Here is a 44,093-nt window from a genome sequence, read left to right as displayed (position 1 = left end):
CGCCGCCCGGCAATCGGGTGGCGGGCGGCGGCTCCACCGGGACATCCCGGCCGGCGTGCCCGGCCCGCCCGGCGGGGCGACGTAGCGTGGAGGACCATGACGCCGCAGACCGAGGCACTCGAACGGGCCGCGGGCCCGGCCGCGCTCTGGGCGGTGGGATCGGCCGACGCCGTCCACGCCGCCCGCCCCGGCACCCCCGACGGAGACGACGGGAACGACCGGGACTGGCACGCCCCGCTCGACGCCGGGGCGATGACCCCGCTGCTCGCGCTCTGGCCCGTCATCGGCGGCCTCGTCGACCGGGGCGAGCTGACCCTGCACACCCCCCTCACCGCCTACGGGGAGAGCCCCGCGGCGGGGCTGCCCGGCGGCACCACCACCCACCACCTGCTCACCCGGTGCGACGGCCCGGCCCCCCTCGACGCCCTCACCCGCCTCGCCGAACACCTCGCCGGCACCCCGCTGGCCGACTGCGCCCGCACCCGGGTCTGGGGGCCCCTCGGCATGACCCGCACCCGCTTCGCCGGCACCACCCTGCGCACCTGCCCGGCCGACCTGGCCCGGTTCCTGCGCCACCTGCTCTCCACCGACGACACGGACGGCACCGACGGCACCGACGACACCGACGGCACCGACGGCACCGACGACACCGACGGCACCGCGGAGGTCGGCGCCGCCGCGGCCGAACGGCCCGTCAGCCGCGCCTGGACCGCCGAGTCCCTGCGGATCCGCACCGGCGAACTCACCCCCTCGCGCGGCCTGCTCTGGCACCCCGCACCCGCCGGGGTCTGGACCCACCACCCCCCGTCCGGCTCCGGCCCGGCCGTGTGGATCTCGCCCCGCCAGAACCGCTGGGCCCTGCTCGTCCCCGGCCCGGAGGGCGACGGCTCCGGCCCGCCGCGCGCGGCGTTCCGCGAGGCCGCGTTCGGTCCCGCTCCCGCGCGCGCCGCCCGCGGGGCGGACGTACGGTGATGCCGAAGTCACCGTACGCAGCCCCCGCGAGGAACCCATGTCCGACGCCGCGACCGCCCTGGCCACCGACCCGGACGCCGACACGCTCGACGCCCTGTGCCGGGACCTGGCCGAGGCGGCCGACGCCGTCGGCGAGGCCGCCCGGTACGCCTCCGGACTCGCCCTCGGACCCCGCCTGACGGCGGGGGCCCTCGTGGGCCGGGGCGGGAGCCGCCGCCGGGCCTGGCGCACCCTGCTGCGGACCCTCACCGACCCGGCCGGACTGGGCTGGGCCCCGCGCGGACGGGGGCTGGCCCGGGCGGGCTGGCTCGCCGGGATCCTGGGCGGCCGCGAGAGCCTCGCCGTCAGCACCGCCGTCTGCGGGCTCAAGGGCCGGATCCGCGGGGTGACCGCGGGCCGCCCCGAACTGCTGGCCGACCCGGACTGCGCCGCCCTGCTGCGGGCGGTCGCCGAGGACCGGCAGGCCGACGCGGCCCGCGCCTTCCGCACCCTGCTGCGCGAACGGGGCGCCCCGCGGGCGTTCGCCCTGCTGACCCCGGCGTTCGCGGACGTCCTGGCCTGGCACGCCCTGACCGACGAGAACCCCTTCAACGACCACGCGGGCTGGCAGGTGGCCACCGGCCGGGCCGTCACCCCCGAACCCCTGCTGGGCCTCGGCGCCGCCCTGCGGGCCTTCTGCGCCCGCAGCCCCGGCCCGGCGGCGCCCGCGCCCGCGGCCGCGAACCCCTGGAGGAGCCCGTGAGCGACTGCCCCCTGACGAGCCGCCCCGCCCCGGCGGACGGCCTGCGCACCCACTCCGCCGCCCTGCGCTCCCACGCCCGGCGGCTGCGGGCGGGCGCGGCCGCCCTGGAGTGGCGCGGCCAGGAGGCCGACGCGTACCGCGCCGAGGTCGCCGCCCTCGCCGACCGGTGCGCCCGCGCCGCCGCGGGCCTCGCCCTGGCGGCGGCGCAGCTGGAGGGCCCGCACGTCCGGCGGCGGTGACCCCCGCGGTGAACCCCGCGGCGACGCTCGGCCGCGGGTCAGAGGACCAGCGACAGCAGCAGGACGAAGCCCAGGCCGGAGACGGAGATGACGGTCTCCATCACCGACCACGTCTTGAGCGTCTGTCCGACGCTCATCCCGAAGTACTCCTTCACCAGCCAGAAACCGGCGTCGTTGACGTGGCTGAAGAACAGCGAGCCCGCTCCGATCGCCAGGACCAGCAGCGCGGTCTCGGTGGTGGACATGCCCGCCGCGAGCGGTGCCACCAGCCCGGCCGCCGAGATGGTCGCGACCGTCGCCGAGCCCGTCGCCAGCCGGATGGCGACCGCTATCAGCCAGGCCAGCAGCAGGGCCGGAACGGACCAGTCCTTGGAGACGTCGAGGATCATCTGGCCCACGCCGGCGTCGATCAGCGTCTGCTTGAAGCCGCCGCCCGCGCCCACGATCAGCAGGATCCCGGCGATCGGCGCGAGGGACTTCTCCACCGTGGACGACAGCCGCTCCCGGGTGAACCCGGCGGCCCGGCCGAGGGTGAACATGCCGACCAGGACGGCGGCGAGCAGGGCGATCAGCGGGGAGCCGACGACGTCGGCGACCTTCTGCACGGGGTCGGCCGGATCATCGACAACGATGTCGACGAGCGCCTTGACCAGCATCAGCGCCACCGGCAGCAGCACCGTGAAGACCGTGGCCCCGAACCGGGGGCGGTGCGCGGCCTCCACCGGCGGGCGCTCGGGGGCCAGGGGCTCCGGCGCCGGGATGTCCACCCAGCGCGCCGCGTACCGGGAGAAGAGGGGGCCGGCGATGACCACCGTGGGGATGGCGACGAGCACCCCGAGGGCGAGGGTGACGCCCAGGTTCGCGTGCAGGGCGTCGACGGCGACCAGCGGGCCCGGGTGCGGCGGGATCAGCCCGTGCATCACCGACAGGCCGGCCAGCGCGGGCACGCCGATCCGCATCAGGGAGTAGCCGCCGCGCCGGGCGACCAGCAGCACCACCGGGATCAGCAGCACGATGCCGACCTCGAAGAAGAGCGGCAGCCCGATCACCGAGGCGATCAGCACCATCGCCCAGGGCATCGCCCGGCCCCGTGCGCGGGCCAGGATGGTGTCCACGATCTCGTCCGCGCCGCCCGAGTCGGCCAGCAGCCTGCCGAGGACCGCGCCGAGCGCGATGAGCACGCCGACCCCCGCGACCGTGGCGCCGAGGCCCGCGGTGAAGCTGGCGATCGTCTTGTTCAGCGGGGCGCCCGCGAAGGACCCGAGGGCCAGCGAACCGACCGTCAGGGCCAGGAAGGCGTGCATCTTGAGGCGGGTGATGAGCAGGACGATGACGGCGATGCCCGCGAGGACGGCGACGCCCAGCTGCGCGTCACCGGCCGAGGTGATGGGGCCGGGGGCGGCGGCCGCCAGAGTCTCGACGCTGAGACCGGTCACGGTGGTGTTCCTCAACTCTCGGACGTTCGGAGGGCGGCCAGCGCCCGTTCGGTGATCTCCTCGGGCGTGCCGGCCACGTCGACGGCGAACCCGCGCTCGTCCGCCCGGAGCGGTTCGAGCACGGCGAACTGGGAGTCCAGCAGGGAGGCGGGCATGAAGTGCCCCTTGCGGTCCGCCATGCGCCGCTCGATGAGCGTCCGGTCCCCGGTGAGGTGGACGAAGACGGCGTCCGGAGCGGCCGCGCGCAGCCGGTCGCGGTAGGCGTGCTTGAGGCAGGAGGCGGCGACCACGCCGCCGCCCTGCCCGGCCCGGTCGCGGATCCACCCGCCGATCGCGTCCAGCCAGGGCCGGCGGTCGTCGTCGTCCAGCGGGGTGCCGGCCGACATCTTGGCCACGTTGGCGGGCGGATGGAAGGCGTCGCCCTCCGCGTACGGGAGGCCGAGCGCCTCCGCGAGCAGCCGCCCGACGGTCGTCTTGCCGGTGCCGGCGACGCCCATCACCACAATGACGCGCTGGGAGCTCACGTCGTACCTCGCTGTCCTCGTTGTTGGGAGGACCACTGAAGCCTATTAAGTAGTACTTATTCAAGGGCCGAGGGGTAAAACGTCACATCTTTTGTCGCTCGGGGCGTCACCGTACGCTTACGCCATGACCACCGAAGGCAGTCCGGGCCAAGGACTCCACTCCCAGGTGCTGGACACCCTCGGCCTCGCGATCACGGCGGGGGAGTACCCGCCCGGCAGCGTCCTGCGCACCGACGAGATCGCCGGACGCTTCGACGCCTCCCGCACCGTCGTCCGGGAAGTGGTCCGGGTCCTGGAGTCGATGCAGCTCGTCGAATCCCGCCGCCGGGTCGGGGTCACCGTCCGCCCCGCCGAGCAGTGGAACGTCTACGACCCCCGCGTCATCCGCTGGCGGCTCGCCGGCACCGACCGCCCCCGCCAGCTGCGCTCCCTGACCGTGCTGCGCTCGGCCGTCGAACCCGTCGCCGCCGGACTCGCCGCCACCCGCGCCACCCCCGAGCAGTGCGCGCGGCTCACCGAGGCGGCCCTCGGCATGGTCCGCACCTCCCGCGGCCACCAGCTGGAGGGCTACCTCCACCACGACGTCGCCTTCCACCGGACCGTCCTCGACGCCTCCGGCAACGAGATGTTCGCCCGGCTCGGCGACGTCGTCGCCGAGGTCCTCACCGGCCGCACCCAGCACGACGTGATGTTCCACGACCCCGACCCGGCCGCCGTCACCCTCCACGTACGGGTCGCCGAAGCCGTACGCGAGGGCGACGCGGCCGCCGCCGAAGCCCTCACCCGCCGGATCGCCCTCGGCGCCCTGGAGGAACTCGACGTGCTCGCCCCCTGAAACGGGCCCGGGAAACGGCCCAGTGAAACGGGCCCCGCCCAGGATCCGACCCGGAACCGCCCCGCCGCGCCCGGCCGGCGACCCGGTTCCGACCGGGCCGCTCCCGCACCATGGCGGAAGAGGGCCGGTTCCGGCTTGTCCCGGGTGCGCGGGCGGTGCGATCCTGCCGCCATGTCGTCGCCCGCACAACTGCCGGACTACGGGGAGGTCCTCGCGGAGGTGGGGGAAGTGCGGCGGGCCGGGATCGTCCGACTGCGTGGGCTACGGCTCCCGTTGCTCACCGGCATGTCGGCCGGTCCGGGGGCGGGGGGCCCCGGAGAGCCGCACTTCCCCGCCGTCGAACGGCCGTTGCGCGCCGCCGTCGCCGCCATGGGCGGGTGCACCCTCCGGGAAGCCGCCGAACGCGCCGACCTCGTCGAAGGGCCGCGCACCGCACCGGACGGACCCCGCGCATGACCGACGCCTACGCCCGGCTGGCCGCCGCGGCCGCCGACTGGGACGAGCTGCGCCCCCGCCTGGACCCCGGCTCCCTGCGCCGGCTCGCGCTCCTGCTCACCGCCTCCCGCACCGCCACCGGCGAGGGCGCCCGGCGCGCCGCACTGCTCGCCGCCCGGCTGCTGCAGGACCGGCTGCCCGACCGGTTCCCCGGGGAGGGCCGCCTCACCGCCGCCCCCGGGGCGCCCACCGCCGTGCACCTCGGCTACACCGCCGACGACCTGGCCGTCCTCGTCCTCGACGGGCACCGCATGGTCGGACCGGTCCTCGGCGAGGTCCGCGACCGCCTCCTCGCCGCCCCCGCCCTCGGCGACGCCGAAGTCCTCGAACGCGGCCCCGACCCCTACGCCCCGGGCCTGATCCGGCTGCGCGCGCCCGGCGGCCTGATCAGGCTGCCCGCCTTCCAGTTCACCCCGGAAGGCCGGGTCCGCCCCACCGTCACCCGGGTCAACGCGCTGCTGGGCGCCGACGACGACCCCTGGGGCGCCGCCGACTGGTGGCTCGCCCCGAACGCCTGGCTCGGCCCGGCACCCGTCACCCTGCTCGACACCCCCGACGAGCAACGGCTCGTCACCGCCGCCGAGTTCCTCGCCGAAGGGGAGTAGCCCGTGCCCAACTACCGGCCGCCCGCCGAGCCGGGCGGCACCCCCGCCAAGGTCACCCTCGCCGCCGGCACCCCGCTCTACCGGGTGCACTCGGCCCGCCGCCCCGGCGACGCCTTCAACCCCGTCCCCGCCCACTGCCTCTACGGCGGCGGCCGCTTCGACTCCACCTCCTGCGACCGGTACGGCTACCTGTACGCCGGACTCACCCCGCAGGCCGCCGTCAGCGAGAGCGTCCTGCACTCGCTGCCCTTCGACCCCTCCGGCGCGGCCCGGCTGGTACCCCGGGTGGCCGTCACCGGCCGCCGGCTGTCGGCGCTGCGCCTCACCGAGTCCCTCGACGTGGTCGCGCTGGTCACCGGGCAGGACCTGGCCGCCGTCCACCAGGACAGCTGGCTCGTCCAGGCCGAGGCCCGCGACTACCCGTACACCCGCGACTGGGCGCACTGGATACGCCGCCACACCGACCCGTGGGCGCAGGGGTTCCTCTGGTCCTCCAAACGGGAGCCGGGCGAGCGGGCCCTCGTCCTGTTCGCCGACCGCTGCCCGCCCGCCGTCCTCGCCCCCACCGGCGAGGACCCCGTGGACTTCGCCACCGCGCCGGGCCGCCGCTGGCTCGACCAGGTCCTGCTGCCCTATCACGCCCGCCTCGCGCCCTGAGCCCCTGGAGACACCCCGTGGACACCGCCGAGCTGAGAACCGCCCGCGACGAGGCCATGACGGCACTCGCCGCCGTCCGCGCGGGCAGCGCCGAAGCCCGCGAACTGTGCGGCCGGGCCGCGGAGATGAGCTACCGGCTGTGGGAGGCGCACGACGACCCCGAGGACCGCGACCTCGCCGCCGAGGCCTTCGCCCACGCCTTCCGCGCCCCGGCCGAAGGCCCCGCCTGGCCGGTCCGGCGCATCATGTACGGACACCTCCTCGGCCTGCGGTACGACGAACAGCCCGCCCCGGAGCCGGCGGCCGAGATCCGGGCCATGCTCGAACGGGCACTGGCCGAACTCCCCGACGCCCAGCGGTCGTCACCGCGCGCCGTGCAGGCCCGCTGGATCCTCGCCTACCTCACCAAACACCGCGTCCTGGCCGGCGACGAAGACCCCGGCCTCCTCGACGAGGCCCTGCGCCGGGGCCAGGAGGCCCTCGACGACACCGACGGCCAGGACGCCGACCTCCTGGAGGCCCTCGGCTACCTCTGGCAGCACCACGGCCTGCGCACCGGCGACACCGCCTCGCACGCCCGCTCCGCCGACCGCTACGGCCAGGTCCTGGCCGCCGCAGACCCGGACCGCGACCTGCCCCTCGTGCGCCTGTCACGCGCCGTGTCACTGGTCTTCCAGGGCTACCACGCCGCCGACCGCGCCCTGCTGGAGGAGGGCCGGGACGAGATCCTGCGCGCCATGGACGAGGCGGGCCCGCACCCCTCGTGGGAACGCGACGCCCGGATGAAGCTGGCCCTGGCCCGCGCGATGATCGGCAACTACTGGTCCGACGAGGCGGAGACCGACCGCGCCGAGGCGGACCTGAACGGGCTGCTCGTCACCGGCGCCGACATGGACGCCCTGCCCTGGTACTACCTCGACGTGTTCGGCCGCTTCATCGGCACCCGGGCCCAGCTGCGGCTCGACGTACCGGCGATCGACCGGGCCATCGGCCTGCTCACCCGGGCCGTGGACCGGTGGGAGCCGGCCCGGGGGGAGGTCACCCTCGCCGCGCTGGCCCTGGCCACGGGGCAGCACCTGCGCTACGAGACCGACCAGGACCCGGAACGCCTGAAGAGCATCGAGCGGGCGGCGCTGCTGGCGCTGGAGGGCGACGGGCTGCCCGTCGACGCACGCGACCTGCTGCTCATGCTCGTCTCCGAGGCCCAGAGCCGGCTCGGGCCGGACCAGCAGCAGACCGTGCCGATCGAGGAGGTCTTCCGGATCTACCGGGACTTCCAGCAGCGCCTGCGCGAGGCCGAGACCTCCCTCGACTTCAGCTTCGACGAGGTCTTCAACGCCGAGGACTCGCCGGCCAAGGGCAGCTGGGAACGCCGTGTGTCGGAACTGTTCGAGCAGCTGCGGTCCATGGAGCCGGGACTCGAACGGGCCGAGCGGACGGCCCACCTCTTCGCCCTCCTGCCCCTGCTGGACCCCGACGGCGAACGCTTCGGCCGTGAACGCGAGGAGGAACTGACCCGGACCGTCCTCGCCCACGCGGACCAGGACCCCGAGTGGCGCGGCCACGGCCACGCGGTCCTCGCCCACTTCTCCCTCGCCATGGGCACGGCGCGGATGGAGCCCGACCGGCTGGCCCGGGCGCTGGAGCACTTCGAGGAGGCGGTCCGGGCCGGCAACGACAGCCCCTGGGTCAGCTACGGCTCCACCATGGCCTCGGCGATGCTCGCCCAGCTGCGCGGCATCACCAGCGGCTCCGCGGTCGACGGGGAGGAATGGCAGCGGCTGTGCGACGCCCTCGGCGCGTCCGCCAAGATGGACCTCCAGGCGCGCGTCCAGCAGGCGGCTCCCCGGGCGATCCAGGCAGCCAGACGCGGCGACCTGCCGGAGGCCGACCGGCAGGTCGCCGAGGCCACCCGGGCCGTCGCGGAATGGGACACCGAGGCCTCCTCCTGGATCGAGGCCGTCGGCCTGCTGGAAACGGCCCGGATGGCGCGGGAGGACCTGGCACAGCGCCTGGGAGCGCCCCCGACTCCGCCACCCGCCGTGCGTCCCACCGCCGCGGAACTGCGCCGCAGGGCGGCCCGGCTCCCGCGCCTGCACCGGGCCGACGTGATCGGGGCCTTCGCCCTCGCCTGGCGCCGCGACGCCCTGTACGCGTCCGACGTGCCCCGAGTCCGGGAGACCCTGGCACTGACCGAGGAGGCCATCGGCCTCGCCGAGCCGGGCGGTGAGAGCTGGATCCGCCTCACCTCGGACGCGGGGAACACGTACGGCATCCTGGTGAGGGACGACGAGAACCCGCGCTCCCCGCAGCGCGCCCGGGACCTGGAGCGGGCCATCACCCTCCTCGAAGGCGCCGCCGACGCCATGGGCGGGCCCGAGCACCGGCTGTGGGCGCTCACCGTCAACCCCCTCGGCCGCGCCTACCGCGTCCGCGGCAGCACCGCCCGCCGGGACCGCGAACGAGGCCGCCGGCTGGGCCTGGAGGCCATGCGCGGCTTCGTCTGCTCGGCACTGTTCCAGTCCGGCACCCAGGACGCCGCCGAGGCCGCCCGGCTGGCCACGGGGCTCTCCGAGGAGGTCCTCGGCTGGTGCGTCGCCGACCGGGCCCCGCAGGACGCCCTCCAGGCCCTCGACGCCTGCCGCGGCCTCGTCCTGCACGCCGCCACCACCAGCCGTTCCGTCCCCGACCTCCTCACCGCCGCCGGACAGGACGCCCTCGCCGCCGAGTGGCGCGCCTCCGGCGCCGAGGCAGACCCCGACTCCGCGCCCGGCGACCTGCGCCGCCGGGTCGTGCTCGCCCTCACCGAAGCCCGCGTCCGGCTGCTCGACCCGCCCGCCCCCGAGGAGATCGGCGCCGCCCTGCGCGCCCAGGACAAGGACGCCCTCGTCTACCTGGTGGCCGCCACCGCCGACTGCCCCGGCACCGCCGTCGTCGTCACCAACCGCGGCGACGTCCACGAGATACCCCTGCCCGGCCTGCGGGCGGACGCGGACCAGCTGCGCGGGTACCGGCCCGGCGGGGCCGCGGCAACCCGGGACATCGAACCCGTCCCGGGCCACGGCCTCAACCGCCCCGCCCCGGTCCCGCCGCTGCGCGAGCGGCTGGACCGGCTGTGCTCCTGGGCCTGGCGGGCAGCGCTGCGCCCGCTGCTCGGCACGTTCCACGTCCCCGACCGGCCGGGCCGGGTGCCCAGGCTTGTCCTCGTACCCATGGGCGCCCTCGGCCTCGTCCCCTGGCACGCGGCCTTCGCCGACGGGAGCACGGGCCGCCGGTACGCCCTCCAGGACGCGGAGATCTCCTACGCGGCCTCCGCCCGCCTGCTCTGCGAGGTCGCGGCCCGCCCGGCCCTCCCGCACACCGGTACCGCGCTGGTCGTCGGGGACCCCACCGGCGACCTGCCGTACGCGGGGGAGGAGGCCGATGCCGTCCTGCGCGCCTTCTACCCCGGCGGCGACCGCCTGGGCCTGCGCTCCGGCGACGGCACGCCCGAGGAGGTCGCCCGCTGGCTGCGCGAACGCGCTGACGGCGGCGCCGTCCTGCACCTCGCCTGCCACGGAACGGTCGAGGAGAACGGGCCCCGCAGCTCCTACCTCGCCCTCAAGGGCGGCGTCCTCACCGCCGAGGAGCTGGCCGGCGCCGCCCACGGGCCGCTCGGGCTCGTCGTGCTCGCCGCCTGCCGCAGCCAGGTGTCCGGGCGCGGCCTCAACGAGGCCTACAGCCTGTCCTCCGCCTTCCTCGTGGCCGGCAGCCGGTCGGTCATCGGCTCGCTGTGGCCGGTCCCGGACGACGCGACCTCCGTGCTGATGTTCCTGACCCACCACTACCTGCGCCGCGAACAGGAGCCGCCCGCAAGGGCGTTGCGGCGGGCCCAGCTGTGGATGCTGGACCCGGACCGGGCCGTCCCCGACGGGCTGCCGCCCGCCCTCGCCGCCCGGCTGCGGCACCTCGACCCGGACGACCTCAGCTCCTGGGCCGGCTTCACCCACCTCGGGCAGTGAAGGAGCCGGGCCCGCTACGGAACCACCGTGCGCAGCGCCAGGGTGGTCGCCGCCCACCGGCCGGGGCCGTAAGGGTCGGCCGGCAGCAGGTCCCGGTCCCCCCGGGGAAGGGCCAGCCGCAGCAGCCCGTCGGCCGGTGCCCGCCGGGGCGTGCCGGTACGTACGGCGTCCGGCTCCCAGCGGCTCAGGTGGAACGGCACCGTGTTCAGCTCCGCCTCGGCCACCACCAGCGTCAGCCAGTCCCGTGCGGAGGCGCCCGGGCGCACCGGCCGGGAGGCGGGCAGCACCAGCCGCAGCGACTGCCCGTCGAGGGCGTGTCCGGTCATGCCGGGTCCGATGAACTCGCCCGGGAACAGGGAGGTGCTCGCGCCGAAGCGGTCGTCCAGGTTGACGAGTACGCACCACAGCGGCCGGGGGCCGGTGTTGCGCAGCCGTACGGTGACCCGGGGCTCGCGGGTGCCGGCGTAGGCGAGGACGACCTCTCCGTTGGCGTCGGGCAGCAGGGGCTCGCCGTCGCCGGTCTCGCCGGGCAGCACCTCCACCTTGACGTGCCCGCTCAGCGGGGACAGCCCTGAGCCGAGGTCGCGGATCCGGTGCCAGTGCACCAGCCGGGTCAGGCAGTCCCCGAGCCGTACCGCGTCCGCCTCCGTGGCCAGCGGCAGCGGCGCCACGTACGGGGACCCGTCGCGGCGCAGCACCCGCGCCCGCTCCCCGCGCACCTCCACCCGCAGCAGCAGGCCGGCCGAGGCCTCCTCCGCCGAACCGGCCGCCACCTCGCGCAGCAGCGGGGAGGCGGGCAGCGGGACGTCCGCCCCGTCGAGGACCACCGCGGCCGGGGGCATGGCCAGCGCCGACAGGGACACCGCGTGCACCGACCCCTGATCCGGCGCCCATCCCTCGGGCTCGACCAGCGTCCGGTCCGCCCGCACCGCGACGGCCCGTACGAGACCGCCGCCCGCCGCAGTGAACTCCGTACCGGCGCCGCCGGTGAGGCCGTGCACCCGCCCGCAGTCCACCTCCCAGCCCTCCGGGCCCTCCCGCAGCAGGTAGGGGCTGGGACCCTGGCGCGTCGGGTCCGGGTCGAGCCCCTGGAGCGTCGGGTCCGGGCCGAGCCCCCGGTACTCGCTGCCCACCAGCGGCCGGTCCGCGGGCCCGCCCGGCTCGGCCGGGAACAGCACCGGCTGCTGCCCGGCCACCAGCCGCCGCACCTGCGCCTCCGCCTCCGCGAGCAGCTCCCGGAGGGTGGCCCAGGGCGCGGCCCGCAGCGCGCGGGTCAGGGCGTACGAGAACACGCCCTGCACGACCGGCCCGTCGGGGCCCTCCACGGGCCGTTCGAACGCGGGCTGGCCGCTGCGGCTCGCCGCCAGCAGTACGTGCGCCGACTGCCGGTCCGGCCCGGTCAGGTCCCGCGAGCCGACGGACGGCGACGGCCGCCACGACTCCAGCGGCGGCAGCATGCGCGATGCCCATCCCTCCCGGCTGGCCCCGCCCGAGAAGCAGCAGTCCAGCACCGCCACCACCCGGGCCCGGCCCGCCGCCGCCCCGGCCAGCAGCGCGCCCAGCCGCTTGTCCGGCAGCGGCCCGTCCGCGCAGACCAGCGCCTGGCACCAGCCGGTCGGCTCGATCAGCAGTTCGTCGGGGGTGACCGCCGGGTACTCCGTCCCGTGCCCGGAGAACCACAGCAGCGCGGTGTCCCCGGGACCGGCCTGCCCGAGGTGGCCGAGGATCCCCTCCTCCACGGCGGCGGCCGTGGCCGCGCCGTCCGTGAGCACGCGGGCCCGGATCCGGCCCGGGGCGACCGCCTCCAGCGCGGCGCGGGCCGCGGCCACGTCGTTCAGACAGCCGCGCAGATCGGCGCGCATCCCGGCGCGGTACTCGTTGATGCCCACCAGCAGGGCGTACACCGTCTTCATGGGCCCAGTGTGGTCCGCCGCGCCGGGCGGGCACTGGCCGGAATCCGGTCGTATCGGGGGCGGTTGCCGGTCTGCTATGGCTCGAATCCCTTTTGTGGTCGCACGATTGACTGATCGTCACTAATCTGCGTGCTCCACTCATGAAATCGGGGGAGGCCATGGGGTACATCGAGCGCCCGCGCAGGATCGTCGGACCCGCCCAGGACCCGCGGGCGACGGGCACGGGCCTGGAACCGGCGCCCGCGGCCGCCGGGGGCGGCCGTGTGCCGGGCCCGGTCGCCGACCGGCTGAAGGACCGCTCCCGGGAACTGCTCGAAGCCGTCTCCGGCTTCGACGCCGGACTCGACGACGCGGCCCGGCGGCGGCTGGCCGACTGGATCCGGGACCACTACGAGAGCGAACACCCGGGCGCGCCCGTCGGGTTCCTCGCCCGCTGCCACCTCGGCCCGCCCTACGTGGACCACGTCCTCGACCTCTTCGGCGCGATCGTCACGCACTACACGCCCCGCGACACCCTCCCCGACCCCTACGGCGGGGCCCGGATGCTGGTGCGCAACCCGGGCTACGCGTACGTGGAGGTGTACTCCGACGGGCTGGTGCTGCCCGTCCTGGCAGGCGGCTGCGTCGTCAGACCCACGGGCACGCACGCGGGAGGTGCGGCATGAGCGCCGTCGACGCCGGCCTGTACGTCAAGCTCGCCGCGCTCGACAGGCTCGTCCACGGGGTCTCCGAACAGGTCGTCCAGGTCGGCGCCCAGGTCAAGTACGTCGAAGCCCAGCAGAACCAGGCCCGCGGCGAACTCCAGCAGCTGCGCCAGGAGTTCCTCGCCTTCGCCGCCCAGGCCCGGGTCGTCGCCGCGCTCCAGCGCGCCGAGACCCGCGTCGGCGTCCTCCAGGACCAGCTCGACCACGACTTCGGCCACCACAAGGTGGTCCGGCGCACCGCCGTCGGCATGCTCCAGGCCTTCGACCTCGGCCTCGTCTCCGAGGACGTCGTCCGCACCGTCGGCGACGAGCTGATGCTCCAGACCCCCCGCTACTGGCTCGCGCCCGCGCTGGTCGCGCTCACCGCCTGGTCCGCCGACGACCCGGCCCTGTGCGAACGGGCCGTGCAGGAGGCCTTCCGCCGCTCCCCGGACCGCACCTCGCTGTTCTTCGCCCTCGTCCTGCGCCGCCAGGCCCGCCACGCCGAGTCCGCGCGCTGGCTGCGCCACTACCTGCTGGCCCAGGACCCGCGCGCCCTCGGCCGCGAGTTCGCCGTCATCCTGGAATCCGTGGCGCAGGGCGCCTTCGGCCCGGTCGGCCGCACCATGCTGCGCGAGGCGCTGGAGGACTGGCAGGAGCTGCTCGGCGCGGACACCGCCGCCCAGGACGTCCAGATCGAGCGCTGGGGAGCCGAACTGCGTGCCCTGTGCCCGCCCGTGCCCGGCACCGAGTTCCCCTTCCTGCACGCGCTGTCCCCGCAGTGGCCGCAGCTGGGCGGGGTGCTCTCCGCCGCCCGGGGGCAGCAGGCGATCCTCGACAAGTACACGGCGGTCATGAACACCGAACCCGCCCCCTCGCAGCGCCTGGAGGACGCCGTCGACGACATCCTCGACCGGCTCGTCTCCGAGTACGACAACGAGGAACTGCCGCTGCGCCGCGACCTCGCCTACCAGCAGGCGGTGATCGCCCACGACGGGGACACCGCCCGCGCCCGGACGGCCACCGACGCCGACTCCTCCTCGTACGACGAATCCCTCGACTACCTCACCGTCCAGAGCTCCGCCGCCCTCAACCCGGCCGCCATCGGCACCTCCCAGGCCACCCGACGGCTCGCCGTCGCCGCCTGCCGGGACTGGTTCCACCACGCCCACCAGGGCTTCTGCCGGGACTACCGGGCGGCCGTACCCCAGGACGTGGAGATCCGCTTCGGGGCCGCGTACCCGCTGGCGGCCGGGCAGCAGTTCCACCTGCCGCCGTGGCAGGGCTCCTTCCTCAGCCCGCTCGCGGAACTGCAGCAGGGCCTCGCCGACCACTGGGACCGGCACACCGCCCCCTTCATCGCGGGCCTCGGCTACAAGTACGCCCAGCCGGTGACGATCGCCGTGATCGCGCTCCTGGTCGCCGTGGTCGTCGGCAGCGCGGGCGGTCCGGCCGGGGCCGTCATGTGCGGGCTGCTCGTCGGCGGCATCGCCTGGCTGGTCATCCGCAACCAGGCCGGCCAGTGCCGCCGCGTCCAGGAGGACGCGCAGCGGTTCCTCGCCGACGCCAGGGCCGAGAGCCTGCGCCAACTGGTGGCCACCCGTGCCGAACTGTCCGCGTGGAACCAGGCCTACCAGGACGCCGACGCGGTCGAGGTACCGGTGCGGGAGCTGATCGCGTCCCTGGCCACCGCCACCGAGGGCAACTCCCCCTTCACCGGCCGCACCGTCACCCCCGGAGGCGACCCCGCATGAGCACCCCCGACCCCGGAGACCGGGAGAACGCCGCCCCGCGGCCCGAAGCCTCCGCCGCACCCCCGCCCGAAGCCGCCGGCGAAGCGGCCGCAGCGGCCGCCGCCGAGGCCACCGCCGGAGTGCGGCGACGGCTGTGGGCGGCCGGCACCGACCCCGCCGAGGAGCGCACCACCGCCCGGCTGCGCCGGCTCGTGCAGGGACTGCCCGACTGGTCCCCGCTCCCGCCCGGCGAACAGCTCGTCCGCCGCCCGGGCAGCCGGCGGGAGCAGCCCTGACCATGGACGGAATGTGGGGCCACGGCGGCGCCTACCAGACCTGGACGCGGTTCCTGCGCGACTGGGCGGCCCACGGCGGCGCCGCCACCGCCGAGGCCGCCGCCGGGCTGCCCGTGCTGCGCCCGGAGGACTTCCACCCCGAGACCTGGGCCCGTTTCTCCGGGCAGCTCACCGACGCCCTGGACCGGCGCCTGCGCGGCTGGGCGGCCGCCCTGACCGCCGCCCTGGAGGCCGCCGGCGACGAGTTCGACGCCGGCCGCGCCCTCGCGCAGGCCCGCACCGGCCTCGACGCGGTCCGCGCGCTCACCGCGCACCCCGCCCTGCCGCAGGACCTGCGCGAGCAGCTGGGGCAGCTCGCCGAGGGCCACATCGCCGGGTTCCAGCGGCAGCTGGAGGCCTCCCTGGACGGCGCCCTGCGGGGCGGCGCCGACCCGCGCCTGATCGAGGCCCGCCGCCGCACCCTGCGCGAGAACCCGCTGACCGCCCCCGGCCCCGCCGGAGCTCCCGCCGCGGACCGGGCGCCGGGCGACGGCTGGTCGTACGACCCGGCGGCGCCCGCCCGCCGCCGCATCATCACCGACTGACCGGAGACCGCCACCGATGCCCACCTACGCCGAATGCCGGCGCGACCTCGACAGCTACATCTCCGCCCGGGTGCCGGTCATCTGCCTGCGCACCATCGAGCAGCAGCGCGCGCTGCGCCTCGTGCGCACCGCCGCCGGCCACGCCCGGCGCGGCAACATGCCCTTCTGGATCTACACCCGGGCCACCGGACTGCGGGACCTGCGCACCAACACGGCCGTGCTGGACGACCGCTCCCTCACCGGGGCCATGGACTACGCGGCCTCCCAGTTCACCTCCCGGCCCAACGCCACCCTGGTCCTCGTCGAACCCGACGGCCTGGACGCGGACACCTCGCTGGCCCGGCACGTCGCCGAACTGGCCCGGCTCGCCGACACGAACATGGGCAGCGTCATCCTGATCACCGACAGCCCGGTGTGGGGCGGCCTCCAGCGGCTGGGGATGAGCTTCCAGCTCGACCTGCCCGACGCCGACGAGATGTACGCGACGCTGTCCGCCTTCCTGGACGACCACCGGGGCCACATCCCCATCGCCTGGGAGGAGCCGGACATCCGGCGCGCCGCCGGGTTCCTCGTCGGGGTCACCGAGGGGGAGGCCGTCAACCTGATGGCGACCATTGCCGCCAAGGGCTCCGTGGAGGCCGGCGACGTGATGCTCCTCGCCCAGTCCAAGGACCGCATCTTCAGCGACCTGACCGGGCTGGAGAAGGTGCCCCTGAAGGCCTCCGACTACGCGGTCGGCGGCCTGAGCAACCTCCGCGACTGGCTGGACCGGCGCGGCCGCCTCCTCCAGGCCGACCTGCGCGCCACCGACCTGCGGCCGCCGCGCGGGGTGCTGCTGGTGGGCGTACCGGGCTGCGGCAAGTCGCTGTCCGCGAAGGCCATCGCCGCCCAGTGGCAGCTGCCGCTGTACCGGCTGGACATGGGCTCCATCCACGGCAAGTACCTCGGCGAGTCCGAGGGCCGCTTCCGGGAGGCGCTGGAGACCGCCGACCGGGTCGCGCCCTGCGTACTGTGGATCGACGAGATCGAGAAGGGGCTGGCCGGAGTGAACGACGGCACCGGGGTGCCGGCGCGCGTCATCGGCCAGTTCCTGTTCTGGCTCCAGGAGTCGCAGTCCCGCGCCTTCGTCGTGGCCACCGCCAACGACGTCCGCAGCCTGCCGCCCGAGCTGCTGCGCAAGGGCCGCTTCGACGAACTGTTCTTCGTGGACCTGCCCGACGCCCGGGACCGGGAGGAGATCATCGGGATCTACTACCGCCGCTACCTGAGGGCCGAACCGGCCCCCGAGGAACTCGCCCGGCTCGTGGACCTCTCCGACGGCTTCGCCGGCTCGGACATCGAGGCCGCCCTGCACGACGTCGGCGCCGAGGCCTACCTGGGCGGCGGCACCGCGCAGATGCGCCCCGACTTCGTGGCGGACACCTTCTCCAACACGGTCCCGCTCAGCCGCAACAACCCGGAGCAGATCGAGGAGATCCGGGCCTGGGGCCGCGAACGCGCCGTCCCCGCCGGGCGCTTCGCCGCCACCACCACCCCGGGCTCCGCCGGGCAGGGCCGCCGCATCGTGTTCCTGGACGACTGACCGGCCCCCGCCGCCGCCTTACCCGGCGGCGGGCGCGCCGCGCGTCGCGAACTGGGTCCGGTACAGCTCGGCGTACCGGCCGTCCGCCGCCAGCAGCTCGGGGTGCGTACCGCGTTCGACGATCCGGCCGTCCTCCACCACCAGGATCAGATCGGCGGCCTGGACCGTCGACAGCCGGTGCGCGATCACCACGGCCGTGCGGCCCGACAGGGCCTCGGCCAGCGCCTCCTGCACGGCCGCCTCCGAGGTGGAGTCCAGGTGGGCGGTGGCCTCGTCGAGGATCACCACCCGCTGCCGGGCCAGCAGCAGCCGGGCGATGGTCAGCCGCTGGCGCTCCCCGCCCGACAGCCGGTAGCCGCGCTCGCCGACGACGGTGTCCAGGCCGTCCGGGAGGGCGGTGACCAGGGTGTCCAGGCGGGAGCGGCGCAGGGCCTCCCACAGCTCGTCCTCGCCCGCCCCCGGCCGGGCCAGCAGCAGGTTGGCCCGTACCGACTCGTGGAAGAGGTGGCCGTCCTGGGTGACCATGCCGAGGGTGTCGCGGATGGAGTCGGCGGTGAGGTCCCGCACGTCGACCCCGCCGAGGCGGACCGCGCCCGCGTCGGCGTCGTACAGCCGGGGCAGCAGCTGGGCGATGGTCGACTTGCCGGCGCCCGAGGAGCCGACGAGGGCGATCATCTGGCCGGGCTCCGCGCGGAAGGACACGTCGTGGAGGACCCGGGTGCCGCCCCGGGCGTCGAGCACGGCCACCTCCTCCAGGGAGGCCAGGGACACCTTGTCGGGGGAGGGGTAGCCGAAGGAGACCCGGTCGAACTCCACCGACACCGGGCCGTCGGGCACCCGGACGGCGTCCGGCTTCTGGGCGATCAGCGGCTCCAGGTCGAGGATCTCGAAGACCCGCTCGAAGCTGACCATGGCGCTCATCACCTCGACCCGGGCCCCGGCGAGCGCGGTCAGCGGGGCGTAGAGCCGGGTCAGGAGCAGGGCGAGGGCGACCACGGACCCGGCCTCCAGGGTGCCGCGCAGCGCGAAGTACCCGCCCAGCCCGTACACCAGGGCCAGGGCCAGCGCGGAGACCAGGGTCAGGGCGGTGATGAACGCCGACTGGGCCATCGCCGTACGGATCCCGATGTCGCGGACCCGGGCCGCGCGGGCCGCGAACTCGGCGGACTCGTCCGAGGGCCGTCCGAACAGCTTCACCAGGGTCGCGCCCGGCGCGGAGAACCGTTCCGTCATCTGCGTGCCCATCGCCGCGTTCAGCGCCGACGCCTCCCGCTGCATCCCGGCCATCCGCGCGCCCATCCGCCGGGCCGGCAGCACGAACACCGGCAGCAGCACCAGCGCCAGCAGGGTGATCTGCCAGGAGATGGTGAGCATCACGCCCAGCGTCAGCAGCAGCGTCACGATGTTGGAGACCACCCCGGAGAGGGTGTTGCTGAAGGCCCGCTGGGCGCCGATCACGTCGTTGTTGAGCCGGCTGACCAGCGCACCCGTCCGCGTCCGGGTGAAGAAGGCCACCGGCATCCGCTGGACGTGGTCGAAGACCGCCCGGCGCAGGTCCAGGATCAGCCCCTCGCCGAGGGTGGCCGACAGCTTGCGCGTCAGCAGGCCCAGCCCCGCCTCGGCCACCGCGATCACCGCGATCAGCAGCGCCAGGCGGACCACCTCGCCCTCGGCCCCGTGCCCGACGATGGTGTCCACGATCCGGCTGGCCAGCAGGGGAGTGGCCACCGCCAGCAGTGCGCCCACCACGCTCAGCAGCAGGAAGAGGGTCAGCCCGCGCCGGTGCGGGCGGGCGAACGCGGCGATCCGGCGCAGGCCCGCCCGGGAGAGCGGGCGGCGGTCCTGCTGGGCGTTGATCGCACTGTGCAGCGAATGCCAGGCGGTGACTTCCATGTCCATGCCCCCACGCTAGGACCTCAACCGGACTTCAGGTCAACGGATCCGTCCGCACTCACCCCGAGGTGTGGTCAACTCACGTTTTGCCAAAGGAACTTCGCCGCCGCCAGGCCCTGTCGGCGCCCGGTGGCATCATCGGGGAATGACGCAGTCACCGCAGTCATCACAGCCGGACGACCCCGCCCGCCAGGGCGCCGACACCGTACTGCACCGCTTCGGCACATGGGCCCGGCGGACCCCGCGGGCACCCGCGCTCATCACCGGGGACGAAACCGTCCCCTACTCCGTGCTCGACGCGGAGTCCGACCGGCTGGCCCGGCACCTGACCGGCGCGGACCTGCCCGCGAACGGCCTCGTCGCCCTCGCCCTGCCCCGGCAGCGCGAGCTCGTCACGGCCCTGCTCGCCGTGCTCAAGGCCGGCGGGACCTACGCGGTCCTCGACGTCGCCGACCCGCGCGGCGGCAGGCGCCAGCTCGCCGCCCTCGCACCGGACCTGCTGATCGCCGGCCCCGCCGACGCGGCCCGCCTCGACGCGGGCAAGGGGCTGCGGGTCCTGCACCCCGGCGAAGGCGCCGACGGCACCGCCCCGCCGCACCCGCTCCCGCCCGCCCCCGGCCACGGCGGCGCGGCCGTGCTGTTCACCGGAGCCGCCGCCCCGCGCCCCGTCCCCGCCGGCCCCGCGCTGCTCCTCGCCGCCCACGAAGCCTGGGCGGAGGTGGCCCGGCTCACCCCCGGCGACCGGCACCTGTTCACCGCCGGACCCGACACCACGCCCTTCGCCGCCGGCTGGACCCGGGCCCTGTGCTCCGGAGGCGCCCTCGTCCTGCCCGAGAGCGCCGCCTGGCTGCCCGGACAGGTCCGCCGCGCCGTCCGGAAGGCGGAGGTCAGCGTGGTCCACACCGACCCGGCCGGTGCGGTGGACCTGCTGTTCGCACAGGAGCCCCCGACACCCGCCGCCGTCCCGTTCCGCCGGGAGCCGGACGCCGAACTCCGGTCGCTGAGGCTGCTCGCCGTCAGCGGCGACCGCCTCTACCTCGACGAGCACAGCGCCCTCCAGGACCGGCTGCGCCCCGGAGCCCGCGTCCTCAACGTCTACGCCCTCACCGAGGCCGCCGGCACCGGCGCCTGGTTCGAACTGCCGCAGCTGCCCCGCCCGCTGGACGGGCCCGAGCGGATCTCCCTGCTCGGCACCCCCTTCCCCGGCTGCCGGGTCCGGGTCCTCGACGGGCAGCTCGCCGTGGACCCGCCCGGCGGCGGGGAGACGATAGCCACCGGCGACCTCGGGGCGCTGCGCCCGGACGGGCTCCTGGAGTTCGGCGGCAGGGCCGCCGACCGGATCGAGGCCGCGGACGGCACCCGGCTCGACCCCCACCCGCTGGAGTCCGAGATCCGCGCGCACGCCTCCGTGGGCACCGCCCTGGTCGCCCGCGTCGCCGTCACCGGGGGCGGGCACCGGCTCGTCGCGTACCTGTCCCCGCCGCACGGCCTCCCGGCCGAGGTCCTGCCGGACACCGCCCGGCTCAGGGAGCACCTGTCGGGAAAGGTGCCCGCCGGATCGGTCCCGCGCGCGGTGGTCCGGGTGCGCGCCCTGCCGCGCACCCGCGCCGGCCGCGAGGACCGGACCCAGGTGCCGCAGCCGCCGCTGCTCCTGGCGCCCGTGCCCGGGGGCCGGGGAGGCGGCAAGTACGGGGGAGCACGGGCGGCGGGCGGGACCGAGGAGGTCGTGCCGCTCGCCTTCGCCCTCGGCTGCGGCGCCCCGCTGCTGGGCCTCCTCGCCCGGATGTTCACGGGCGTCATCTGGCCCGGCTCCACCGACCTGACCGGCGTCCCGAACCCGTGGGCCCTGCTCTTCTGGATCCTCTACCTGTGCGAGAGCCTCGCCTTCGGGGCCGGGGTGGCGTTCCTCTTCAGCGGCCGCGGGCCGATGCTGGCCCAGCGGCGCGGGCGCGGCATCACCACCGCCGCCCACCTGGCGATCGCGTACCTGCTGATCGCCTGGTGGCCGCAGGACAACCTCTACCGGCTGGCGGCCAAGCAGGACTGGCCGCGCCAGGCCGCCCTGGTGTACGCCTTCAACGTCCCGCTGATGATCGCGGCCCTCGTCGTGGCCGTCTACGCGACCCGGAAGCCGCGCAGCCCCTTCGACTTCGACGACTGACCGCCGGCGGGGGCGGACTCCGGGCCGGGGCCGAAGTCCGCCCCGGAGTCCGCCCCGAAGTCGTCGCCGGCCGCGCGGGCCCGCTCCCGCACCAGAGCCTCGGCCGCGTCCAGCGCCCGCGCACCGCGCGCGGCCACCAGCACGCCCAGCCACGGCTCCGGGTCGAACGCCCCCGTCGGGATCGCCGGCACGAACACCGCCCCGAGCGCGGCGCAGCCCCGCACCAGCTCCGCGCAGAGCGCCTCCACCTGCGCGTCGGGCAGCCGCGCGCCCAGCTCCACCCGGTCCGCGATCCGTACGAGGTGCCCCGCGCCCCGCAGCTCGTCCAGCCGGGCCGCCACCATGAAGGCCGCCGACGGGCCGGTCAGCCGCAGGTTGGCCTCGGTCGGCGCGAGCCGCCCCGCCGCGTCGGTGACGAAGTCCACGTCGAACCAGCCCCGGTGGCCGGCCGCGGCCAGCTCCCGGCCCACCGCCGCCCCGAACGCCAGCAGCGGCCCCGCCAGGCGGTCGGGCACCACCCCGGGGCCGACCGTCGCGCCGCGGTAGCCGCCGCCGGCCACGTCCATCACCGCCGCACCGACCTCGTGCGGCCGGCCCGCGCCGTCCACGAACCCGTCGTAGGTCAGGTCCCGCGGCAGGCGCTCGTCGGCCGGGCCGTGCACGTACTCCTCCAGCAGCAGCGGCCCGCGCGGCAGCCGTCGCAGCACGGCCCGGGCACCGCCCGCCGCCTTCACCTCCCCGGGGGTGACCACCGTGGTGCCCGAACCGCCGACACCGTGCTCCGATTTGAGAACGGTGCTCTCGCCCGCCCGGGACCGCGCCGCCAGCCGCCGGACGGCCGCCCGCCGGGTGCGCGCCCGCCACTGCGCGGGCAGCGTGATCCCCGGGTGCCCCCCGCCCGCCAGGATCCGCCCGAACAGGGCGTGCGCGGCCGACTTCGACTCGTACCGCAGCCCCTCCGGCCGCCACGGCAGGCCCGCGAGCCGGGCGTACGGCCCGGTCAGCCCCCACGGGACGAGGGGCGGCCCGCCCTCCGTCAGCCGCCGGGCCAGCGCCGGCCGGGCCGCCACGGCCTCCGACAGCCCGGGGCCCCGCTCCGCGAGCCCGTCGTACACCTCGACCTCCGGGTCCCAGCCCAGCTGCCGGCCGACCAGGGCGACCCAGCCGGGGGGCACCGCGCGCGGCAGCACCAGCGCCGCCGGGCGGGGGCTGTAGAAGGCGGCGAGGCAGGCGTAGTCGTGCGCGGCGCGCTGCCCGGGGTCGAGGGAGGCGTCGGCGAACTGCGCGTTGAACTCGGCGACGTTGCCCACGTGCACCGCCGGGACCCCGCCCGTCCACGCCCGCGCCCAGCCGGCGAGCGGAGCCGGCGCGGCCTCGAACCCCACGAGGCCCTCCGGGGCCGCGCCGGGGCGCTCCACGGCGCCCATCGCCCGGTAGAACCCGGCCGCGTGCGGATCGGCGTCGACCAGCAGCCGGCGCACGCCCAGGGCGGCGGCCCGGCGCAGCACGTCCCGGTACAGCAGCCGGCCGGTGCCGAGTCCGATGGCGGAGGGCTCCACGAAGAGCAGCCCCAGCCGGGCGGCCGGCCCGTCTCCCGCGTCTCCCGGCCCGTCTCCCGGTCCGTCTCCCGGTCCGTCCCGGACGTCGTCCAGGGAGGCGAGGCCCAGCAGTTCCCCGCGAGCGTTTTCGGCCACCGCGATCCGCCGGGCGGCCAGCTCCGCCTCCCGTACGCGCAGCTGCGGCGCGCACGCCGCGAGGAAGGCGGCGTCGTACCCCCAGTACGCCTTCGACCGCATCACCAGCGCCGTCAGTGCCTCCGCCTCGCCGGGCCGCGCGGCCCTGACCTTTGCCATTTCCTGACCTCCCCATGGCCCGGGGCGGGGCCGTGCGATAGATTCGGCCTCCCCACGGCGCCGACCCGGCCCGTTCCGGGCCATCCTTTCCCACCCACGCGGAGACAGGCTTCTCAATGAGCGACATCGTCAACGGACTTGGCCGTACGAGCGCCTACGGTGCCCTCGGTCTGGTGCTGCTGATCCTCGGCATCGTCCTGGTGGACGTGCTGACGCCCGGGAAGCTCCCGAAGCAGATCTGGGAGGAGCGCAACCGCAACGCGGCCCTCCTGCTCAGCTCGGCCCTCCTCGGCATCGGCGGCATCGTCTTCACCTCGATCTGGACGACCTACGAGGACTTCGGCAAGGGCCTGCTGTCCACCGCCGCCTTCGGCGTGCTGGGCCTGGTCCTGATGGCCGTGGCCTTCCTGGTGCTCGACCTGGTGACCCCGGGCAAGCTCGGGGCCATCGTCGTCGACCCCGAGCCGCACCCGGCCGTGTGGGTCACCGCCTCCTGCAACCTGGCGGTCGCCGCCATCGTGGCCGCCTCGATCGCCTGACCGGCACCGGGCGCGCCCGGACCGCACGACGAGAGCGCCGCTCCCCACCGGGAGCGGCGCTCTCGTCGTTCCGGCGCGCCGTGCGCCGCGTCCTACTGCCGGTACCCGCTCAGGAAGCGGCCGATCCGGCTGATCGCCGCGTCCAGGTCGTCGGCGTACGGCAGGGTCAGGATCCGGAAGTGGTCGGGGCGCGGCCAGTTGAAGCCCGTGCCCTGGACCACCTGGATCTTCTCCCGCAGCAGCAGGTCGAGCACGAACCGCTCGTCGTCGTGGATCGGGTGCACCTTGGGGTCGATGCGCGGGAACGCGTACAGCGCGCCCTTCGGTTTCACGCAGGACACACCGGGGATCTCGTTCAGCTTCTCCCAGGCGCGGTCGCGCTGTTCGAGGAGGCGGCCGCCGGGGCCGGTCAGCTCCTTGATGGACTGGCGTCCGCCGAGCGCGGCCTGGATGGCGTACTGCGCCGGGGCGTTGGCGCACAGCCGCATGGAGGCGAGCATGGTCAGCCCCTCCAGGTAGCTGCGCGCGTGCTGCCGGGGGCCGCTCACCACCAGCCAGCCCGACCGGAACCCCGCCACCCGGTACGTCTTCGACAGCCCGCAGAAGGTGAGGACGACCAGGTCGGGGGCGAGGACGGCGGCGCTGTGGTGGACCTCGTCGTCGTACAGGATCTGGTCGTAGATCTCGTCGGCGAAGACCATCAGCCCGTGGCGGCGGGCGAGTTCGAGGATGCCCTCCAGGACCTCCCTGGGATAGACGGCGCCCGTGGGGTTGTTCGGGTTGATGATGACCACGGCCTTGGTGCGGTCCGTGATCTTGGACGCCATGTCCTCCAGGTCCGGGTACCAGTCGGCGGACTCGTCGCAGACGTAGTGCACGGCCTTGCCGCCCGCGAGGGTGGTGACGGCGGTCCAGAGCGGGAAGTCCGGGGCGGGGATCAGGATCTCGTCCCCGTCCTCCAGCAGCGCCTGGACGGCCATCGAGACCAGTTCGGAGACGCCGTTGCCGAGGAAGACGTCGTCCACGGTCACGTCGGTGAGGCCGATGGCCTGGTAGCGCTGGACCACGGCCCGGCGGGCGGAGAGCACGCCGCGCGCGTCGGTGTACCCGTGGGCCTTGGGGAGCATCCGGATCATGTCCTGGACGATCTCCTCCGGCGCCTCGAAGCCGAAGGCGGCCGGGTTGCCGGTGTTGAGGCGCAGCACGCTGTGGCCGGCCTCCTCCAGCGCGTTGGCGTGTTCGATCACCGGGCCCCGGATCTCGTAGCAGACCTCGCTGAGCTTGCTCGACTGCCGGAACTCCATGCCGTGCCCTCCCTGTTCCCGTACCGCGGACTTCCTGCTTGGTTTTACCAAGTGAGAGCTTGGAAAGTCCAACATGTTGTCTAGACTGCGCTGCATGTCACCTCGTCAGCCACGCCGTCGAAGCTACGACCAGTACTGCGCCTCGGCCCGCGCCCTGGACGCCGTCGGGGACCGCTGGACCCTGCTGATCGTCAGGGAGCTGCTGGCCGGCCCCCGCCGGTACACCGACCTCCACGCCGACCTGCCCGGCGTCTCCACCGACGTACTGGCCGGCCGGCTCAAGGACATGGAGGCGCAGGGCCTGGCCACCCGCCGCAAGCTCCCGCCGCCGGCGGCCGCGACCGTGTACGAGCTGACCGCACGCGGCGCCGGACTGCTGCCCGTGCTCACCGCGCTCGCCGAATGGGGCGCCCCCGACCTCGCCGAACGCCGCCCCACCGACGCGCTGCGCGCCCACTGGTACGCGCTCCCCCTGCTGCGCCGCCTCCCGCCGACCGGAGTTCCGGCCGTGGTCGACGTCGTCCTCGACGAGGGCGTGTTCCACGTCCGCCTCGGCGCCGACGGCCCGGCCGGCAGCGGCGGTCCCGTCTACGGCGACGGGCCCGCCGACGCGGCCGACGCCCGCCTCGTCCTCGACGCCGACACCTGCCGGGAACTCGGCGAGGGCGCGCTCGGCATGGCCCAGGCCCTCCGGGCCGGCCGCCTGCAGGTGCACGGCGAAGGCCCGGCGGCCGCCGCGCTCCGCGGGGACACCCCCTAGGCCAGCCCCAGCGCGAACACCGCGAAGCCCGCCGCCAGCAGGCCCGCCACGGCACGGCGCACCGCAGGGGCCCGGCGGCCCCGGGCCGGGACCGGGGCGGCCTCGAACCGGCGGGCGTACCGGGCGATGGCGACCAGCAGCACCGCGAACACCGGCATCCACGCCGCCCGCGCCGCGATCCAGCCGATGGTGTCGGGCGCCGTCGTCAGCCCGGGCACGGCGCCCGCGAGCGCACCGGGGACGGCCGCCGCCAACATCGCGGTCTGGTGCCAGCACAGGATGGTCATCGCGGACAGGTTGACCACCACCACCGGCGCCCACAGCGCCGGCCGGGCCAGCAGCCCCGCCAGCCGGTCCCGCAGCAGGACCGCCGCCCCCGACTGCGCCGAGGCCAGCGCCAGCACCAGCAGCGACGGCGGATGCGAGTTGGTCCGCGCCTCGCCCGGCACCCCGACCATCGACGCCGGGTAGTGGAAGACCAGCAGCAGCAGCGCGAACAGCGCCGTCCCGCCCGCCAGCAGCAGCCACGCGCCGCGCCGCCCGATCCGCCGCCCGCCCCACGCCACGCCCAGCTGGTACGCGAACAGCCAGCCCGGCAGCACGTTCAGCACGGACAGCCAGGACGGCACCGACCCGGACAGCGGCCCGTACCGCAGGAAGTCCACCACCGCGACCGACCCGAGCAGCGGCGCGGCCGCCCACCCGCCGAGCCGTTCGGCCGCCCGCACGCAGTACGGGGTCAGGGCCGTCACCACCGCGTACACCCCGACGAACCACAGGGGCTGCACCACCAGCGTGGCCCCCGTCCGCAACGTGGCCTCCGGCACGCCCGCCGCGTACAGCACGGGCGCGGCCAGCGCCCACACCGCCGTCACCCCGAGCACCGGCCGCCCCAGCCGGACCATCCGCCCCTTCAGCCACGCCCCGGCCGAGCCGGTGCGGCGGCCGAAGGAGAGCGCCGACGCGTAGCCGCCCACCAGGAAGAAGACGCCGAGCATCTGGAGCACCCAACTCGCCGGGGCGAGGGCCCCGAAGGCCGACAGCGGGCTCGCGTTGTGCAGCCCGCCGTCCGCGTCGAGGGTGAAACCGCCGAGCAGCCAGTGCCCCGTGGGCACCGCCAGCAGGGCCAGGGCCCGCAGGCCGTCCACAGCCCGGTCCCGGTGGGCCGGGGTCCGCCGGTCGATCCGTTCCGCCGCGCCCCGCAGCAGTGCCGCCGCGCTCATCGGACGTCCCCCTTCGCGATCGCGGCGAACGCGGCCAGGGACCGGGTGCCGGGCACGAAGTAGCCGGTGTGGCCCCGGACGTCGCCGGCCGGCACCCGGCGCGCGCCGAAGGCGGGGGAGGCCGGGTCGGCGCCGTGGCCGAGGCCCGCGAACTCGACCTTCGGCACGTCCGCGATCCAGTCGGAGGGACCCCGGGCCGCCCACACGCGGGCCCGGGTGCCGAGGCCCGCGGCCGTGTCCGCCCGCATGCCGGGGGAGCCGAGGGCCACCACGTCGGTGGCGTCCGTGTGACGGGCCGCCAGGCCGCAGACCACGGAGCCGTAGCTGTGGCAGAACAGCACCGGGTCGGGCGCCCCGACCGCGTCCAGCCCGGCGGTGAACCGGGCCAGCCGGACCGCCCCCGCCTCGGCCAGCCGCCCGGTCGCCGCGTCCAGGCCCACCCCCACCGGGGTGGTGTACCCCGTCCACGCGACGACGGCGGTCCCGTCGCCGGCGGCCGCCCGCAGCGCGCGGGCCATCCCGGCCGGCCCGGTGTGCGGCGCCCGTGCCGCGTCGTGCGTGGCGGCGTCGTTGTCCGACCCCGGTACGACCACCGAGACGTGCGCCGCGCGCTCCAGCTCCCCGAACACCTCGGCGACCTGCCCCCGCCCGCGCGGGTCGAAGGCCAGGATCTGCCGGCCGGGCCCGGCGAGGGAGGCGTAGCGCGCCTCGCCCGTGGCGAGGACGGCCAGCCGGTTGGCCTCGTACCGCAGGGGGAGCGGCGCCCCGTCCAGATTGCCGACCACGAGCGGGTGGGCCCGTACCAGCTCCCGGCGCGCGTCCCCGTCCAGGGCGGCGAAGAACCGCGCCACCTCGTACGGGGTGGCCGCCTCCGGATCGGGCAGCGCCCGCCCGCCGACCGACCCCGCCCGCCAGGCGGCACTCCCGGGCGGCGGCCCGGTCACGGCCGCCAGGCTGTCCCCGGCGGCCCACCCGGCGGTCCCGGCGACGACGGCCACCGCCAGCACCGCCGCGACGACCGTCCTACGGAAGCGGCGCATGCCCCTTCCCCCTCTCCTCGAACCGGCCCCCGTGCCGGGCCGTTGACGAGGAGGAAGGTAGGAAGGAGGTACCCGCCCGCACGTCGGACCGTGGAGCCAAGCCGGATGTCATACCCCGGTAGGGGGTGGAGGAGACCCGGACGCGCCGAGGGGGCACCCGCGGGCGCATCCGGGCCGGTGTCGCGGCCGGGTGCGCTGCGGGTGCCCCCTCGGGGACGGGGTGCGGGGCCGTCAGCGGGCGGCCGCCTCCAGGAGGACGTCGACCAGGCGGTCCGCGGCGTCCGGGCGGCCGTACGCGCGGGCGCGGTCGGCCATGTAGGCGCGGCGGTCGGGGTCGGTGAGGAGCGGGCCGATCGCGTCGGCGAGGCTCTGGGCGGTGACCTCGCCGAGCAGGGCGACGGCGGCGCCCGCGTCGGCCAGGTGCTGGGCGTTGTGCGCCTGCTCGTTGCCGGCCGAGGTGGCCAGCGGGACGAACACCGCCGGCTTGCCCAGCGCGGTGAGCTCGGCCAGCGTTCCCGCCCCGGACCGGGACAGCACCACGTCGGCGAGCGCCAGGACGTCCGGCAGCTCCGGGCCGACGAAGCCCGTCACGTGGTAGCGGCCCTGGAGGACCGGGTCCAGGCCGGCGGCCGCGAAGCGCAGCTCGTCCACGTTGGCCGGGCCGCACTGGTGGATCACGTTCGCGTGGCTGAGCAGCCACGGCAGCACCTCGCGCACCACGCCGTTGATCTGCTGGGCGCCCTGCGCGCCGCCGGTGACGTAGACGGTCGGCAGCCGTCGGTCGAAGCCGGTGAGGTTCAGCGCGTGCACGGCCTTGTCGGGGTGCCCGGACAGCACCTCCGGGCGGACCGGGTTGCCGGTGACGACGGCGCGCTCGCGGACCTCGGCCGGCAGCAGCGGCAGCGAGGACTCCGAGGACACGGCGATGCGGGTGGCCGACCCGGCCAGCTTCCGGTTGGCCAGCCCGAGGCGCACGGTCTGCTCGTGCAGCACCAGCGGGCGCTTGCACATCCGGGCCGCCAGACCGGCCGGCACCGCGACGTACCCGCCGGTGGCGAGCACCACGTCCGGGGCGAACTCGGACACGATCGTCCGGGCCTGGGCCACGCCGAGCGGCACCTTCGCCATGTCCTTCATGTTCGCCGCGGACAGCATCTTCAGCGGGTTCGCCGAACGGCGGATCTTCCCGGTGGCGACGGTCCTGAACGCGATCCCCTCGGCGGGGGCGACCCGGGCCTCCAGGCCGTCGGCGGTTCCGATCCACAGCACGTCGAGGGTGCCGCCGGCGGCCGCGAGACGGCCCTGCAGGGTACGGATCGCGGTCAGGGCGGGGTAGGTATGCCCACCGGTCCCCCCGCCAGTGACGAGCAGCCGGAAGGAACGGGGAAGCGCGGAAGAAAGGTTCACCCGGCCACCCTAACCGCCCTGCCGGGGCGGGCCGCGGCGCCGGGTGGCCCGACGCCGACCGGACCGGCGGACACCCCCGCCGCCAACTGGAAGGAATGGGGCCTATGCTGCTTTATCGGCCGCCAGCGCCGCCCTGGTCGAGCGGTCGAGCGGTCGAGCGGTCGCGCAGCCGCGCCCCCCGGGGGTGTCCTCACCGCCCCGTCCCGGGTCCCGGCGTACCGTGGCGGGGTGCACACCGCCCCGGCCCAGGTGCAGGCCGTCCTGGAGGCGCTGCCGCGCGCCGCCATCGTCCAGGGCGGGGACGAGCAGGTGATCGCCGTCAACCGCCGCTTCACCGAGATGTTCGGCCTCGACGCCGCGGGCGTCGCCCACACCCCCGGCGCCCCCCTCGGCCCCGTGGTCGAGGCGGTCTGCGCCACCTTCGCCGAACGCCCCGCCTGGGTGGTCGACACCGCGCACGCGATCGCCGCCCGCCGGGTCCACCGGACCGCCGAGATCCCCCTGACGGACGGCCGCGTCATCCGCCGCGACGTCGAGCCCCTCTACGACGCCGACCGCAACCTGCTCGGCTCCCTGTGGACCGCCGAGGACGTCACCGAGGAGAAGCGCCGGGCCCACGCCCTCGAACGGGACAACCGGACCCTCGCCGAACTGGCCGGCCAGCGCAACGAGTTCGTCGCCCTCGCCTCGCACAGCCTGCGCACCCCGCTCGCCTCCGTCATCAGCTTCTGCGAGCTGCTGGCCGACCCGGTCTCCGGCCCGCTCACCGCGGAGCAGCGGGAGTTCCTCGACGCCGTCCACCGCAACGCCCGCCGCATGGAACGCGTGATCACCACCCTGATGGAGACCACCGTGATGCGCGCCCCCCAGCTGAACCTGGAATTCGGCCCGGTCGACGTACCGCGCATGCTCACCCACGCCGTCCTGGACCGGATCGCGACCACCGAGGCCGCCGGCGTGTTCGTCGTCCTCGACGCGGCCCCGGGCCCGCCCCTCCACGGCGACGAGCTCCGCCTCGAACACGTCCTCGCCAACCTGCTGGAGAACGCCGCCAAGTTCACCCCGCCCGGCGGCACCGTCACCGTCACCTCGGCCGTCGACGGCGACCACTGGACCGTGGAGGTGGCCGACACCGGCATCGGCGTGCCCGCGGACTACCGGGAGGAGATCTTCTCCGGCTTCGTCCGCGCGCCCAACGCCGAGAGCGGCGGATACGCCGGGACCGGCCTCGGCCTGGCGCTGAGCCGCGACATCGTACGGCGCCACGGCGGCGACCTGACCGTCGCCGACGCCCCGGGCGGGGAGCAAGGCGGAGCCGTGTTCACCGTGCGGCTGCCCGTCGCCGGCGCGCGCCCGGCACCCGCCGACGCCCCCGGCTCCGACACCGACGCCGTCGCCCCGTGACCCGGATCCTCCTCGTCGAGGACGACCCCGACCTCGCCACCGCCCTGCGCGCCCTCCTCGGCCGCGCCGGGTACGAGGTCCGGCACGCCGCCGACGGCAGGGAGGCCCTGCGCCGCCTGTTCGCGGACCGCCCGGACCTGATGCTCCTCGACATCGGCCTGCCGGAGCTCGACGGCTGGCAGGTCCTGGAACGCACCCGGGACCTGACCGACCTCCCGGTCCTGCTGCTCACCGCCCGCGGGGCGGAGGCGGACCGGGTGCGGGGGCTGCGTGCCGGTGCCGACGACTACCTGCCCAAACCCTTCGGGCAGGAGGAGCTGCTCGCCCGGATCGAGGCCCTCCTGCGCCGCGCCGGACGCCCGGGCTGGTCCGGGGACCGGCAGGACTCCGCACTGCACCTGGTCCCCGAGCGCCGCGCCGTCCTCTGGCACGGCGCCGAGGTCCGCCTCAGCGACATCGAGTACCGGCTGCTGCAGACGCTCGTACGCAACCGGGGCCGGGTCGTCACCACGGACCAGCTGCTCGTCCAGGTGTGGGACGACCCGGCGGGACTGGGCCGGGACCGGGTCAAGTTCGCCGTGCTGCGGGTCCGGCGCAAGATCCAGCAGGCCGCCGGCCGCCACGCCGAGGACCCCATCGAGGCGGTGCGCGGACTCGGCTACCGCTACCAGGGCGACGGGCGCGGCGAACGCGACGAGAGGCCTTGAGGCCGTTCCCGTTCCGGTTCCCGTTCCCCTTGCGTCCCGTTCCCGTTGCGTCCGGTCCCCGTTCCCGAGGCCCGGGACGTAGGGCCCGCCCCCGGCGGGGACGCAAGCCCCGCCGGGGGCGGGCCGAAAGTCCCGAGCTGCCCCGCCGTCCGTGATCGCAACCGTCCGGCAACCGGTGCGGCGGCCCGCGGCAACCCCCGCTCCCCACGCTCCGGGGTGTCCCCGCCCCGTCCGGCCGCAAGGAGCCTCCGCATGACCGGCCTGCCCCCGCGCAGCATCGCCGTCGTCCTCGGGACCCGTCCCGAACTGGTGAAGCTCACCGAACTGTGCCGGCTGCTCGGCCCCGCCGCCCGGCTCGTGCACACGGGGCAGCACTACGACGAGGACATGTCCGGCCGCTTCCTGAGCGAACTGGGCCTCCCCGAGCCGACGTACCTGACGGGCATCGGCGGCCGGCCGCGCGCCGTGCAGATCTCGGCCGGCCTCGCCCAGCTCGACGCGCTCTTCACCCGGCACCGGCCCCGCGCGGTCGTCGTCCAGGGCGACACCAACGCGGCCCTGGCCGGCGCCCTCGCCGCCAACGCCCGCGACCTGCCCCTCGTCCACGTCGAGGCGGGGCTGCGCAGCCACGACCGCGCCATGCCGGAGGAGCACAACCGGGTGCTGATCGACCGGCTCGCCGACGTCCTGTGCGCGGCGACCCCTGAGAACCGGGAGAACCTCCTGGCCGAGGGCCTGCCCGCCGACCGGATCGAACTCACCGGCAACACGGTCGTCGAGGCCGTCCGCGCCCACCTGCCCGGTGCGCGGGCCCGTGACGCCCTGCTCGCCCCGCTCGGCGTGCGCCCGGACGGGTACGTGCTGGCCACCGTGCACCGGCCCGAGAACACCGACGACCCGGCCGCGCTGCGCGCCGTGCTCGGCGAACTGGCCGGCCTGGCCCGGACCCTGCCCGTCGTCCTCCCGCTGCACCCCCGCACCCGGGCCCGGATCGAGGCCGCGGGCCTGGCCGGGGCCCTGGACGCACTGCGGGTCACCGCGCCGCTGGGCTACGCGCAGTTCCTGGGGCTGGCCCGGCACGCGGCCCTGCTGGTCTCCGACTCCGGCGGGGTGCAGGAGGAGGCGACCGTACTGGGCCGCCCGCTGGTCGTGGTCCGCAACTCCACCGAGCGCCCCGAGGCCATGGCCGACTTCGCGACCCTGGTACGGCCCGGCCCGGAGCTCGGCGCCGCCGCCCGCGAGCGGCTCGACCAGGGCCGGGCCCTGCGCGAGCGGCTCGCCGCGCTGCCGAGCCCCTTCGGAGACGGCCTGGCCTCGCGGCGCATCGCCGGCCTGCTGGCCCGCACGGCCCTCCCCGCCGCGCCCGCCGACCCCGCATCCGCGCCCGCCGCTCCCGCGCCCGTCGCCGCCTGAGGACCCGCCCCGTGCCGCACACCGACCACCTCCTCCTGTTCCTCTTCCCCTTCCTCCTCCTCGCCGGCTTCCTCCTCTACGCCGCCGGATCCCGGCACGCCTACCGCAACCGGCCGGAGACCGAACCGGGCGACCCGGCCGCCTTCGACTGGCACTTCTTCGTCCCCTGCCGCGACGAGGAGGCCGTGGTCGCCGCCACCGTCGCCAGGCTCCGCGCCGACTTCCCGTACGCGCACGTGTGGGTGGTCGACGACGCCAGCGACGACCGCACCGGCGCCATCGTCGCCGCGCTCGCCGAGGACGACGTACGGCTGCACCTGGTGAGCCGCGTCCGGCCGGAGGCCCGCACCGGCAAGGGCGCCGCACTCAACGCCGCGTACCGCGAACTCGGCGCGCTGCTCGGCCCCGGCGCCGACCGGGAGCGCGTCGTCGTCTGCGTCGTCGACGCCGACGGCCGGCTCGACCCCGCCGCCCCGTCCCTGGTCAGCGGCCCCCAGGGGTTCGGCCACCCGGACACCGGGGGAGTACAGGTCAGCGTGCGGATGCGCAACGTTGACGACCCGCGGCCGCTGCCGGACCGCGGCCGCGCCGCGAACGCCCTCGCCCGCCTGCTGGTCCGCGTCCAGGACATGGAGTTCGCCGTCTCCAACGCCGGCATGCAGCTGCTGCGCGCCCGCACCGGATCCGTCGGCCTCGGCGGCAACGGCCAGTTCACCCGGCTGTCCGCGCTGGACCGGATCGCCGAGGCCGAACGCCGCCCCTGGCGCGAGGCCGCCCTGCTGGAGGACTACGAGCTCGGCCTCCACATGATCCTCACCGGCCACCGGATCAGCCACGTGGCCGACACCTGGGTCTCGCAGGAAGGCCTGCCGCACGCCCGGCGCCTGCTCACCCAGCGCACCCGCTGGGCCCAGGGCAACCTGCAGTGCGTCCGCTACGCCCCGCGCATCCTCTCCTCCCGCCACTACACCGGCAGCGGCGTCCTGGAGACCCTCTACACCTTCGGCCAGCCGCTGGCGCACCTCTTCTCCCTGGTGCTCTCCGCGGTCCTGCTGGCCGTCCTCGCCCTGAACGGCTTCACGGGCGCCCTCGCCTGGTGGCCCCTGGCGCTCGGCCTGGCGGTGCTCTCGGTGGTGCCCTTCCTGCTGTGGGGGCCGGTCTACCGCCGGGACTTCGCCCCCGACGCCTCCCGGACCCGGGCGCTCCTGTGGGGCGTCGCCCTGTGGCTGTACGCCTACCACCTCTTCCCCGTGTCCGCCCGCGCCTTCGTCCGCATCCTCCGGGGCCGCACCGGCTGGTCCAAGACCCGCCGCAACGCCGACCCTGCCACCACCGGCCCGGTCGCCCTGGAGCACTAGGCACCGTCCGAACGCGAACGCGAACGCCTACGCGACCCGCCCACCACCACGATCGGCCGGACGGATCCCGGCTAGGCGGCGTCGCCCGGGCGGACCAGGCCCGCCTCGTACGCGAAGATCACCGCCTGCGCCCGGTCGCGGAGGTCCAGTTTCCCGAGGACCCGGCCGATGTGCGTCTTCACCGTCTGCTCCGCCAGGACCAGGTGGGCGGCGATCTCCTGGTTCGACAGCCCCCGCGCGATCAGCTCCAGCACCTCCGTCTCGCGCGGCGTCAGCCCGTTCAGCCGCAGCGCCGGATCCTTGCGCGGGGCCGGCCGCTGCCGTACGAAGTCCGCGATCAGCCTGCGCGTCACCGACGGCGCGAGCAGCGCCTCGCCCGAGGCGACCACCCGGACCGCCGCGATCAGGTCCGCCGGCGGGGCGTCCTTGAGCAGGAACCCGGACGCGCCCGCGCGCAGCGCCTCGTACACGTAGTCGTCGATGTCGAAGGTGGTCAGCATCAGCACCTTCGGCCGGTGCGTCACCCCCGGCGGCGGGTCCAGCAGCTCGCGGGCCGCGGAGAGCCCGTCCAGCTCCGGCATCCGTACGTCCATCAGCACCACGTCGGGGTGCACCGTGCGCGAGACCAGGATCCCCTGGCGGCCGTCGGCGGCCTCGCCCACCACGTCGATGTCGGCCTGCGCCGACAGCAGCGCGGCGAACCCCGCCCGGACCATGGCCTGGTCGTCGACGATGATCACGCGAATGGTCAACTGGGCTCCTCGGTAGGGGAGTCGACGGGATCGGGCGGGTCGGGCGGGTCGAGCGGGAGCCGGGCGGCCACCCGGAAACCGCCGTCGGGCAGCGGGCCCGCGTCCAGGGTCCCGCCGGTCAACCGTACGCGTTCGCGCATCCCCACCAGCCCGTGCCCCGTCCCGGAACGCTCCAGCCCCACCACCGCGTCCCGGGCCGGGCCGTTGACGACCAGCACCAGCACCTCCCCGTCCTCCGCGGAGTACGTCACCGACACGCGGGCCTGCGCGCCCGGGGCGTGCCGCACCACGTTGGCGAGGGCCTCCTGCACGATCCGGTACGCCGACAGGTCCACGGCCGGCGGCACCGGCGCGTCCGCCAGAGCGGCGGCCAGCGAGCACTCCACCGGCTGCCCCGCCCGCACCGTCGCCTCCACCAGCTGCTGGATCCGTGCGATGCCCGGCTGCGGCGCCCGGTCCCCGTCCGCGCCGCCGGAGCCCGAGTCGCCCCGCAGCACCGTCAGCAGCCGCCGCATCTCGCCCAGCGACTCGCGCGCACTGGCCGCGATGGCCGCGAACTCCTCCCGCACCGGCTCCTCCATGCCGGGCAGCCGGTACGGCGCGGAGTCCGCCTGCACCGTGATCACCGACATGTGGTGGGCCACCACGTCGTGCAACTCCCGGGCGATCCGCGCCCGTTCCTCCAGCAGGGTGCGCCGGGCCCGCTCCGCCTCGCTGATGCTCTCCTGCTCGGCCACGCGCTGCCGCGCGTCTCCCAGCCCCCGCAGCGCGCCCGTCACCGCCAGCACGCAGCCGCTCAGCACGAACAGCAGCGCCACGGTGTTCGTCACCCCGGCCGGCGCGAAGAAGCCGAGCACCACCCCGGCCGCACCCGTCGCCAGCCCCACCCGGACCAGCGTCCGCACCGGCTCGCGCAGCCCCAGGCACACCATCAGCACCAGGTACCCGACCACCACCATCGGCGTCCACGGCCAGGCGTGCCCGGCCACCCGGTCCGCCCCGGTCAGCAGCACCGCACCCAGGACGTCCGCGAGCAGCACCACGCCCCAGGCCGCCACCGGACGCGACACCGCCAGCAGCAGCGGCACCGTCTGCGCCACGCCCAGCGCCCCGGCCAGGCCGCCGCCCATCCCGTAGTCGTTGGTCAGCACCGCGATCGTCACCGGCAGCAGCGACACCACGAAGACGCCCGCCACGGCGAAGGGCAGCATCCGCAGCCACGCCCCGGGCGCCCGCGCCAGCAGCGGCTCGCCCGCCCGCGCCGGCGTCCGCAACGCCATGGCGAACCGGTCCCACCCGCCGGGCGGCCGCGGCTCGCGGGCCGTGCCGGCCGTCGCCGCCCCCGCGTCCGGCTTTCGCCCGCCGGCAGGCTTGCGCACTCTCAGGCCCATGATCCCGCCAGCCTATGCGCACGCGCCGCCGACCGGGATCCGCGACGGTCTCGTTCCCCCGGCGCATCCCGCTCGTTGAGCGGGCATGGAGCTGCTGCCGACCATCGCGGGGCCGGGCGTCGGTGAACGGGCCGACGCCGCGGCCGACGCCGCCTGCCACCTCTACGACGCCGTCGCGCCCTGGAGCGGCGGAGGAACCGGAGGGTGGCCCGGCGGGTGGAGCCGGACCGCCGCCGAGGACGCCGCCGAGACCATCGAGACCACCGCGCACGCCCTCGCGTACAGCCACCCGCGCGCCGAGGTGATCCTCGCCCCGGTGCACGCCGCCCTGGCGGACCTGCGCCGCCAGCTCGCGCTCGCCCCGGCCGACCCGCTGACCGCCGCGGGCGTCCCGGCGACGCCCCGTACGGTCGGCAACCCGCGCCGCACCCGCTGGGAGCGGGTCATGGTCACTGCACCAGTGCCCCGGCAACCGCCGTCTGGTACAGCTTCCTGATCTCCGCGCCGAAGTAGGAGCTGTACGAGGTGTCCGCGGTCGGCCCGCCCGTCTTCCAGCCGCCGATCACCCCGACGACGTCCCCGGTCATCGTCTGCGCGTCGTAGCGGGCCAGGAAGGGGCCGCCGCTGGTCCCGCCCGGATAGCCGGTGCAGTCGATCCGCAGGAAGGACCCCGGGCTCTTCGGGTCGGCGCTGGTGAACTTGGTCGTCTTGTTCACGCACGTGCGCGGGCGGGCGGCCGCCGCCGGATGGCCGATCAGGGTGACCTTGGGGTGGTTGAAGGCGGCCCCGGTGACGAGCCGGTTCCCGCCGACGACGTCCTCCACCGGGAGGCCGTCGGAGCCCGGCCCGACCTGGGCGAAGGCCACGTCGAGGGTGGCCGCCCGGTCGGGCCCGTCCGTGCGGTACCGGGGGGCGATCCACACCTTCGAGCGGCCCGCCGCGTCCCGCAGCACCGGGAAGAGCCCGTACGGGCGCGGTTTCGCGCGCGTGTACTGCGGTACGAAGGCCACCTGGCGGGTGTCCGTGCCGAGCAGGCAGTGCGCGGCGCTGAGCACCATGTCGCGGCTGGGGGAGGAGACCACGCTGGCGGTGCAGAAGTAGGCGCCGCTGCCCTGCATGACGAACATCCGGCCGACGACCGGGATGCCGTCGAAGTCCTGTCCGACGCCGTTCGCGGCCGGCACCGCCGCCTTGTCGGACCCGCTCGGCGCGGGCGCCGGTACGGGTACGGGCGCCGGTACGGGCGCGGCGGACCCGGTCGGCGGCGCCGGTTCCGGCACCGCCGGCGCGGGCGTGGCGGACGCCGGGCCGGGGACGGCGGCGTCGGGTACCCCGGGAACGGGAACGGGCACGGCCGCGTCGGGTGCGGGCGCGGCGGCATCGGGGGAGGCCGGTGCGGCCGGCGCCTCCGGACGGGCCGGACCGGCCGGATCGGCCGCCGGGGACGGGGACGGGGCCGTCGCCGGGGACGGCCCCGGGGTCGCAGGACCGGCCGCCACCGGCACGGGGTCGGAGGCCGGGACGGCGTCCGGGGCCGGTTCCGTCCCGGGTACGGGCAGGGCGGAGGCCATCCGGTCCTCCGTCCAGAAGGCCGTGGCCTCCCGCGCCGACCAGTGCTCGGAGGCCGCCTCGGCCCGCTCCGTCCGCGCGACGGGCAGCGCCCCGCCCGGCAGCATCAGGGCGGCGGCCGCCGCGGCGGCCGCCGTCACCACCGTCAACAAACGTCGCATGTCTCGCTCGCTCCTGTCGTGACCGGCCTGATCCACAACACCCCCTAGACGGCCTGGGGGAAGCGGAACAGCCTGCCCGGGTCGTAGGTCCGCCTGATCCCCTCCAGGCGGGAGAGGTTGGACCCGTAGTAGGCCTCGCGCCAGCCGGCGAGTCCCGGGTCGGCGTAGTTCTGGTAGGCGCGGCCGCCCGCCCACGGCCGCAGGTCGCGCCACAGCCCGTCGAGCCAGCCCTGGTGCCGCAGCACCTCGGCGGCCGTCGCCGAACGGGGCCAGTACGCGAGGTACTGGGCCAGGAAGGCACTGTCCCGGTGCACGAACGCGGTGGCCGCGGCGGGCACCCGGTTGACGGCCCCGCCGCACACCCCGTCGAACTGGACCACCCCGAACCCGCCGCCCGGCACCTCGCGCCCGTACCGCCCGATCGCGGCCAGCACCGCCGCCACCGCGCCCTCCGGCAGGCCCCCGCCGCCCCAGAAGTCGGAGCGGGCCGCGTACGAGTCCCGGCCCAGACGCCCCCGCGGATCCCGGCCCGGCAGCCGTCCCGGCAGCCGGCACTCCTCGGCGCCGCGGTCCGCGCAGCCGGCCATGGCCCGCACGGTGGCCCCGTAACCGCGTACGGCGAACCAGCTGTCCCGCGGCTCCCGGCCCACCAGGGCGGTCAGCCGGGCCAGTTCCCGCTCCAGCTCCGCCCGTCCGTCCAGGCACACCGCGCGGAAGGAGGGGACCGCGTCCCGACCGGCCTCCACGGTGAACTCCACCTGGCTCCAGAACGGGTCCGGCAGCCCGCCCAGCCACCGCTGCCAGCCCCGCACCACCGCCGCGGAGTCCCCGGCGGGCCAGTGCAGTTCGGCGTACGCGGCGTCCCCGACCGGATGGGTGCGCAGCCGGAGCTCGGTGACCACGCCGAAGTTGCCGCCCCCGCCGCCGCGCAGCGCCCAGTACAGGTCGGGGTCCCGGTCGGCGCCTACCTCGCGGACCACTCCGTCCGGGGTGACGACGCGGGCGCCCGCGAGCCGGTCCGAGGTGGTCCCGTACGCCCGTGAGCCCAGCCCGAGCCCGCCGCCGAGGGCCAGCCCCGCGATGCCGACGGAGGGGCACAGCCCGGCCGGGACGCCCTGGCCGCGCGCGGCGAGGGCGGCGTGCACCTCCGCGAGCCGGGCCCCGGCGCCGACCCGCACCTCGCCGTCCCCGACGGCCACCGCGGCCATCGCCCCGGTGTCCACCACCAGGCCGCCCGCGCGCGTCGACCACCCGGCGTAGCTGTGGCCGCCGCCCCGCGGCACCACCGCGGCGCCGGAGCGGCGGGCGAAGTCGAGGCAGACGGCCACGTCCCCGGCGTGCGCGGGATAGGCCACCGCCGCGGGTGCGACGGCGTCGTAGCGGGGCTGGAAAAGCTGCCGGGCCTCCGCGTAGTCCGCTTCCCCCGGCAGGACCAGCCGGCCGTCCATCGCGCGGCCGAGCGCCCCGAAGTCGGGCCCCGACCCGCCCGCGGCACGCGCACCCGGCCGCGTCCCGACGGCCCGTGCGCCGTCCGCCCGCGCGCCCGTCCCGGTGGCGGCGAGCACCGCGGCTGCCGTACTCGCGAGGACCCGGCGGCGTGGAAGGCTCATCCCTCCTTCCTGCCACCGCCGGGCCCGATCGCCGAGCAGGCGGGCCCGCCGGGCGCAGCTTCCCGCCCGAACGGACCACGGCCGCGCGGGCGGGCGGCCCCCGATCGGCTTTAACGTTCCGTCAACGCGGCCAGCGCCGCACGTGCCGCGCTCTCGCCCTCCTCGTACGCATGGGCCCGCGCCTCCCGGACGGCGTCGTCGAGCTGGCGCACCGCCTCGCCCCTGCGGCCCGTCGCGGCCAGCGCCTCGCCGTACAGGGTGCGCAGCACCACCCGCCGGGGCGCCGCCGCCGGCGGGGCGGCCAGCGCCAGGCCGCGGACCGCGTGGTCGGCGGCCGCCTCGGGCGCGCCCACGGTCAGCAGGTGCTCCGTGAGGTGCTGGTGGGCCAGAGCCGCCGTGTCAGGCCGACCCGCCCGGTCGGCCAGCACGAGCGCCGCGCCCAGCAGCTCCGCGGGCCGGGCGCGTTCGCCCGCCCGCAGGAGCGCGACGGCGAGGTTGATCCGGGCGATGGCCTCCGCGTTGGCGTCGCCCGCCAGGGCCGCGAGGTCCGGCGCCAGCTCCAGCTGCGCGAGGGCCTCCTCGGGGCGGCCCTCCTCGGACAGCACCCAGCCGAGCAGGGCCCGGGCGCGCGACTGCGCGCCGGGGTCGCCGTCGGCCTCGGCACTGGCCAGCGCCTGTTCGAGCAGGGGCGCCCAGCCGTCCCGGACCTGCCACACGATCAGCGGCCACTGGAGCAGCACCAGCCGCCAGGCCCGGTCGTGCAGTCCGGCGGCGACGGCCGCCTCGACCGCGCCGCGCAGCGCCTCCCGCTCGGCGGACAGCCAGGCCAGGGCGTCCGTGCGGTCGGCGAACGGCCGCACCGGGGCGGCCTGCCGGGCCCCGTCGGGCAGTGCGCAGCAGGGCTCGCTGCCCGGCTCGGCGGTGGCGCAGGCCGCGAGGAGCGTGCGCAGCCAGTGGTCGAGCAGCCGCAGCAGCCCCTCCGGGTCGTGCCCCGGCGACAGGCTGCGGGCGTAGAGCCGGACCAGGTCGTGCAGCACGTAGGACTGCGGTCCCGCCTCCACCACCAGCTGGGCGGCGGCCAGCTGGTCCAGCGCGGCGGCGGCCTGGCTGGGCAGGCACCCGCCGAGCGCGGCGGCGGTGCGCACGTCGAGGGCGGCCCCGGTGTGCGGCCCCAGCTGGTGGAACATCCGCCGGGCCGGCTCCGGCAGGTGCTGCAGCGTGAGGCGGAGCGCGGCGGCGACGCCGGTGCTCCCCACGTTCAGCAGGTCCAGCCGGGTGTGCTCGTCGGCGAGTTCGCCCGCGAAGGCGGCCAGCCCCTGGTGCGGGCGGGTGGCGAGCCGCGCCGCCGCCACGCGCAGCGCCAGCGGTAGGCCGTCGCACAGCCCGGCCAGGCGAGCGGCGGCCTCCGGCTCGGCCGCGATCAGCTCCGGGCCGAGTACGGCGGCGAGCAGCTCGGCGGACTGCGCGGCGGGCAGCTCGCGCACCGGTACCGGGCGGGCGGCGTCGGACACCACCAGCTCGCCGAGCCGGCTGCGGCTGGTGACGAGGGTGACGCAGTCGTCGCCGCCGGGCAGCAGCGGCCGCACCTGCGCGGAGTCGCGGGCGTTGTCGAGCACGACCAGCATCCGGCGCCCGGAGGTCAGCTCCCGGTAGCGGGCGCCGAGGGCCTGCGGGGAGTCGGGCATCCGCTCGGCCGGGAGGCCGAGCGCGAGCAGGAACTCGCGCAGCACGGAGGTGGTGTCCCGGACCGGGATGGGGCTGTAGCCGTGGAGGTCGGCGAAGAGCCGGCCGTCGGGGAAGTCCGCGCGGCGCCGGTGCGCCCAGTGCAGGGCCAGCGCGGTCTTCCCGACGCCGGCGCTGCCGGTGAGCATGACGACGGGGCCCGGGTCGGCGGCCGCGGCCCCGTCGAGCGCCGCCAGCTCGCCGGCGCGCCCCGTGAAACCGCCGGGCCGCCGCGGCAGCAACTGCGGGCCGTTCCCGGTACGGCCACCCCCGAACGCCTCCCCGTACCCGGCCCCGGGCCCCCAGGCGGCCCCGGCGGCCCCGAGGTTCCCGGCGCTTCCGGCGGCTCCGGTGACGCCGGGGATCCCTGCGGTCCCGGCAGCACCGGTGGCTCCGGGCGTTCCTTCGACCCTGGTGGCTCCGGCGGCTCCAGCAGTTCCGTGGGTTCCTGCGATCCCGGCGGCACCGGTGGCGCCGGGGGTCGCTGCGGCACCCGTGGCGTCGGCAGCACCCGTGGCTCCGGCGGCTCCTGTGACCCCGGTGGCTCCAGCGGTTCCGTGGGTTCCTGCGGTCCCGGAGGCACCCGTGGCGCCGGGGGCGCCTGTGGCCGCGGAGGTACCCGCGACCTCGGGGGTACCCGCGACCTCGGGGGTACCTGCGGCCCCGGCGGCCCCGGCGGCCCCTGCGGCCCCCGCGGCCCCAAGGCCCCCCGGCACCCCGCCGGCACCCGTGGCCCCTACGGCCCCGGGCGTTCCAACTGCCCCGGGCATGCCTGCCACCCCGGGCGTCCCGGCCGCTGCGGCCGGTCCGGGGGCGGAGCCGGGCCCGCCGGGTTCCGTGCCGGGCCCGGCGGGCCGCCCGGACAGCCAGGCGGCCGCCCCGGCGGCCAGGGTCACGGGGGCCGTCGCGGAGCGCAAGGGTTCGCCGGCCCGCAGGAGAGCGGTGTACGCGTCCGCGAGCACCGCTCCGGGGTCGACACCCAGCTGCTCGGCGAGCAGTTCCCGCGTGCGGTGGTACCAGTCCAGGGCGTCCGACTGCCGGCCCGACCGGCCCAGCGCCAGCATCAGCGCGGCGATCAGCGGCTCCCGCAGCGGGTGCAGCACGGCCTCCGGCCGCAGCAGGGCCGCCGCCGCGGAGTGCTCGCCCAGCAGCGAGTGCGCCCCGGCCAGCTCCTCCACGGCGGCCAGCCGCAGCTCGTCCAGCCCGTGCGCGGCGGCCTCCAGCAGGGGCCCGCCCACGGTCCCGCCCAGCGCGGGCCCCTCCCACAGCGCGAGCGCCTCCCGCAGCAGCCGTACCGCGTCGGCCGGTTCGTGCTGTTCCCGGGCCTCCTGCTGCAACCGCTCGAAGTGGTGGGCGTCCACCAGGGACTCGGGCAGCCGCAGCGCGTACGCCGGCCCCTGGGTGAGGAGTTCGACCCCGTGGGCGGCGGCGCCGTGCTCGGCGAGCAGGGCCCGCAGCCGCGAGACGTGGCCCTGCAGCACCGTCCGGGAGTGCCGGGGCGGGTCCTCGTCCCACAGCGCCCGGGTCAGCCGGTCCACGCCGACGGCCGCGTTGGGCCGCAACAGGAGCATCGCCAGCAGGCTGCGCCGCTTGGCGGGGCCCAAGTGCACGGGCCTCCCGCACTCCGCCACCGCGGAGACCGTCCCCAGCACGCGGAACCGCATGCATGCCCCTTCCATCTGCTTTTCCCCGACCGAGCATATGTCTCGGTATTTCGGTGGATGAGGGGGATCCCGGCCAATCGCCACCGGCCCGTGAAAACCGCCCCGCACCGCCCGCACCTGCGACGACGTGCGGACGGACACCCGGACGACAGTGTGACGCAAGGGGGCGGCGGCGCCTCCTTAGCCCGGCGTTAGGGCCGCGTTTGCGGGCGCTGGAACGCTTCTGTCCGCCGGGGGAGGCCCGCACCGCGGCACCCGTCCTCACCGCCCCGTGGAGGCGCGGGTGCCCGGTGTGGCCCGCCCGGCATCCTCCGAAGACGACTGGGAAAACAGGGAGTCACTTCCATGGGCTTATCCATCGTCCGTGCCTCGGCCCTCGCGGCCTCCACCCTCGCCCTGGCGGGCGTCGCGCTGACCGGTGCGGCGTCGGCCGCCCCGGCCCCGGCGCCGGGCCAGAACCAGGCCGCGGCCGGCTACTGCCACGTGTCCGGCCTCGGCGGCGACTACATCTGCGAGTACGGGGAGGCCTGGCAGACCTTCCCGAACGGGACGCGGCAGGTCTTCATCGTCGGCACCGACTTCGCGGTGTGGACCCGCTACAGCAACACGGGCGGCGGCTGGTCCGGCTGGGAGTCGATGGGCGGCACGGTCCGCAGCGGCGTCCGCATCGAGGGCAACAACAGCTGGAACCCGACGATCTCCGTCGTGGGCATGGACGGCGAGCGCTGGTTCCGGCACCGCCTGAACAGCGGCAGCTGGACCGGCTGGCAGAGCTGACCGCCCTCCCGAAGGCACCGGGCGGCCCGCGGAGCTGCACCTGCGCGGGCCCGCCCGGCCCCCCCCCCCCCCCCCCCGCGCCCGGCGA

At 76.3% G+C, this 44,093-nt stretch carries 36 protein-coding genes; 22 read left to right on the top strand and 14 right to left on the bottom strand.

The genetic code is table 11. The features are described from left to right. The first annotated feature begins 96 nt into the window (after positions 1-96). From ACQKM2_RS35180 to ACQKM2_RS35170, 3 genes are read left to right on the top strand one after another with little or no spacing between them, the layout of a single operon-like run. Positions 97-972: a hypothetical protein gene (locus ACQKM2_RS35180; protein ID WP_427717043.1), complete on the top strand. Its 876-nt coding sequence runs from the start codon at positions 97-99 to the stop codon at positions 970-972. Positions 973-1,009: 37 nt separating this feature from the next. Next, positions 1,010-1,714, top strand: coding sequence for a hypothetical protein (locus ACQKM2_RS35175; protein WP_427717041.1), 705 nt, complete (start codon positions 1,010-1,012; stop codon positions 1,712-1,714). Then, positions 1,711-1,953 (top strand): hypothetical protein, encoded by a 243-nt coding sequence (locus tag ACQKM2_RS35170; RefSeq protein WP_385771616.1) that lies wholly within the window; start codon positions 1,711-1,713, stop codon positions 1,951-1,953. Before ACQKM2_RS35175 ends, ACQKM2_RS35170 begins: the two co-directional genes overlap by 4 nt. Positions 1,954-1,991: 38 nt before the next feature. Here ACQKM2_RS35170 and ACQKM2_RS35165 read toward each other — a convergent pair whose 3' ends face one another. Continuing rightward, positions 1,992-3,389 carry a gluconate:H+ symporter gene (locus ACQKM2_RS35165; protein WP_427717040.1) on the bottom strand — a complete coding sequence of 466 codons (1,398 nt, stop codon included), beginning with the start codon at positions 3,387-3,389 and terminating at the stop codon, positions 1,992-1,994. Between the two features lie 11 nt (positions 3,390-3,400). After that, the gene (locus tag ACQKM2_RS35160; RefSeq protein WP_427717045.1) at positions 3,401-3,886 is read right to left on the bottom strand and encodes a gluconokinase; all 486 of its coding nucleotides are present in this window, start codon (positions 3,884-3,886) and stop codon (positions 3,401-3,403) included. Between the two features lie 151 nt (positions 3,887-4,037). On the opposite strand from ACQKM2_RS35160, the gene ACQKM2_RS35155 reads away from it, so the two are divergent. From ACQKM2_RS35155 to ACQKM2_RS35135, 5 genes are all read left to right on the top strand, one after another. Then, positions 4,038-4,748 carry a FadR/GntR family transcriptional regulator gene (locus ACQKM2_RS35155; protein WP_427717039.1) on the top strand — a complete coding sequence of 237 codons (711 nt, stop codon included), beginning with the start codon at positions 4,038-4,040 and terminating at the stop codon, positions 4,746-4,748. Positions 4,749-4,919: 171 nt separating this feature from the next. Further along, on the top strand, positions 4,920-5,204 hold the full coding sequence (locus ACQKM2_RS35150; RefSeq protein WP_427717037.1) for a hypothetical protein: 285 nt from the start codon (positions 4,920-4,922) through the stop codon (positions 5,202-5,204). Then, positions 5,201-5,848, top strand: a complete 648-nt coding sequence (locus ACQKM2_RS35145; RefSeq protein ID WP_427717035.1) for a hypothetical protein — start codon at positions 5,201-5,203, stop codon at positions 5,846-5,848. Before ACQKM2_RS35150 ends, ACQKM2_RS35145 begins: the two co-directional genes overlap by 4 nt. Positions 5,849-5,851: 3 nt before the next feature. Then, positions 5,852-6,505, top strand: coding sequence for an RES family NAD+ phosphorylase (locus ACQKM2_RS35140; protein ID WP_427717034.1), 654 nt, complete (start codon positions 5,852-5,854; stop codon positions 6,503-6,505). A gap of 17 nt (positions 6,506-6,522) precedes the next feature. Beyond that, complete coding sequence (locus ACQKM2_RS35135; RefSeq protein WP_427717033.1) at positions 6,523-10,506, top strand: CHAT domain-containing protein; 3,984 nt, start codon at positions 6,523-6,525, stop codon at positions 10,504-10,506. A 14-nt stretch (positions 10,507-10,520) separates the two neighbouring features. Here the strand turns inward: ACQKM2_RS35135 and ACQKM2_RS35130 are convergent, their stop codons facing one another. Next, positions 10,521-12,419, bottom strand: coding sequence for a caspase family protein (locus tag ACQKM2_RS35130; RefSeq protein WP_427717031.1), 1,899 nt, complete (start codon positions 12,417-12,419; stop codon positions 10,521-10,523). 158 nt (positions 12,420-12,577) lie between these two features. Between ACQKM2_RS35130 and ACQKM2_RS35125 the strand changes: the two genes are divergently transcribed. Genes ACQKM2_RS35125 through ACQKM2_RS35105 form a run of 5 tightly spaced genes read left to right on the top strand, consistent with a single transcriptional unit; the run spans position 12,578 to position 17,297 of the window. After that, on the top strand, positions 12,578-13,084 hold the full coding sequence (locus ACQKM2_RS35125) for a hypothetical protein (RefSeq protein ID WP_427717030.1): 507 nt from the start codon (positions 12,578-12,580) through the stop codon (positions 13,082-13,084). Then, complete coding sequence (locus ACQKM2_RS35120) at positions 13,081-14,856, top strand: hypothetical protein (RefSeq protein ID WP_427717028.1); 1,776 nt, start codon at positions 13,081-13,083, stop codon at positions 14,854-14,856. The genes ACQKM2_RS35125 and ACQKM2_RS35120 overlap by 4 nt, the downstream gene beginning before the upstream one ends. After that, complete coding sequence (locus tag ACQKM2_RS35115; RefSeq protein ID WP_427717027.1) at positions 14,853-15,131, top strand: hypothetical protein; 279 nt, start codon at positions 14,853-14,855, stop codon at positions 15,129-15,131. Before ACQKM2_RS35120 ends, ACQKM2_RS35115 begins: the two co-directional genes overlap by 4 nt. Positions 15,132-15,133: 2 nt before the next feature. Continuing rightward, the gene (locus tag ACQKM2_RS35110) at positions 15,134-15,715 is read left to right on the top strand and encodes a hypothetical protein (RefSeq protein ID WP_427717025.1); all 582 of its coding nucleotides are present in this window, start codon (positions 15,134-15,136) and stop codon (positions 15,713-15,715) included. A gap of 16 nt (positions 15,716-15,731) precedes the next feature. Further along, positions 15,732-17,297 (top strand): AAA family ATPase, encoded by a 1,566-nt coding sequence (locus ACQKM2_RS35105; protein ID WP_427717024.1) that lies wholly within the window; start codon positions 15,732-15,734, stop codon positions 17,295-17,297. A gap of 18 nt (positions 17,298-17,315) precedes the next feature. On the opposite strand, the gene ACQKM2_RS35100 is transcribed toward ACQKM2_RS35105, so the two are convergent. Next, positions 17,316-19,196, bottom strand: coding sequence for an ABC transporter ATP-binding protein (locus ACQKM2_RS35100; protein ID WP_427717022.1), 1,881 nt, complete (start codon positions 19,194-19,196; stop codon positions 17,316-17,318). A gap of 139 nt (positions 19,197-19,335) precedes the next feature. On the opposite strand from ACQKM2_RS35100, the gene ACQKM2_RS35095 reads away from it, so the two are divergent. Further along, positions 19,336-21,351 carry an AMP-binding protein gene (locus ACQKM2_RS35095; RefSeq protein ID WP_427717020.1) on the top strand — a complete coding sequence of 672 codons (2,016 nt, stop codon included), beginning with the start codon at positions 19,336-19,338 and terminating at the stop codon, positions 21,349-21,351. Here the strand turns inward: ACQKM2_RS35095 and ACQKM2_RS35090 are convergent. Beyond that, positions 21,306-23,204, bottom strand: a complete 1,899-nt coding sequence (locus ACQKM2_RS35090; protein WP_427717018.1) for a GNAT family N-acetyltransferase — start codon at positions 23,202-23,204, stop codon at positions 21,306-21,308. The genes ACQKM2_RS35095 and ACQKM2_RS35090 overlap by 46 nt on opposite strands. 116 nt (positions 23,205-23,320) lie before the next feature. On the opposite strand from ACQKM2_RS35090, the gene ACQKM2_RS35085 reads away from it, so the two are divergent. Then, positions 23,321-23,743 carry a DUF350 domain-containing protein gene (locus ACQKM2_RS35085; RefSeq protein ID WP_125819052.1) on the top strand — a complete coding sequence of 141 codons (423 nt, stop codon included), beginning with the start codon at positions 23,321-23,323 and terminating at the stop codon, positions 23,741-23,743. A 92-nt stretch (positions 23,744-23,835) separates the two neighbouring features. On the opposite strand, the gene ACQKM2_RS35080 is transcribed toward ACQKM2_RS35085, so the two are convergent. Further along, positions 23,836-25,047 carry a pyridoxal phosphate-dependent aminotransferase gene (locus ACQKM2_RS35080; protein ID WP_362471282.1) on the bottom strand — a complete coding sequence of 404 codons (1,212 nt, stop codon included), beginning with the start codon at positions 25,045-25,047 and terminating at the stop codon, positions 23,836-23,838. A gap of 94 nt (positions 25,048-25,141) precedes the next feature. Between ACQKM2_RS35080 and ACQKM2_RS35075 the strand changes: the two genes are divergently transcribed. After that, positions 25,142-25,807 (top strand): winged helix-turn-helix transcriptional regulator, encoded by a 666-nt coding sequence (locus ACQKM2_RS35075; RefSeq protein WP_427717016.1) that lies wholly within the window; start codon positions 25,142-25,144, stop codon positions 25,805-25,807. Here ACQKM2_RS35075 and ACQKM2_RS35070 read toward each other — a convergent pair. The 3 genes from ACQKM2_RS35070 to ACQKM2_RS35060 form a co-directional block, all read right to left on the bottom strand. After that, positions 25,804-27,030 (bottom strand): acyltransferase family protein, encoded by a 1,227-nt coding sequence (locus ACQKM2_RS35070; RefSeq protein ID WP_427717014.1) that lies wholly within the window; start codon positions 27,028-27,030, stop codon positions 25,804-25,806. The genes ACQKM2_RS35075 and ACQKM2_RS35070 overlap by 4 nt on opposite strands. Next, positions 27,027-28,070, bottom strand: a complete 1,044-nt coding sequence (locus tag ACQKM2_RS35065; RefSeq protein ID WP_427717013.1) for an alpha/beta hydrolase — start codon at positions 28,068-28,070, stop codon at positions 27,027-27,029. Before ACQKM2_RS35065 ends, ACQKM2_RS35070 begins: the two co-directional genes overlap by 4 nt. 231 nt (positions 28,071-28,301) lie before the next feature. Then, positions 28,302-29,477: a UDP-N-acetylglucosamine--N-acetylmuramyl-(pentapeptide) pyrophosphoryl-undecaprenol N-acetylglucosamine transferase gene (locus ACQKM2_RS35060; protein WP_427717011.1), complete on the bottom strand. Its 1,176-nt coding sequence runs from the start codon at positions 29,475-29,477 to the stop codon at positions 28,302-28,304. Positions 29,478-29,705: 228 nt separating this feature from the next. Between ACQKM2_RS35060 and ACQKM2_RS35055 the strand changes: the two genes are divergently transcribed. From ACQKM2_RS35055 to ACQKM2_RS35040, 4 genes are all read left to right on the top strand, one after another. After that, a complete protein-coding gene (locus ACQKM2_RS35055; RefSeq protein WP_427717009.1) occupies positions 29,706-30,881 on the top strand; it encodes an ATP-binding protein in 1,176 nt (391 codons plus the stop codon). After that, the gene (locus ACQKM2_RS35050; RefSeq protein WP_427717007.1) at positions 30,878-31,588 is read left to right on the top strand and encodes a response regulator transcription factor; all 711 of its coding nucleotides are present in this window, start codon (positions 30,878-30,880) and stop codon (positions 31,586-31,588) included. Before ACQKM2_RS35055 ends, ACQKM2_RS35050 begins: the two co-directional genes overlap by 4 nt. A gap of 252 nt (positions 31,589-31,840) precedes the next feature. Then, positions 31,841-33,001: a non-hydrolyzing UDP-N-acetylglucosamine 2-epimerase gene (gene wecB / locus ACQKM2_RS35045; RefSeq protein WP_427717006.1), complete on the top strand. Its 1,161-nt coding sequence runs from the start codon at positions 31,841-31,843 to the stop codon at positions 32,999-33,001. A gap of 11 nt (positions 33,002-33,012) precedes the next feature. After that, entirely contained in the window at positions 33,013-34,359 is a 1,347-nt protein-coding gene (locus ACQKM2_RS35040; protein WP_427717004.1) for a glycosyltransferase family 2 protein, read from the top strand. A gap of 71 nt (positions 34,360-34,430) precedes the next feature. On the opposite strand, the gene ACQKM2_RS35035 is transcribed toward ACQKM2_RS35040, so the two are convergent. Both ACQKM2_RS35035 and ACQKM2_RS35030 read right to left on the bottom strand, forming a co-directional pair. Then, positions 34,431-35,111 (bottom strand): response regulator, encoded by a 681-nt coding sequence (locus ACQKM2_RS35035; RefSeq protein ID WP_427717003.1) that lies wholly within the window; start codon positions 35,109-35,111, stop codon positions 34,431-34,433. Then, on the bottom strand, positions 35,108-36,502 hold the full coding sequence (locus ACQKM2_RS35030; RefSeq protein ID WP_427717002.1) for a sensor histidine kinase: 1,395 nt from the start codon (positions 36,500-36,502) through the stop codon (positions 35,108-35,110). Before ACQKM2_RS35030 ends, ACQKM2_RS35035 begins: the two co-directional genes overlap by 4 nt. 85 nt (positions 36,503-36,587) lie before the next feature. Between ACQKM2_RS35030 and ACQKM2_RS35025 the strand changes: the two genes are divergently transcribed. Next, on the top strand, positions 36,588-36,998 hold the full coding sequence (locus ACQKM2_RS35025; protein ID WP_427717000.1) for a hypothetical protein: 411 nt from the start codon (positions 36,588-36,590) through the stop codon (positions 36,996-36,998). Here the strand turns inward: ACQKM2_RS35025 and ACQKM2_RS35020 are convergent. The 3 genes from ACQKM2_RS35020 to ACQKM2_RS35010 all read right to left on the bottom strand — a co-directional run bounded on the left by ACQKM2_RS35020 (position 36,952) and on the right by ACQKM2_RS35010 (position 43,228). Further along, positions 36,952-38,232, bottom strand: a complete 1,281-nt coding sequence (locus ACQKM2_RS35020; RefSeq protein WP_427716999.1) for a hypothetical protein — start codon at positions 38,230-38,232, stop codon at positions 36,952-36,954. The genes ACQKM2_RS35025 and ACQKM2_RS35020 overlap by 47 nt on opposite strands. 44 nt (positions 38,233-38,276) lie before the next feature. Next, positions 38,277-39,842: an FAD-binding oxidoreductase gene (locus tag ACQKM2_RS35015; protein ID WP_427716998.1), complete on the bottom strand. Its 1,566-nt coding sequence runs from the start codon at positions 39,840-39,842 to the stop codon at positions 38,277-38,279. Positions 39,843-39,952: 110 nt separating this feature from the next. Continuing rightward, positions 39,953-43,228, bottom strand: coding sequence for a BTAD domain-containing putative transcriptional regulator (locus tag ACQKM2_RS35010; protein WP_427716996.1), 3,276 nt, complete (start codon positions 43,226-43,228; stop codon positions 39,953-39,955). A 345-nt stretch (positions 43,229-43,573) separates the two neighbouring features. Between ACQKM2_RS35010 and ACQKM2_RS35005 the strand changes: the two genes are divergently transcribed. Beyond that, positions 43,574-44,005: a hypothetical protein gene (locus ACQKM2_RS35005; RefSeq protein ID WP_427716994.1), complete on the top strand. Its 432-nt coding sequence runs from the start codon at positions 43,574-43,576 to the stop codon at positions 44,003-44,005. The last annotated feature ends 88 nt before the right edge of the window (positions 44,006-44,093 follow it).

The organism is Streptomyces sp. NPDC004126, from assembly GCF_050275515.1.
Lineage (GTDB): Bacteria > Actinomycetota > Actinomycetes > Streptomycetales > Streptomycetaceae > Streptomyces.
This window is presented reverse-complemented; position numbering and strand designations above follow the sequence as displayed.

Bases quoted from the DNA above. Each gene is read 5' to 3' on its own strand.
- ACQKM2_RS35180 (WP_427717043.1), top strand. From the start codon at position 97: ATGACGCCGCAGACCGAGGCACTCGAACGGGCCGCGGGCCCGGCCGCG.
- ACQKM2_RS35175 (WP_427717041.1), top strand. From the start codon at position 1,010: ATGTCCGACGCCGCGACCGCCCTGGCCACCGACCCGGACGCCGACACG.
- ACQKM2_RS35160 (WP_427717045.1), bottom strand. From the start codon at position 3,886: ATGGGCGTCGCCGGCACCGGCAAGACGACCGTCGGGCGGCTGCTCGCG.
- ACQKM2_RS35155 (WP_427717039.1), top strand. From the start codon at position 4,038: ATGACCACCGAAGGCAGTCCGGGCCAAGGACTCCACTCCCAGGTGCTG.
- ACQKM2_RS35150 (WP_427717037.1), top strand. From the start codon at position 4,920: ATGTCGTCGCCCGCACAACTGCCGGACTACGGGGAGGTCCTCGCGGAG.
- ACQKM2_RS35145 (WP_427717035.1), top strand. From the start codon at position 5,201: ATGACCGACGCCTACGCCCGGCTGGCCGCCGCGGCCGCCGACTGGGAC.
- ACQKM2_RS35130 (WP_427717031.1), bottom strand. From the start codon at position 12,419: ATGAAGACGGTGTACGCCCTGCTGGTGGGCATCAACGAGTACCGCGCC.
- ACQKM2_RS35125 (WP_427717030.1), top strand. From the start codon at position 12,578: ATGGGGTACATCGAGCGCCCGCGCAGGATCGTCGGACCCGCCCAGGAC.
- ACQKM2_RS35120 (WP_427717028.1), top strand. From the start codon at position 13,081: ATGAGCGCCGTCGACGCCGGCCTGTACGTCAAGCTCGCCGCGCTCGAC.
- ACQKM2_RS35115 (WP_427717027.1), top strand. From the start codon at position 14,853: ATGAGCACCCCCGACCCCGGAGACCGGGAGAACGCCGCCCCGCGGCCC.
- ACQKM2_RS35110 (WP_427717025.1), top strand. From the start codon at position 15,134: ATGGACGGAATGTGGGGCCACGGCGGCGCCTACCAGACCTGGACGCGG.
- ACQKM2_RS35105 (WP_427717024.1), top strand. From the start codon at position 15,732: ATGCCCACCTACGCCGAATGCCGGCGCGACCTCGACAGCTACATCTCC.
- ACQKM2_RS35100 (WP_427717022.1), bottom strand. From the start codon at position 19,196: ATGGACATGGAAGTCACCGCCTGGCATTCGCTGCACAGTGCGATCAAC.
- ACQKM2_RS35095 (WP_427717020.1), top strand. From the start codon at position 19,336: ATGACGCAGTCACCGCAGTCATCACAGCCGGACGACCCCGCCCGCCAG.
- ACQKM2_RS35090 (WP_427717018.1), bottom strand. From the start codon at position 23,204: ATGGCAAAGGTCAGGGCCGCGCGGCCCGGCGAGGCGGAGGCACTGACG.
- ACQKM2_RS35085 (WP_125819052.1), top strand. From the start codon at position 23,321: ATGAGCGACATCGTCAACGGACTTGGCCGTACGAGCGCCTACGGTGCC.
- ACQKM2_RS35080 (WP_362471282.1), bottom strand. From the start codon at position 25,047: ATGGAGTTCCGGCAGTCGAGCAAGCTCAGCGAGGTCTGCTACGAGATC.
- ACQKM2_RS35075 (WP_427717016.1), top strand. From the start codon at position 25,142: ATGTCACCTCGTCAGCCACGCCGTCGAAGCTACGACCAGTACTGCGCC.
- ACQKM2_RS35070 (WP_427717014.1), bottom strand. From the start codon at position 27,030: ATGAGCGCGGCGGCACTGCTGCGGGGCGCGGCGGAACGGATCGACCGG.
- ACQKM2_RS35065 (WP_427717013.1), bottom strand. From the start codon at position 28,070: ATGCGCCGCTTCCGTAGGACGGTCGTCGCGGCGGTGCTGGCGGTGGCC.
- wecB (WP_427717006.1), top strand. From the start codon at position 31,841: ATGACCGGCCTGCCCCCGCGCAGCATCGCCGTCGTCCTCGGGACCCGT.
- ACQKM2_RS35030 (WP_427717002.1), bottom strand. From the start codon at position 36,502: ATGGGCCTGAGAGTGCGCAAGCCTGCCGGCGGGCGAAAGCCGGACGCG.
- ACQKM2_RS35025 (WP_427717000.1), top strand. From the start codon at position 36,588: ATGGAGCTGCTGCCGACCATCGCGGGGCCGGGCGTCGGTGAACGGGCC.
- ACQKM2_RS35020 (WP_427716999.1), bottom strand. From the start codon at position 38,232: ATGCGACGTTTGTTGACGGTGGTGACGGCGGCCGCCGCGGCGGCCGCC.
- ACQKM2_RS35015 (WP_427716998.1), bottom strand. From the start codon at position 39,842: ATGAGCCTTCCACGCCGCCGGGTCCTCGCGAGTACGGCAGCCGCGGTG.
- ACQKM2_RS35010 (WP_427716996.1), bottom strand. From the start codon at position 43,228: ATGCGGTTCCGCGTGCTGGGGACGGTCTCCGCGGTGGCGGAGTGCGGG.
- ACQKM2_RS35005 (WP_427716994.1), top strand. From the start codon at position 43,574: ATGGGCTTATCCATCGTCCGTGCCTCGGCCCTCGCGGCCTCCACCCTC.